The organism is Desulfosporosinus sp. I2 (genome assembly GCF_000960765.1).
Taxonomy (GTDB): Bacteria; Bacillota; Desulfitobacteriia; order Desulfitobacteriales; family Desulfitobacteriaceae; genus Desulfosporosinus.
This window is the reverse complement of sequence record NZ_JYNH01000001.1, coordinates 115,344-165,637: the sequence shown is the minus strand read 5'-3', so window position 1 is coordinate 165,637 and position 50,294 is coordinate 115,344. Positions and strand designations below refer to the sequence as shown.

The 50,294-nt window shown below is 42.9% G+C and carries 47 protein-coding genes, 1 pseudogene and 4 riboswitches (1 of these 52 only partly in view); of the genes and pseudogenes, 35 read left to right on the top strand and 13 right to left on the bottom strand.

All coding sequences use genetic code 11. The annotated features are described in order from the left end of the window. Window positions 1–134 precede the first annotated feature (134 nt). The 23 genes from UF75_RS00720 (at window position 135) to UF75_RS00615 (ending at window position 25,958) form a co-directional block, all read left to right on the top strand. A complete protein-coding gene (locus tag UF75_RS00720; protein WP_045572668.1) occupies window positions 135–305 on the top strand; it encodes an aspartyl-phosphate phosphatase Spo0E family protein in 171 nt (56 codons plus the stop codon). A gap of 196 nt (window positions 306–501) precedes the next feature. Beyond that, on the top strand, window positions 502–1,326 hold the full coding sequence (locus tag UF75_RS00715) for a 3'-5' exonuclease (protein WP_045572667.1): 825 nt from the start codon (window positions 502–504) through the stop codon (window positions 1,324–1,326). A gap of 91 nt (window positions 1,327–1,417) precedes the next feature. Beyond that, window positions 1,418–1,598: riboswitch (cobalamin riboswitch) on the top strand. Between the two features lie 145 nt (window positions 1,599–1,743). Then, the gene (locus tag UF75_RS00710; RefSeq protein ID WP_242860055.1) at window positions 1,744–2,664 is read left to right on the top strand and encodes a phosphomethylpyrimidine synthase ThiC; all 921 of its coding nucleotides are present in this window, start codon (window positions 1,744–1,746) and stop codon (window positions 2,662–2,664) included. Beyond that, window positions 2,570–3,034 (top strand): phosphomethylpyrimidine synthase ThiC, encoded by a 465-nt coding sequence (locus UF75_RS29750; RefSeq protein WP_242860054.1) that lies wholly within the window; start codon window positions 2,570–2,572, stop codon window positions 3,032–3,034. The genes UF75_RS00710 and UF75_RS29750 overlap by 95 nt, the downstream gene beginning before the upstream one ends. A gap of 167 nt (window positions 3,035–3,201) precedes the next feature. Next, window positions 3,202–4,500 (top strand): B12 lower ligand biosynthesis ThiC-like protein BzaB, encoded by a 1,299-nt coding sequence (bzaB, locus tag UF75_RS00705; RefSeq protein WP_045572687.1) that lies wholly within the window; start codon window positions 3,202–3,204, stop codon window positions 4,498–4,500. A gap of 49 nt (window positions 4,501–4,549) precedes the next feature. Next, window positions 4,550–5,914, top strand: a complete 1,365-nt coding sequence (gene purF / locus UF75_RS00700) for an amidophosphoribosyltransferase (RefSeq protein ID WP_045572666.1) — start codon at window positions 4,550–4,552, stop codon at window positions 5,912–5,914. A gap of 47 nt (window positions 5,915–5,961) precedes the next feature. Beyond that, entirely contained in the window at window positions 5,962–7,524 is a 1,563-nt protein-coding gene (locus UF75_RS00695) for a DUF2284 domain-containing protein (protein ID WP_045572665.1), read from the top strand. Between the two features lie 6 nt (window positions 7,525–7,530). After that, complete coding sequence (gene bzaD, locus UF75_RS00690) at window positions 7,531–8,865, top strand: B12 lower ligand biosynthesis radical SAM protein BzaD (protein WP_045572664.1); 1,335 nt, start codon at window positions 7,531–7,533, stop codon at window positions 8,863–8,865. Then, window positions 8,862–10,364 carry a radical SAM protein gene (locus tag UF75_RS00685; RefSeq protein WP_045572663.1) on the top strand — a complete coding sequence of 501 codons (1,503 nt, stop codon included), beginning with the start codon at window positions 8,862–8,864 and terminating at the stop codon, window positions 10,362–10,364. Before bzaD ends, UF75_RS00685 begins: the two co-directional genes overlap by 4 nt. A 240-nt stretch (window positions 10,365–10,604) precedes the next feature. After that, window positions 10,605–12,101 carry a biotin/lipoyl-binding protein gene (locus UF75_RS00680; protein WP_045572662.1) on the top strand — a complete coding sequence of 499 codons (1,497 nt, stop codon included), beginning with the start codon at window positions 10,605–10,607 and terminating at the stop codon, window positions 12,099–12,101. Window positions 12,102–12,221: 120 nt separating this feature from the next. Continuing rightward, window positions 12,222–12,953 (top strand): YkgJ family cysteine cluster protein, encoded by a 732-nt coding sequence (locus UF75_RS00675; protein WP_045572661.1) that lies wholly within the window; start codon window positions 12,222–12,224, stop codon window positions 12,951–12,953. A 181-nt stretch (window positions 12,954–13,134) separates the two neighbouring features. Continuing rightward, window positions 13,135–13,225, top strand: a riboswitch (cyclic di-GMP riboswitch). Between the two features lie 152 nt (window positions 13,226–13,377). Then, on the top strand, window positions 13,378–13,752 hold the full coding sequence (locus UF75_RS00670) for a helix-turn-helix transcriptional regulator (RefSeq protein WP_045572660.1): 375 nt from the start codon (window positions 13,378–13,380) through the stop codon (window positions 13,750–13,752). A gap of 153 nt (window positions 13,753–13,905) precedes the next feature. After that, a riboswitch (purine riboswitch) is annotated at window positions 13,906–14,007 on the top strand. Window positions 14,008–14,263: 256 nt separating this feature from the next. Continuing rightward, window positions 14,264–14,779: a 5-(carboxyamino)imidazole ribonucleotide mutase gene (gene purE / locus UF75_RS00665; RefSeq protein ID WP_045572659.1), complete on the top strand. Its 516-nt coding sequence runs from the start codon at window positions 14,264–14,266 to the stop codon at window positions 14,777–14,779. Next, the gene (gene purB / locus UF75_RS00660) at window positions 14,776–16,071 is read left to right on the top strand and encodes an adenylosuccinate lyase (RefSeq protein WP_045572658.1); all 1,296 of its coding nucleotides are present in this window, start codon (window positions 14,776–14,778) and stop codon (window positions 16,069–16,071) included. Before purE ends, purB begins: the two co-directional genes overlap by 4 nt. A 27-nt stretch (window positions 16,072–16,098) precedes the next feature. Continuing rightward, window positions 16,099–16,812, top strand: a complete 714-nt coding sequence (gene purC / locus UF75_RS00655) for a phosphoribosylaminoimidazolesuccinocarboxamide synthase (RefSeq protein WP_045572657.1) — start codon at window positions 16,099–16,101, stop codon at window positions 16,810–16,812. A 107-nt stretch (window positions 16,813–16,919) separates the two neighbouring features. Next, on the top strand, window positions 16,920–18,338 hold the full coding sequence (gene purF / locus UF75_RS00650) for an amidophosphoribosyltransferase (protein WP_045572656.1): 1,419 nt from the start codon (window positions 16,920–16,922) through the stop codon (window positions 18,336–18,338). A 78-nt stretch (window positions 18,339–18,416) separates the two neighbouring features. Continuing rightward, window positions 18,417–19,430, top strand: coding sequence for a phosphoribosylformylglycinamidine cyclo-ligase (gene purM, locus UF75_RS00645; protein WP_045572655.1), 1,014 nt, complete (start codon window positions 18,417–18,419; stop codon window positions 19,428–19,430). Beyond that, window positions 19,427–20,026, top strand: a complete 600-nt coding sequence (purN, locus tag UF75_RS00640; RefSeq protein ID WP_045572654.1) for a phosphoribosylglycinamide formyltransferase — start codon at window positions 19,427–19,429, stop codon at window positions 20,024–20,026. Before purM ends, purN begins: the two co-directional genes overlap by 4 nt. A gap of 14 nt (window positions 20,027–20,040) precedes the next feature. Then, a complete protein-coding gene (gene purH, locus UF75_RS00635; protein ID WP_045572653.1) occupies window positions 20,041–21,585 on the top strand; it encodes a bifunctional phosphoribosylaminoimidazolecarboxamide formyltransferase/IMP cyclohydrolase in 1,545 nt (514 codons plus the stop codon). A gap of 22 nt (window positions 21,586–21,607) precedes the next feature. Next, the gene (gene purD, locus UF75_RS00630) at window positions 21,608–22,867 is read left to right on the top strand and encodes a phosphoribosylamine--glycine ligase (protein ID WP_045572652.1); all 1,260 of its coding nucleotides are present in this window, start codon (window positions 21,608–21,610) and stop codon (window positions 22,865–22,867) included. A gap of 242 nt (window positions 22,868–23,109) precedes the next feature. Next, complete coding sequence (locus tag UF75_RS00625) at window positions 23,110–23,646, top strand: manganese catalase family protein (RefSeq protein WP_045572651.1); 537 nt, start codon at window positions 23,110–23,112, stop codon at window positions 23,644–23,646. A 163-nt stretch (window positions 23,647–23,809) separates the two neighbouring features. Continuing rightward, entirely contained in the window at window positions 23,810–25,009 is a 1,200-nt protein-coding gene (locus UF75_RS00620; RefSeq protein ID WP_045572650.1) for a WYL domain-containing transcriptional regulator, read from the top strand. Between the two features lie 4 nt (window positions 25,010–25,013). Then, window positions 25,014–25,958 (top strand): WYL domain-containing protein, encoded by a 945-nt coding sequence (locus UF75_RS00615; protein WP_242860053.1) that lies wholly within the window; start codon window positions 25,014–25,016, stop codon window positions 25,956–25,958. 42 nt (window positions 25,959–26,000) lie between these two features. Here UF75_RS00615 and UF75_RS27925 read toward each other — a convergent pair whose 3' ends face one another. Beyond that, window positions 26,001–26,138 (bottom strand): hypothetical protein, encoded by a 138-nt coding sequence (locus UF75_RS27925; RefSeq protein ID WP_156146144.1) that lies wholly within the window; start codon window positions 26,136–26,138, stop codon window positions 26,001–26,003. Window positions 26,139–26,398: 260 nt separating this feature from the next. On the opposite strand from UF75_RS27925, the gene UF75_RS00610 reads away from it, so the two are divergent. After that, window positions 26,399–27,328 carry an HD domain-containing protein gene (locus tag UF75_RS00610; RefSeq protein WP_045572649.1) on the top strand — a complete coding sequence of 310 codons (930 nt, stop codon included), beginning with the start codon at window positions 26,399–26,401 and terminating at the stop codon, window positions 27,326–27,328. 73 nt (window positions 27,329–27,401) lie between these two features. On the opposite strand, the gene UF75_RS27920 is transcribed toward UF75_RS00610, so the two are convergent. Beyond that, window positions 27,402–27,569 (bottom strand): hypothetical protein, encoded by a 168-nt coding sequence (locus tag UF75_RS27920; protein ID WP_156146142.1) that lies wholly within the window; start codon window positions 27,567–27,569, stop codon window positions 27,402–27,404. Window positions 27,570–27,916: 347 nt separating this feature from the next. Between UF75_RS27920 and UF75_RS00605 the strand changes: the two genes are divergently transcribed. After that, the gene (locus UF75_RS00605) at window positions 27,917–28,348 is read left to right on the top strand and encodes an iron dependent repressor, metal binding and dimerization domain protein (protein ID WP_045572648.1); all 432 of its coding nucleotides are present in this window, start codon (window positions 27,917–27,919) and stop codon (window positions 28,346–28,348) included. An 11-nt stretch (window positions 28,349–28,359) separates the two neighbouring features. Here UF75_RS00605 and UF75_RS00600 read toward each other — a convergent pair whose 3' ends face one another. From UF75_RS00600 to UF75_RS00590, 3 genes are read right to left on the bottom strand one after another with little or no spacing between them, the layout of a single operon-like run. Beyond that, window positions 28,360–29,760, bottom strand: a complete 1,401-nt coding sequence (locus UF75_RS00600; protein WP_045572647.1) for a nucleoside recognition domain-containing protein — start codon at window positions 29,758–29,760, stop codon at window positions 28,360–28,362. Further along, entirely contained in the window at window positions 29,748–30,530 is a 783-nt protein-coding gene (locus tag UF75_RS00595; protein WP_045572646.1) for a FeoB small GTPase domain-containing protein, read from the bottom strand. The genes UF75_RS00600 and UF75_RS00595 overlap by 13 nt, the downstream gene beginning before the upstream one ends. Continuing rightward, window positions 30,527–30,793, bottom strand: coding sequence for a FeoA family protein (locus UF75_RS00590; protein ID WP_045572645.1), 267 nt, complete (start codon window positions 30,791–30,793; stop codon window positions 30,527–30,529). The genes UF75_RS00595 and UF75_RS00590 overlap by 4 nt, the downstream gene beginning before the upstream one ends. Window positions 30,794–31,105: 312 nt before the next feature. Here UF75_RS00590 and UF75_RS00585 point away from each other — a divergent pair, with 312 nt between their 5' ends. The 3 genes from UF75_RS00585 to UF75_RS00575 all read left to right on the top strand — a co-directional run bounded on the left by UF75_RS00585 (window position 31,106) and on the right by UF75_RS00575 (window position 35,571). Next, window positions 31,106–32,914, top strand: a complete 1,809-nt coding sequence (locus tag UF75_RS00585) for an ABC transporter ATP-binding protein (protein ID WP_045572644.1) — start codon at window positions 31,106–31,108, stop codon at window positions 32,912–32,914. A 78-nt stretch (window positions 32,915–32,992) separates the two neighbouring features. Continuing rightward, window positions 32,993–33,448, top strand: a complete 456-nt coding sequence (locus UF75_RS00580; protein WP_045572643.1) for a pyridoxamine 5'-phosphate oxidase family protein — start codon at window positions 32,993–32,995, stop codon at window positions 33,446–33,448. Between the two features lie 200 nt (window positions 33,449–33,648). Next, window positions 33,649–35,571, top strand: coding sequence for an ATP-binding protein (locus tag UF75_RS00575; protein ID WP_045572642.1), 1,923 nt, complete (start codon window positions 33,649–33,651; stop codon window positions 35,569–35,571). A 45-nt stretch (window positions 35,572–35,616) separates the two neighbouring features. Here the strand turns inward: UF75_RS00575 and UF75_RS00570 are convergent, their stop codons facing one another. From UF75_RS00570 to UF75_RS00545, 6 genes are all read right to left on the bottom strand, one after another. Then, on the bottom strand, window positions 35,617–36,861 hold the full coding sequence (locus tag UF75_RS00570) for a hypothetical protein (protein WP_045572641.1): 1,245 nt from the start codon (window positions 36,859–36,861) through the stop codon (window positions 35,617–35,619). Window positions 36,862–37,031: 170 nt separating this feature from the next. Further along, on the bottom strand, window positions 37,032–37,262 hold the full coding sequence (locus UF75_RS00565) for a hypothetical protein (protein ID WP_045572640.1): 231 nt from the start codon (window positions 37,260–37,262) through the stop codon (window positions 37,032–37,034). 19 nt (window positions 37,263–37,281) lie between these two features. Further along, window positions 37,282–37,920 carry a DUF1836 domain-containing protein gene (locus UF75_RS00560; protein WP_045572639.1) on the bottom strand — a complete coding sequence of 213 codons (639 nt, stop codon included), beginning with the start codon at window positions 37,918–37,920 and terminating at the stop codon, window positions 37,282–37,284. 240 nt (window positions 37,921–38,160) lie between these two features. Next, entirely contained in the window at window positions 38,161–39,009 is an 849-nt protein-coding gene (locus UF75_RS00555) for a MetQ/NlpA family ABC transporter substrate-binding protein (RefSeq protein WP_197079282.1), read from the bottom strand. 27 nt (window positions 39,010–39,036) lie between these two features. Continuing rightward, window positions 39,037–39,723: a methionine ABC transporter permease gene (locus UF75_RS00550; protein WP_045572638.1), complete on the bottom strand. Its 687-nt coding sequence runs from the start codon at window positions 39,721–39,723 to the stop codon at window positions 39,037–39,039. Then, a complete protein-coding gene (locus UF75_RS00545; protein ID WP_045572637.1) occupies window positions 39,713–40,738 on the bottom strand; it encodes a methionine ABC transporter ATP-binding protein in 1,026 nt (341 codons plus the stop codon). The genes UF75_RS00550 and UF75_RS00545 overlap by 11 nt, the downstream gene beginning before the upstream one ends. Before the next feature lie 87 nt (window positions 40,739–40,825). Further along, window positions 40,826–40,924, bottom strand: a riboswitch (SAM riboswitch). Between the two features lie 166 nt (window positions 40,925–41,090). Between UF75_RS00545 and UF75_RS00540 the strand changes: the two genes are divergently transcribed. The 3 genes from UF75_RS00540 to UF75_RS00530 are packed head-to-tail and all read left to right on the top strand — an operon-like array spanning window position 41,091 to window position 42,776. Continuing rightward, window positions 41,091–41,393 (top strand): YerC/YecD family TrpR-related protein, encoded by a 303-nt coding sequence (locus UF75_RS00540; protein WP_045572636.1) that lies wholly within the window; start codon window positions 41,091–41,093, stop codon window positions 41,391–41,393. Window positions 41,394–41,423: 30 nt separating this feature from the next. After that, window positions 41,424–42,575 carry an ATP phosphoribosyltransferase regulatory subunit gene (hisZ, locus tag UF75_RS00535; RefSeq protein ID WP_045572635.1) on the top strand — a complete coding sequence of 384 codons (1,152 nt, stop codon included), beginning with the start codon at window positions 41,424–41,426 and terminating at the stop codon, window positions 42,573–42,575. A gap of 15 nt (window positions 42,576–42,590) precedes the next feature. Beyond that, entirely contained in the window at window positions 42,591–42,776 is a 186-nt protein-coding gene (locus tag UF75_RS00530; RefSeq protein ID WP_045572634.1) for a hypothetical protein, read from the top strand. Here UF75_RS00530 and UF75_RS00525 read toward each other — a convergent pair. Further along, complete coding sequence (locus UF75_RS00525; RefSeq protein WP_242860059.1) at window positions 42,759–44,621, bottom strand: Dam family site-specific DNA-(adenine-N6)-methyltransferase; 1,863 nt, start codon at window positions 44,619–44,621, stop codon at window positions 42,759–42,761. The two genes, UF75_RS00530 and UF75_RS00525, sit on opposite strands and share 18 nt — an antisense overlap. A 296-nt stretch (window positions 44,622–44,917) precedes the next feature. Here UF75_RS00525 and UF75_RS00520 point away from each other — a divergent pair, with 296 nt between their 5' ends. Beyond that, window positions 44,918–45,997, top strand: coding sequence for a 6-phosphofructokinase (locus UF75_RS00520; protein WP_045572632.1), 1,080 nt, complete (start codon window positions 44,918–44,920; stop codon window positions 45,995–45,997). A 183-nt stretch (window positions 45,998–46,180) separates the two neighbouring features. On the opposite strand, the pseudogene UF75_RS00515 reads toward UF75_RS00520, so the two are convergent. After that, a pseudogene (locus UF75_RS00515) lies at window positions 46,181–46,891 on the bottom strand (MFS transporter); the annotation flags it as partial. A gap of 252 nt (window positions 46,892–47,143) precedes the next feature. On the opposite strand from UF75_RS00515, the gene hisG reads away from it, so the two are divergent. From hisG to hisC, 3 genes are all read left to right on the top strand, one after another. Continuing rightward, the gene (gene hisG / locus UF75_RS00510) at window positions 47,144–47,824 is read left to right on the top strand and encodes an ATP phosphoribosyltransferase (RefSeq protein WP_045572630.1); all 681 of its coding nucleotides are present in this window, start codon (window positions 47,144–47,146) and stop codon (window positions 47,822–47,824) included. A 93-nt stretch (window positions 47,825–47,917) separates the two neighbouring features. After that, window positions 47,918–49,195 (top strand): histidinol dehydrogenase, encoded by a 1,278-nt coding sequence (gene hisD / locus UF75_RS00505; protein WP_045572684.1) that lies wholly within the window; start codon window positions 47,918–47,920, stop codon window positions 49,193–49,195. Window positions 49,196–49,257: 62 nt separating this feature from the next. Beyond that, window positions 49,258–50,294 carry the 5' portion of a histidinol-phosphate transaminase gene (gene hisC, locus UF75_RS00500; RefSeq protein WP_045572629.1) on the top strand. The gene runs 40 nt beyond the window's last position, so 1,037 of the gene's 1,077 nt are visible here — the first part of the coding sequence; its start codon is at window positions 49,258–49,260; its stop codon lies off the right edge, out of view.

Sequence of the window (50,294 nt, the reverse complement as noted above, 5' to 3'; positions counted from 1 at the left end):
CTATAATAAAAAAAATATCGCAATTTTACCTATATCGACAAATAAATGTATATTAATGGATAATTTTTTCTTGCCATTTTATTCAAAAAGCAATAAAATTCTCCTTGGGAAATGATTTTTCAGGAGGAATCCAGGTGGAAAAGAAACTTTTGAAAAGAATTGAGGAACTTCGCAAAAGACTCAATAAATTTGGTCCAAACAAGAGTCTTATTGATAGTGAGGTAGTTGAAGTTAGTCAGCAATTAGATTGCCTACTTAACCAATACCAAAAGATTAGTAGTTATAAACAGTTAAGTTTTTGGTAATCATGAGAATAATAGCTAAAGAGACACCACAAGAAGCTTCTTGCAGGTGTCTTTATTTTTTCTACTTTGCTCCCTTATAGACTTAAGGTATCCTGATTGGCATCCTCGTGAAGGATTATGACCTAATAGGGTCGAAATTATGTGCTTTTATTGTTTGGAAGGATTATAATGAACGAGTGTAATAGAGGAGGTAGCAATGAATTATATAGTCTTCGATTTGGAATTTAATATGTTTTTTAAGTTTAAAGAAGGAGAAAATGCAAATCCCGCTCTAAAAAGCGAAATTATACAAATCGGTGCAGTTAAATTAAATGAGAAACTGGAAACGATCGGTAAATTTGATTCAATTATAAAGCCTTTGATTTATAAGAGAATTAATCCCTATGTTAAGAAGAAAACGATGATTAATACAAGGCAGGCCAGCCAAGGAACACCTTTTGTCCAAGCAATCCAGAACTTTAGTTCATGGATTGGTGAGGACTCGGTATTATGCTCCTGGGGGCATGATGATATTTTAGGATTAAGGGATAACTGTCTGTTTTTTGACTTTAATCAATTATCCTTTGACAAGTTTATAAATATTCAACAAGTTTATATGAAGTATGAGGGCCTAGCAAAACAGCCAAGTCTTGAAAGTGCCGTAGAAGGTCTAGGAATTGAAAAAACGACTCCTTTTCACGATGCATTTAGTGACGCCTTCTATACTTCAGAGATCTTTATAAAGGTCTTTAATTTTTCTAGTGGGGCAATTATTAATTGGCAAAAGGTGCAAATTGATAACGAGATAAAAATTAGAGAGTTAAAGTCTGTCCTTGATCAAGTGACTATTGTATGTCCACAATGTTCCAAATTAATTGATAAAGATAAGGAAGTTTCTAAAACAAAAAAATATTTTGCGTTTGGCTACTGTGCTGTATGTAGGTTACATATTCGACATGTTTCTAGAATCGTGAACAATAGTGGTGAGTATAACATCATCTCAAATAATTCTATATATAATACGGAAGAAGAAACTGAGTAAAGATTACTTGTCAATGGCAATTTTTTAAGAATTATTCAATAGATCAAAAAAAGACCTTGTCAACAAGACATTTATTATTTATACTATGTTTATAAAATTAATAATTACAGGTGCCTCATTAATGAGGAGAATAGGGAAGTCGGTGTAAATCCGGCGCGGTCCCGCCACTGTAAACGGGGAGTAAGAAGTATAACCACGGGGTAGTTCCCGGAAGGTGCTTCAGATGTGTTGATCCGTAAGCCAGGAGACCTGCCTGTAGTTAAGATCAAGCCTACCTTGTCGAAGAACCAAGAGTAGTGTGGATGAGATTATGGAAAAGTCTCTAGTCACTGTGTGATTAGAGACTTTTTTTATTTTTTCTCTTCCCGAAGGTTCTTTTTAAGGTAGTGACTCCAAACAGAGAAAGGAGAGTTTAGGGTGTTGACGTTAATGGAAATGGCCCAAAAAGGTCAGGAAATCCCGTTATTTACCTTGGTAGCTCAAAACGAACAGATGAATGTCCAACTTCTTATGGAACGAGTTGCTACTGGACGGATTGTTATTCCCTATAACAGTCATCACAAGCCTCAAAAACCCCAAGGCTTTGGACTAGGCCTAAGTACCAAGGTTAGTGCCAGTATTGGTCTTGCCGCAGATGAAGATAGTCTAACAGATGAATTATTTAAAGTGGGTGAGGCAATCAGGGCAGGAACCAATGCGATCATGGATTTGAGCACTGCCGGTAATATGGACGAAGCAAGGCGGACTATTATAAAAAGAGTGCCGTTGCCTTTGGGTACATTACCAGTTTATCAGGCCTTTGCTGAAGCTGTACGTACGAAGGGTTCAGCCTTAGCACTTGAACCAGACGATTTTTTCAAGGTTATGGAACGCCAAGCTGCTGATGGAGTGGATTTTATGGCTTTGCATAGTGCCCTTCACTCCGGCTTGTTTAAAACGGCTAAGGAAGACAAGCGGGTCCTAAATCTGGTCAGCCGAGGCGGGTCCTTATTGATGGGATGGATGCTTTATCATAACAAGGAAAACTTTTTGTATACTATGTTCGACCGTATCCTGGAAATTGCCAAAAAGTACGAAGTTACTTTAAGTTTAGCCGATGCTATGCGACCGGGGGCAGGTGCTGATTCATTATGTCGTTCACAGGCTGAAGAACTCGTTATTCTGGGTGAGTTGGTAAAGCGTAGTCGACAAGCAGGGGTTCAAATTATGATTAAGGGACCTGGTCACACTCCACCCAATCAAATTGCGACAACGGTTAAATTGGAAAAAACAAGTATGCCAAGGTGCTCCGTATTTTGTCTTCGGTCCGGTATCGACGGATGTAGCTCCAGGATATGATGAAATTACAGCTGCAATCGGAGGAGCTATGGCTGGTGCCGCTGGAGCAGACATTCTCTGCTATGTCACACCCGCTGAACATATAGGTTATCCCAATGCACAGGATGTCTATCGGGGAGTGGTAGCTTCACGTATTGCTGCTCATGTCGCGGATCTGGCGAAAGGGTACCCAGGCGCAGAAAATTGGGATCTTCAAATGAGTCAAGCACGACGGGAGCAGAATCTAGAGGCCCAGAAAACGTTAGCCTTAGATCAGGAAAGGCTGACGAATTTCCACTCGAGCGAAAAACCCTTCTGCAAAAAATGTGGAAAAGGTTGCGCTATGGCTGTGGCTGGCGAGTTCTTTCAAGAACTGCCGTGGGAGTGCTAAAAGCGAGGTTTGAAATTCGTGGTTCGAGGTTCGATTATCAGTAGGGACACGATGCATCGTGCCCAAAGGTAGGGATAACGAGGCCGATGCCTTGAGATCCCAAAGGTAGTTACTCGTTGTACATCGTGCCTGAATTAGGAAATAAAACAAAGAATGGAGAGATTAAAATGACTCAACTTATCAAAGCGAGACAAGGTATTATTACACCTGAGGTAGAAAGATTAGCAAAAGTTGAAGGGCTTACAGCGGATGAGTTATGTGAGAAGGTAGCGCAAGGTCGGGTTGTGATCTTAAAGAATAATCAACGCAAGAACTCAGTCGCGATCGCAGTAGGGGAAGGACTTCGCACCAAAGTAAATGCTAACATCGGAACGTCGCCGGACTGTGTGGACTTTTCAGATGAGCTTTATAAAATAAAGGTTGCCGTAGCGGCTGGTGCGGATTCCATTATGGAATTAAGTATTGGCGGAGATGTTGATGCTTTTCACCGTCAAGTACTCGATAACTTCACATTACCTGTCGGTTCTGTTCCAAGCTATCAAGGGGGCATGGAAAGTATTGCTAAGCACGGAAGCGTTGTCGGTATGACCGCTGAGGATATGTTCGAAATGATTGAACGTCAGGCAAAGCGTGGCATTGATTTTATGGCCATTCATGCTGCTTTAAACATGTCTATTATTGAACGATTAAAAAATCAAGGACGAGTCACCGATATTGTGAGTCGTGGCGGGGCCTTTTTAACAGGCTGGATGTTCCACCACGAGCAAGAAAATCCGCTCTATGCTCAATTTGATCGTGTTCTTGAAATTTGCAAAAAATACGATGTAACGCTTAGTATTGGGGATGCAATCCGACCTGGTTGTATCGAAGATTCTCTGGACCGCGCCCAAGTCCAAGGAGTGATTGTGGCAGGAGAATTGGTCCAACGAGCCCTGGAAGCGGGGGTTCAAGTCATGGTAGAAGGCCCGGGCCATGTACCAGTGGATCAAATCCCAGCAACGATCTTGCTCCAAAAACAACTTTGTCATCATGTTCCGTACTATATACTTGGCAATTTGGTCACGGATATTGCACCGGGCTACGACCATATCACAGGAGCCATCGGAGCTACAGCTGCCGCTATGGCAGGTGCAAACTTCATTTGCTATGTTACACCTGCCGAACATCTACGTTTACCAACTGCTGAAGATGTCCACGCCGGGGTAATTGCTACGCGCATTGCCACGCATGCTGCGGATATAGTGAATGGCGTTAAGGGTGCACGGGAATGGGACTTAGCCATGGCTCATGCTCGCAAAGCCTTAGATTGGGAAAAACAAATTGAATTGTCCATTGATCCTCCAACAGCTCGCCGGATTCGTGGAGAGCGTAACGAGGAGGGGGCGGAAGCCTGTTCTATGTGTGGTGGTTTCTGTGCTATGAAATTAGTTGGAGAACACTTAGGGAAAACGGGTGGAACTTGCTAAGAGCATTCAAGGAGGGTGAGGGCAATGAACTAAGGGGAGGGGGGCAAACATGTTCGAATTTGGAGAGGACAAACTGAAAGAGGAATGCGGAGTCTTTGGACTCTATGCCCCCACTTTGGATGTTGCCCGTTTAACTTACTACGGGCTCTATGCTCTGCAACACCGAGGGCAGGAGAGTGCCGGAATCGCAGTTTCAGATGGCCGAAGCATTGATGTGCATAAAGGAAAGGGCTTGGTGTCGGAAGTGTTTTCAGACCGTGTTGTGGCCTGTTTGAAGGGGAAAATGGCAATCGGACATGTTCGTTACTCCCCCACAGGTGCAAGCCTGCTTGCGAATGCTCAGCCCTTGGTGGTACACTACCAAAAAGGCATGATGGCCTTGGCTCATAATGGAAGTTTAACCAATGCCGTAACACTACGTGAAGAACTGGGAATAAACGGGGCAGTTTTCCAAACGACGATTGATAGCGAAGTGATTATTAACCTCATTACTCGCAATCGCCAAGAGTCCTTGGAAGATGCGTTGCTGAAGACCATGATGGATCTACGTGGAGCGTATGCCTTGGTTATCTTGGCAGAGGATAAACTGATCGGACTCAGGGATCCTCATGGCGTCCGTCCCTTATGTATTGGGCGGATGGGCGATGGGTATTGTTTGGCCTCAGAAAGCTGTGTTCTCGATACCACGGGTGCAGAGTTTGTGAGGGATGTGGAACCCGGTGAAATTGTGGTGATCGATGAAGAGGGGCTACACTCATACCAGGGATTTTCTAAACTAGAACGGACGTCATGTGCCTTTGAATATATCCATTTTGCCCGGCCGGACAGTACCATTGATCAGCTGAGTGTATCGGAAAGCCGACGTCGGATGGGCATTGAACTGGCTCGAGAATATCCAATTGAGGCGGATCTAGTGATTGCGGTCCCAGACTCTGCGACGACTTCTGCCCTAGGGTATGCCACAGCAATGGGGCTTCCCTTTGGGGAAGGGGTTATTAAAAACCGTTATGTCCATCGAAGCTATATTCAACCGACTCAAGAAATGCGAGAAGTGGACGTTCGTCTAAAGCTCAATGCTAATGCAAGTGTCCTGAAAGATAAGCGCGTCATTATGATCGATGATTCGATTATCCAAGGAACAACCAGTTCAAAACTGGTGGAAATGGTCAGAAAAGCAGGGGCCAAAGAAGTCCATTTTTTAATCAGCTCACCTCCGGTTGCCTATCCGTGCTTCTATGGGATTGACACGGTAAAACGAGAAAAACTCATTGCCAATCAATTAGATATAGAAGGTATTCGTGAGTTTGTTGGAGCAAATTCGCTGCACTATATCTCTGAGGAAGGCTTGCTTCGAGCACTTGGGACGGACGGTGTTTGCCTAGCTTGTTTTAATGGAGTGTATCCTCTTCCGTAACATTTCGTAACTCAATTTGAAGATCCAGTGGGGAGGGTAATAAAAAGATGGGATCAACACCCTTTTTTCGACATAGTCCCCAGGATGTAGGCCCTCAGTATTTGGAAGACTTGGCAACAGGGTACTGGTTTTCCGAGGCTCTGTTTACGGCAGTTGAATTGGAAGTCTTTACTTTGCTAGAGTCTGAAGGCATGACGACTGACGAAATGGCTGGAGCACTATTCATGCCTGTTTCAGGTCTGGAACGTTTTCTTCAGGCTCTTGGCGCAATAGGGCTAGTGGTTTGTAATGGTGAACGTTACTATAATACCAAACTTGCTAGTGACTATCTTGTCCCAAGTAAGAGTCAGTATCAAGGAGATTCGATCCTCTGGCGCAAAGGTCTTAGTCTAGGGTGGCAGGACCTTACCGAGTGTCTTAAGGCCGGCGGCAGAGTGAATTTTCCAGTCGAAGAAGAGGGTCCAGAGCGGTTTGCCCGGCGGATTCGTAAATACATCAATGCCATGGATAATATTGCCAAAACTAAGGTGGCGGAGATTCTGCCCTTCTTTGAGGGGCTTGAACTGAAGGGAGAGATACTTGATATAGGGACAGGCTCTGGGGCGATTGCCGGTGGTTTTCTGGAGAGTTTTCCTTCTTTATCGGCAACTTTAGTGGACATTCAGGAAGTCCTCAACTATACACGGGAGTTGATGGACAAGAAAGGGTTGGGGGAACGGGTTTCCTACCTGCCAAGCAATATTTTGGAACCCTGGTCCGTAACTAAGGAAGGGTTTAACCTTGTCATTCTCTCAAATATTATCCACGCCTATTCAGAAGAGGAGATTCCTCTGATCCTGGACAGAGCTGCAAATTGTCTCAAGTCGGAAGGTCTCCTAGTCATTCATGATTTCTTCCCCGAGCACTTCTCTGCCAAGGCTGCTCTGCTCGATCTGAATATGTTTATCAATACATACAATGGCAGGATCTTTTCTGGAACATGGGTAAAAGAACAATTAGCCATGTCAAAACTGTACACAACCGAGCTCATTCCTTTAGCGACGGACACTGCTCTAATCTTTGCGGCTAAGGATAAAAAGAAACTGGCGAGTCTCCGCCTGGACGAGAGAACTCGTCTGATTGCCAGGATTAAAGCGATGGGATTTGGAGAAGTTCTTCCTATCGATAAAGAAAGCATCCATGTTGCTGACTGGACGGATCTCCGCTGCCAGTATGGCTGTGATCGGTACGGACAAGGCCATTGCCCACCCAATAGTCCCACTCCCCAAAAAACGAGAGACGTGCTGCAAGACTTTTCACACGCTCTGCTTCTGGAGGGGGAACCTCCAGGAAACGTGTTTCAGAGCAGAGTTTTGGACGCCGAAAGAGAAGCCTTTCTTTCAGGATTTCATAAAGCGTTTGCTTATTGGGCCGGTCCATGTGTTCTTTGTGCTACCTGTGCTGTGGGCGCTACCGACGGGACGTGTCGCAATACACGAGATGCCAGGCCTTCTATGGAAGGAGCGGGTATCGATGTCTACGAGACCATCCGACGGGCGGGTCTTAATCTTCGGATTTTACGCGACAAGGGCGACTACGTCAAATATTTTGCCCTGTTGTTATTGGAGTGAATTAACGTGCGTGTTCTGATGATCCAAACCCCTTCAGTAGAAGACCTCTCTCAGGAAAGAGTCTATCCTATCGGGATTGTCCTCCTGGCTGGCTGCCTTCAAGGGTATGGTCATGAGGTGAGTATCTTGGACATGAACCTGGAAAAAGATCCTTACGGAGCGCTGAAGGAGAAACTATTGACGTTTCACCCTGAGGGAATTGGTTTATCCCTGCGTAATATTGATCCGCTGGGCAATAAAACGAGCTCGCTTATTTCTCCTTTTATCGTTACGGTTCGGTTAATCGCCGCCGTTTTGCCCCAAGCTTGGTTGATTGTGGGCGGCACCGGCTTTTCCCTTTTTCCAGAACGGCTGATGCGAGAGGTGCCTGAATTAGATTACGGAATTGTAGGAGAAGCAGAAGTAACCTTTCCTGCTCTTCTCCGCTCAATAGACAATCCACCGCCAATGCCCGGACTCTGCCGACGAGAAGGCCTGAAGGTGCACGTTTCACCACCTGCAACTAATTTTGACATGGCAAATTATGTCCCTGCGAATCGCCTTTTACTGGACCCTGAGCTTTATAAAGGGATTAATAACTACGTTCCCACGATTGGAATAGAGGCCAAACGTGGCTGTGCGTTTAACTGTGCTTATTGTGTCTATCCGCAGCTTCAAGGGACGAGATTGCGGTGCCGCCCGACAACTGCTGTCGTGGATGAAATGGAACTCTTGCACAAAGATTATGGCATTGAGAGTTTTCATTTTACCGATCCTGTACTCAATGCTCCCCGCGGTCACCTTGAGGGAATCTGTGAGGAGATACTCCGTAGAAAGCTCAAGATTCGGTGGGACGGTTTTATGCGGGAAGACCAGCTTACTGAAAAGAATGTCGCTATGTTTGAACGGGCCGGGTGTGAATGTTTTTCCTTCTCCCCTGACGGTCTGTGCCAGGAATCACTAGATGTCTTAGGCAAAAACCTTAGTGAAGCACAGATTTTAAAAGCAGCAAGTTTCGTCGCTCAAACAGATGTGGTCAGTGTCTATCATTTTATGGTTAATGTGCCTGGGGAGACGGAAAAGACCTGCGAAAAAAGTATTCAGTTTGTCGAAAAGCTTTACGAATTACACAGCAAGAAAAAAAATCTTGGAACTATCATACTGAATAATATTCGGATTTTACCAGGCACTGCTATCGAAAGCATGGCCAGGGCACAAGGGGTCATCGACGCAGAAACGGATCTGCTCTATCCGACCTATTACAACCCCAAACCGTTTAATACCTTCAGATACAAGCTGGAAACACTTCAGCAGTGCAGAAACGTATTCATGTGGCAGGAAGTGAGGAGGGAAGTAAAGTGAAGATACTATTATTAGAGCACCCACGAACCGTCTGCTCAGAACGATGTAATGACATCGCCAATACTCCCCTTTCCTCATGTCTTCATTCAGGTTATATTGCCGGTATGCTCAAAAGCGAAGGGCATGAGGTCGAAATCATAGAAGGTTTCCTGGATGGGCTCGACTACCAGGAAATTGAGCGCAGGGTTAAAGCGATGCAACCAGACATGCTGGGGGTTCATATGGTCTACCATTGGCAGACGGACACGGTCTTGTACGATTTTCTCCACAAGGTTAAAGTTAAACAACTATCCTCGTATATCACGGCTTACGGGTATTATCCGACCACTGACTTCGAAGACATTTTAAAGCAGTGCCCAGATATTAATTCAGTGATCTTAGGTGAACCGGAACTGACCTTTGTCAAAGTGGCAAAGGCTTTAACTGTTCAAGATAGTCTAAAAAAACTTCCCGGTCTTGCTCAGAGGGACGACTTTGGTACGATTGTTTCACAGCGGCGCGAACTGGTAGGTGATCTGAACGCTCTCCCTTTTCCCGTACGAACTGAAGCCCTGTTCCGTCTACCTGAAGTAAACCTGCAGGGAAGTAGGGGCTGCTATGGGGGGTGCACTTTTTGCTACATCAACCCTTTTTATGGACAGGGATCTCAGTGGCGTGGACGAACTCCGGAAAATATTATTGCGGAAATCGATGATTTAATTGCTAAACATCAAATCAAGGAATTTTATTTTACCGATCCCAATTTCTTCGGCCCGGGTGATAGAGGCCAACAACGAGCCTCGCGCTTGGCCACCTTCCTGAAATCCAGAAACATTCGCTTTGGCATCGAGGCCCGGGTTAACGATATCCATGAGGAAACTATAAGTGCGCTGGTAGACGCAGGCTTGCACCATCTTCTCATAGGACTGGAGAGCGGTAGTGATAGTTCACTGAAACGGATCAATAAGATGACGACGGTTGCTCAGAACGAGAGGGCTATTAGAATTCTCCGTAAATATGGGATTGAACCTAATATTGGGTTTATCATGTTTGAGCCGGACTCAACCTTAGATGATATCCGGGTCAACTTTGAGTTTCTAAAGCGAAATGATCTCATGAAAAATCTAGCGATTACGGCGAATATGCTTTATCACCACATGATTGTCTTAAAAGGAACGAAGGCTCACCGAGATCTACAGATGGCTGGGCGTCTGGAGGCCCAAGCATCAACTTATGAAAGTGTTGTGTCTCTAGCAGATTCTAAAGTCGCAGTCTTGGCCTTGATCATGAGGAGAATTACTAACTTCCTTTTCGACTGTATGGCTGGAATTTGGGGTGGGAAGGTTCTGGAACCTGAGAATGCCCAGGAACGGTATGCAAAGATAAATGGTTTATTGGTCAACCAATTTGAGAGTACTTTAGAGTCGTTGGAGGCCGGGGGAGAGTTTACAGAGGAACAAATAGAGACACTGATTAGGATGAATGAGAAAGAGATAACAGGTATCTTGACAGGGTATTGATCGTTTTTTATTCTTGCCAATAATAAGTCTAGTAAAGAGCCTTTTGAGGGGCTCTTTTTGTTTTTGGGGTTAAGGTGGGTTCAGCGTGGTTATGTTCAGCTGGCGTTCAGTTTTCATTCAGATGCAATTCAGCTTGATGTTTTATACTTAGTAAATGACGATGACACTATCATTAATGATACATAAGGCTCATCCGCTAAGCGCGAGGTGAAAAGCAAATCGAGGAAAAGGGGAAAGAGTATGAACAAAAAATGGCTTAATAAAAAATGGGTGACCATCGGGGTCATCAGCGTCCTGGTTTTGGGAGGAGGCTATTGGGGCTATAAACGTTTTGCGACTAAAACTGCTGTGTCCACTAATATTACTGCTAAAGCAAAAATAGGAAATGTCAGCAAGGTGATTACAGCTACCGGGACGGTTAATTTTCCCCACTCAATTCCTTTACAATTCTCAAATAATGGACAGGTGGTTGAACTCAATATTAAGGATGGGGATTCTGTAAAGAAAGGGCAAGTTCTTGCTAGGATTGATGACGCTGCTCTTAAGACATCCGTTGTGCAACAGCAAGCTAACTTAATGACGGCTCAAGCGAAACTTCAATCCCTTCAAGATGGATTTAACGCCCAAACGAAAGCAGAGGCTCAGTCGGCACTCGCCAAAGCACAACAGAATTTAACCACAGCTCAGCAGAATGCGGATTCAAGTTATTTAGCAAACCAGGTCTTACTGGCTGATCAGAATGTCAAACAGACTAGTGATGCTTTAGCTAAGGCGCAGCTAAGTGGAAATACATCGACTATACAATCTGCTCAAAGCACGTTGAACCAGGCCTTAACTGCCTTAAGGACTGCTCAAAATTTGCAAAATGGTGGAGCAGTTCAGGCTTTAACGGCTGCACAAGCGGATGTCACGTCAGCTCAATATAAAATTAGTCAGCAAGAGGCTGGTCCGACAGCAGCAGACCTGCAATCGGCTCAAGCCAACATCTCTCAAGCACAGGCTCAACTTGACAGTGCGAACGCGAAATTGGCAGAAGCCACAATATTAGCGCCAACGGATGCAGTGGTTATCGATACTGGGTTGCAATTGTACCAATACACAACCGACAATTCAATGATCACGATTACGCCATCAGAGGGCACAGGGAGTAGTCTTGAAGTAGCAGCGACGATTGATCAGGCAGATATTGCTCAGGTCAAAATAGGTCAAAACGTGGATATTACCCTTGACGCGTACCCAGATGAGCATAGCAGTGGCAGTGTGAGCTTAGTCGCCCTACAAGGAACAACGGCTTCGAATGTTACCACGTTTAAAGTCACGGTGGCGGTAGAACAGGCCAGCGATAAGCTTCGTTCGGGAATGAATGCTAATATTGACATCGTTGTGGCAAAAGCCAATGATGTTCTGACTGTTCCTAGTGAAGCGATCAAAACTGTAGGCGATAAGAAACAAGTTTTAGTGCCAGCAACAACAAGCACTGACAGTCCAACCCAAGCGGATCAAGTCGCACAATCAGGCGCGAAAACAGGCATAACAAGTGGGCAGAACGCGGCTAATTTACAGTATGTGACAGTGAACGTTGGTTTGGATGATGGAACTAATGTGGAAATCAAAAGTGGGTTAATGGAAGGGCAAGAGATCGTTATCGGAACTAGCCCTTCCGCCACTACTACGACTTCGAAATCTAGTTCGGGATTATTGGGTGGCGGTCCTGCTGATGGTCCTCCTCCTAACTAACCAGATATTAGAGAAACAGAAGCTTTGGAGAAATGAGTTGAAGAATTAAAAAATTCGCTAACTATCTTATCCCTGGGAGATGATTTATAATAGTAAGGTATTTTTAAAGGGGGCGAATTTATGGATCACCGAGATTTACTCCTGGATGAAGACAGTGAGTTTAAATTTCATTGCCATGATGGGCTGGATTGCTTTAAAAAATGCTGCCGGGACATCAATATCTGTCTCACTCCTTACGATGTCCTGCGGATGAAAAATTTTCTGGGTCTTTCTTCAGGAGAATTTTTGGAGAAATATACCCTTAAGGTACCTGTGCATCACTCCGGCTTTTCCATTGTACAAATCAAGATGTCCGAGGAGGATAACCTAAAATGTCCTTTCATCACACCAAAGGGATGCCAGGTTTACCGGGAGAGGCCCTGGGCCTGCCGGATTGCGCCGGTGGACATGTTGGGCGGGGGAAAATACTCTTTTGTTTTCGAAAGTTCCCGCTGCCACGGGTTAAATGAGACAAAGGCACAAACCATAAAGGAATGGGTTCTTGACCAGGGTTTAGAGATCTACAAAGAAATGGAACAGGGGTTTAGCGAGATACCTAAACACTTAAAACTCACAGTCAACCGGGAAACTGATGAAGAAATTATTAAACTTTCCTTTATGGCCTGCTATGATCTGGACAAATTCAGAAATTTCTTAATGAATAACCCTTCCCTGTACGAAAAAATGAATTTAAATGAGGATATATCAGACCGAATCAAGCACGATGACGTTCAGTTAATGAAATTCGGGTTTAAGCTGCTATCTTTGGGACCCGACCGGTTAAAAGACCTGTCAACTGGCGGGTTAAATTGATATAATCATTAATTCGCGAGATATTTAAAGGTTTTTAAAAGCAGAATTAAAAAAATATTTAAATTTTTTAATAACTATGCTAAAATAGCACTGAAGGGTTATTAGCAAAATACGACATCATTTAACACAGTTATTTATTTGTACATAAAATATATATATTAGCTATTTTTTCTGGAAATTATTCTGATAAAGGCAAAATGCCTGAAAAGGTGTGACGCAAAGCCATGGGTCTACAGCAGTAAAGATACTGTCATGATTGCCAGGTTGCCGGAGAGGAAATTTGAGCTCCTGCCGGGACTAAGTATCCCTGGTATGGAGTTCTTTTTGTTTTTTTAACAAGGTTTGGATAATGCTGCTCTACTTTAAACCTATACTTCGACAGACTGTTGCTATTAGCTATTAATTCAACTAGGGAGGTTGAAATATGGATAAAGTTGTCCTACAGTTACGTAAGGCCAGAGAAGCTAAAGGAATGGAGTTGAAAGAGGTTGAGGAAATTACTAAAATTCGTAGTAAATATCTAAAAGCATTGGAAGAAAGGGACTACTGTGCCCTTCCCGGTGGAGTTTACACGGTAGGATTTTTGCGTTCTTATGCTCGTTTCCTTGACTTAGATGCAGATAGTATAGTTAATGCATTTCAAATGAAAGTAACTGCGACTCAATTAGAAACCACTTTTGATAAAACTATTCAAGAAACAAATAGGCTGCATCGAGGGCAATCTTTAGTAGTGAAGATTTCACAATTGTATAAAGAGGTAGGTTTACTATTTAAGTTCTTAAAGATAAATAGGATATAGTCAAAAAGATATTAAAAGAAATGTTTCTATTATGGCAGTCCGAAAGGGCTATTTTTTTTACAATTTTCAGCATTAGCCGAACGTTCCCGTTAAAATTTATATTAATGTTCGATTATCTATTGACCTTAATGTAACCTTCTTGTAAAATGAACTTATCTAAATTTCATAGGAGTTCATATAACCGCGGTGATATGGTCCGCAAGTTTCTACCAGGCTGCCGTAAATAGCCTGACTATGAGCGAAAGTGTACCTAGGGCAATTGACTTGTACTAGTAAGACGGTCAACCGTCGCTAGCCAAGTTTTCTTTGTCCGAGTGGTACAGATTTGATTGAGCAATCAAATTACACCGAAGGGATAAAAGCCCAGGCGGGTAGGTTTCACTCTGATTAAAGGGTGTAATCTGCCCAAGCCTGGGTTTTTGCTATGGAAAAGGATTAAGGGCAGGAGTATTTGATGAGGGTAAGAGTAATGATAAGAGAAATAGTATGGGAAAGAGGGGGCGAAAAATAGATGAGTCAAGTCGGGGTCATTATGGGAAGTGATTCAGATTATAAAATCATGGAGGAGTCCGTGAAAATCCTCCGTGAATTTGAGCTTGATTTTGAGGTTAAGATTTCTTCAGCTCATAGAACGTTGGAAAGAACTGTGGAATGGGTGAAAGGTTTTGAAGCCCAAGGCGGAAAACTTATCATCGCGGCGGCAGGTTTAGCGGCTCATTTACCCGGCGTTGTAGCGGGGGCAACAATTTTACCCGTCATTGGTGTTCCTCTGAGAAGTGGTGCCATGGCAGGAATTGACGCTCTTTACTCCATAGTGCAAATGCCGCCAGGAATTCCGGTTGCAACTGTAGGCATTGGTGCGGCACGCAATGCAGCGTTGCTTGCGGTCCAGATCCTTGCCATTCAGGACAAACCTTTAAGTGCTAAGGTTAAAAACTATCGAGCTCAGATGCTGAAGGATATCGAGGCGAAGGATGAAGCGTTGCAAAAAAGGGTAAGTGAAGGGATAAAGGGGACTAACGCATGATTGAGCGGTATACACTGCCCGAGATGGGTAGGATTTGGACTGACGAACATCGTCTAGAATTATGGTTGAAGATCGAGATTGCGGCGTGTGAAGGGTGGGCCAAGCTAGGAAAGATTCCGAATGAGGCGGTTGAAGTCATTCGTGAAAAGGCTTCTTTTTCGTGGGAAAGGGTACAGGCTATTGAAGAAGTAACCCAGCATGATGTGTTAGCATTCTTGACTAATGTTGCCGAAAATGTAGGAGATGAAGCAAAGCACATTCATCTAGGCCTAACTTCTTCAGATGTTCTTGATACAGCGCTGTCCCTGCAATTAGTAGAAGCATCCGATATTTTACTTTCTAAAATGGCAGGATTGGAAACCGTTCTTCGCCGCCGAGCGTTAGAGCATCGGGATACGATTATGATGGGGCGAACACATGGGATTCACGCTGAGCCTATTACCTTAGGGTTGAAGTTCGCGTTGTGGTACGACGAAATTGGACGTCAAAAGAAACGCTTAGCTTTCGCCCGTGAGGAGATACGGGTTGGGAAGATTTCTGGTGCTGTGGGAACGTTCGCCAATGTAGATCCTCAAGTTGAAGCGCATGTTTGCCAAGTACTTCAGTTAGAACCAGCTCTGATATCGACTCAGATATTACAACGTGATCGACATGCCTTTTTTATGACAACCCTGGCAGGAATTGCTAGTTCACTAGATAAAATGGCGACCGAGATTCGCAACTTACAGCGAACCGATGTCCATGAAGTGGAAGAAGCTTTTGGAAAAGGGCAGAAAGGCTCATCTGCAATGCCTCACAAGAAGAATCCGATTACTCCGGAGCGGATTTGCGGCATGGCTCGGGTTATTCGTGCGAATGCCCAAGTTGCTTTGGAAAACGTGGCTTTATGGCATGAACGAGATATCTCCCATTCCTCAGCGGAGCGGATGATTCTACCAGATAGCACTATCGCTCTTGACTATATGCTCCATAAAATGACCCAGCTTATGGATCGGCTGGAAGTATTCCCAGAGCAAATGAAGGTGAACATCGACAAGGGATTTGGTTTGATTTTTTCACAACGCGTCATGCTGGCCTTAGTCGAAAAGGGCGTCAGTCGTGAAACGGCTTATGCTTTGGTGCAACGCAATGCTATGGAAGCCTGGAATACTAAAGAGCAATTTCAAAGCTTGATCAGTAGAGACCCTGGCATACGGGAATATTTAAATGAAGAAGAAATTAGCGACCTGTTTGATTATGCTTACCATACCAAACACGTAGTTGATATATTTGAGCGTTTAGGCCTTGTTTAGGTGAATTATGAAAGGGGAAAAAGGATTATGAAAAAGCTAGCATTAAGGTATGAGGGAAAAGCGAAGAGAGTTTATGATACTGATCAAAGTGACTATTTCTGGGTAGCTTATAAAGATGACGCGACTGCTTTTAATGGCGAGAAAAAAGGACAAATTGTGGATAAGGGAGAAGTCAATAACCAGTTATCAGCACTCTTTTTTGAAGAGATCGAAAAAGCGGGTATCCCAACCCACTTCGTTCGACTGTTAAGCGAGCGGGACATGCTTGTGCGTCGCCTAGACATGATTCCGCTCGAAGTGGTTGTGCGTAATATTGTGGCTGGAAGCTTAGCAAAGCGCCTTGGAGTAGAGGAGGGCTTTATTCTCTCCCGACCGGTTGTAGAATTATATTATAAAGACGATAAATTGGGAGATCCGATGGTTAATGAATCGCATGTGGCAGCGATGGGTTGGGCTAGTGTTGAGCATGCGCGTGAGATCCAAACTTTAGGCTTTAGAATTAACGAGATCCTAAAGAAAATCTTAGGAAAAGCAGGAATCGACCTGATTGACTTTAAACTTGAGTTTGGGGTTGCCGATGGAAAGGTTCTTCTAGGAGATGAGATATCTCCAGATACTTGCCGTTATTGGGATAGTGAAACTCATGAGAAACTAGATAAGGATCGCTTCCGACGGGATCTCGGACGAGTGGAAGAAGCTTATCAGGAAGTCTTTCGCCGAGTTAAAGCTGCTCTCGTTTAAAGAAAAGGTTAAGCTGAATAAATCAATATGTTTAGTTCAGGATGCGCGTAAATCCGGGTATAGGGAGATTAAAACGCAATCTAACTAAGTGGGAGAGGAGGCCGGAAATGTTCAGATTTGGAGAGGATAAACCGAAAGAAGAATGTGGCGTCTTTGGAATTTACGCTCCCGACCAAGAAGTTGCTCGTTTAACCTATTATGGGCTATACGCCTTACAACATAGAGGGCAGGAAAGTGCCGGTATCGCCACTTCGGATGGTCGAGGCATTATGCTGCATAAAGGGATGGGCTTAGTTTCAGAAGTATTTTCTGACAGCATTGTAGAAGGGCTGAAAGGGAAAATGGCGATCGGTCATGTTCGTTATTCGACGACGGGGTCCAGTCTGCTCGCCAATGCCCAACCGTTGGTGGTACATTATCAAAAAGGTATGATGGCTTTGGCCCATAATGGAAATTTGACGAATGCTTTAGAACTAAGGGAAGAGCTGGGTAAGAACGGAGCAGTTTTCCAAACGACGATTGATAGTGAAGTCATCATTAATCTAATTACTCGGTATCGCCGGGATTCATTAGAAGATGCACTAGTCAAGACTATGATGGATCTCCGCGGAGCATATGCCTTGGTTATCCTTGCTGAGGATAAATTGTTTGGGATAAGGGATCCCCATGGTGTTCGTCCGTTATGCATTGGTTTGATGGGCGACCATTATTGCCTCGCTTCAGAAAGTTGTGCATTAGATACTGTAGGTGCAGTCTTTGTGAGGGATGTCGAACCTGGCGAAATTATTGTTATTGATGAAGACGGATTGCACTCACGTCAAGGGCTTACCAAAACTGCGCACACGGCTTGTGCGTTCGAATATATTTACTTTGCCCGACCAGATAGCACGATGGATCAGTTAAACGTTTCAGAGAGCAGACGTCAGATGGGCATTGAATTGGCTCGCGAGTGTCCGATTGAGGCGGATCTTGTGATTGCTGTCCCAGATTCAGGAACTGCCTCCGCCCTTGGATATGCCACAGCACTGGGGATTCCTTTTGGTGAAGGACTGATTAAGAATCGCTATGTCGGCCGCACCTTTATTCAACCGACTCAGGCTATGAGAGAAGTTGGAGTTCGACTGAAACTTAATGCGAATACGAGCGTTCTAAAAGATAAACGTGTGGTCATGATTGATGATTCCATTGTGCGTGGAACTACGAGTTCTAAGCTAGTGGAAATGGTTAAAAATGCAGGGGCCAAAGAAGTCCATTTCTTAATCAGTTCCCCGCCAGTAGCCTATCCATGTTATTATGGGATTGATACAGCCGAACGGGAAAAGCTGATTGCTAATCAATTAGATATTGAAGGAATACGCAAGTTTGTAGGGGCTGATTCATTGCATTATATCTCTGAGGAAGGCTTACTCCGGGCACTTGGCACGTCGGATGTTTGTTTGGCTTGCTTTAATGGCGTTTATCCTATTCCACTTTCGAGTTTAAACCAAAGCAAGAACAATTTTGAACTGAGGAATTCTTGCGGATGAGTTTTTGGATTTGGCATCTTATATAGGTTCATGTGATAAAGATAATGCTGATGTATTGAAACTTAAGGAGGAACAACGTTGGGATACTCATATCGAGACGCGGGCGTCGACATTCAAGCTGGGAATGAAGTAGTGGAGCGCATTAAGCCAGCGGTTGCCAGAACACTTCGTCCAGAGGTTCTCGGCGGACTTGGAGGGTTTGGTGGACTTTTTAAGTTGGATTTGGCTAAGTATCCGGACCCAGTCCTTGTTTCCGGAACGGATGGTGTGGGAACGAAGCTTCGCCTTGCTTTTCAGATGAATCGACATGATAGCATCGGGCAAGATGCGGTCGCTATGTGCGTCAATGATATTTTAGTGCAAGGTGCAGAACCTTTGTTTTTTCTCGACTATCTTGCTGTTGGCAAGGTGGAGCCGAGTCGGGTTGCCGAGGTTGTCGGCGGGGTTGCCAGAGGGTGTGAAATGGCAGGCTGCTCGTTAATTGGGGGAGAAACTGCAGAAATGCCTGGTTTCTATGCCGAAGACGAATATGATATTGCTGGATTCTCGGTGGGGGTTGTCAATCGGAATCAGTTAATAGATGGCTCAAAGATTCAAGAGGGAGATGCTCTTATAGGCATACCTTCAACGGGACTTCATAGTAACGGGTATTCCTTGGCCCGAAAAATAGTGGAGAAAATACCTTTGGATGAAGTAGTCCCTGAGTTGGGGGAAGCGCTGGGAGAGGCTTTACTTCGACCGACGAAGATTTATGTCAAGTCCATTTTACCGCTTCTTGAGGGAGGCAAAATTTTAGGTATGGCACATATTACGGGGGGAGGGTTAACAGAAAATATCCCCCGGATCTTGCCAGTAGGTTTAGGGGTGCGGATTGATTTAAATGCTTGGGAGCGTCCTGCAATTTTTAGGTTGCTCCAACGCCTTGGAGATGTAGTTTGGCCAGAAATGTATCGAACCTTTAATATGGGGATCGGTTTTGTTCTTGTTGTTAGTCAGGAAAATGAAGGTTCGGTGCGTCAAAGGCTCGATGAGTTAGGTGAGAAAGGTTTAGTCATTGGAAGGGTTGTTAAGGGAGAAGGGGTGGAATATTGAGGACGGCGATACTGGCCTCTGGCCGGGGGAGTAATCTTCAAGCCTTGATTGAGGCCTGTCATAGTGGTTATCTTCCTATTGAGATTGTGGCTGTGGGCTCGGATCAACTTGGAACAGGCGCACTCCAACGATCTGAAGAGGTAGGAATCCCTACTCGTGTTTTCCAAATCAATAATTACCCTCATCGTCAAGCCCAAGAAGAGGATATCCTGATTTGGATCCAGGAAAACCGCGTCGAACTATTACTTTTAGCGGGTTATATGCGAGTTTTAGGTCCTCAATTTATCAGTCAGGTTCAGTTTCCTATTATGAATATTCATCCTTCCTTACTCCCAGCTTTCCCGGGACTTCATGCCCAGCGTCAAGCTTTGGAGTACGGGGTCAAGGTAAGTGGGTGTACAGTGCATTTAGTGGATCAAGGCTTGGACAGTGGCCCTATTATTCTACAGGAAGCGGTTCCTGTTTTGCCTCAAGATACTGAAGAGAGTTTAGCCCAAAGAATTTTAGAGGTGGAACATCGTCTTTATCCAGAGGCTGTTCGTTTATTAGCGTTAGGGAAGGTGGAGCGATCCGGACGTCGAGTAAAGATTTTGTAACAGGAGGAATTTTAATGAAGCGAAGAGCTATTATCAGCGTTTCAGACAAGACAGGGATCGTTAATTTAGCGCGTGAGCTAGTAGATTTAGGCTTTGAATTGATTTCGACTGGGGGAACTTACAAAACCTTGGATGAAGCCAATATCTCTGTAAACTATATAAGTGAGGTCACAGGATTTCCTGAAATTTTGGAGGGCCGAGTAAAGACACTCCATCCTTTAATCCACGGCGGAATTTTAGCGCGGGATTGTATCGAACATATCGAACAAATGGAACAAAACGGGATCCGTTTTATTGACTTAGTCGTGGTGAATCTTTATCCGTTCCGAGAAACCATTGCCAAACCGGGTGTTAGTTTTGAAGAAGCAATCGAAAATATTGATGTGGGTGGGCCAACCATGGTTCGCGCAGCGGCCAAAAATCATGGGCGTGTTACGGTCATTGTTAATCCAGAGTCCTATGAGGAGGTTATCAGCGTGCTGCGCGAGACGGGAACAGTTTCGGCAGGCATGCGTAAGCGCTTAGCTGCTGAAGCCTTTGCGCATACCGCAGAATATGACCGTCTAATTGCAGGATACTTAGAGCGACAACTTGAACCCACTGGCAGTTTCCCCGAAACCCTTCGTATAACGGCCCAGAAAGTCCAAGAATTACGTTATGGTGAGAACCCACAGCAAAAGGCTGCCTTCTATATTAATTCTGAAGCTGGGGAAGGATCCCTAGCAAACGGAAAGCAACTCCAGGGAAAAGAACTTTCTTACAATAATTGGGTCGATATGGATGCGGCTTGGAAAATAGTACACGAGTTTGATTCGTGTGCAGCAACGATTATTAAGCACTCTAATCCTTGTGGAGTGGCCTTGGGGAAAACTCCTTTAGAGGCATATGAGATTGCCTACGCTGCCGATCCTGTCTCAGCTTATGGTGGGATCATTGCTTTTAATAGAGTGGTGGAAACGACCTGTGCTGAAGCACTGCGAGATCGTTTCTACGAAGTGATTATTGCGCCTGAATTCAGTCCAGAGGCTCGAGAAATTCTTACTGCAAAGCCAAATCTGCGACTTTTTGTAGTTGGACGAGGAGATTCAGGTAAAACAAAGGCTGGCTGGGCTTTCAAAAGCATTGATGGCGGATATCTTGTGCAAGAGGTTGATCATGGGACAACTTCGGTTACTGAATGGGATGTTGTGACAGACCATAAACCAACTGAAGAGGATCTCCAAGCGCTTAATTTTGCGTGGCGTGTTGTCAAGCATGTCAAGTCAAACGCGATAGTGGTTACAGATTCTAGACGAACACTCGGTGTTGGAGCAGGGCAGATGAATCGTGTGGGGTCGGTCAAAATTGCTCTTGATCAGGCTGGAGAGGACTCTAAAGGGGCCTATTTGGCCTCAGATGCTTTCTTTCCGTTCCCGGATTCTATAGAAGAGGCAGCTAGGGCAGGAATCCGGGCGATTGTACAACCGGGAGGATCCCTTAAAGATGCTGCAGTGATAGAGGCGGCGAATCGTTTAAACATCATAATGGTTTTTACGCATCGTCGGCATTTTCAACATTAACAATGATGGGGAGACGAGGGCTATGGGTTATAGCAAACGGGTGTTAATTGTGGGTAACGGAGGGCGTGAACATGCTCTGGCTTGGAAAGTAGCGCAGAGCCCAGAACTTGAACGACTATTTGTCGCGCCTGGGAATGCAGGAACTATATTATGGAATGTGGCAATTTCAGCTAACGATATTGGAGGGTTAGTGGAATTTGCGCTCAACGAAAGGATCGATTTAACGGTAGTCGGTCCGGAAGACCCTTTAAGTTTAGGAATTGTGGATGCCTTTCAGGAAGCAGGTCTAAGGATCTTTGGACCCACTCAGGCGGCTGCGATGCTGGAAGGGAGTAAATCCTTCGCTAAAACTATCATGGAAGGTGCCAAGATTCCGACCGCGGAGTGGCAAGTATTTGAGGATTCGGACCAAGCTAAAAACTATATCAAATCACTGGGAGCCCCTTGCGTTTTAAAGGCAGATGGTCTCGCTGCAGGTAAAGGGGTCATTGTTGCTCAAGATTTGGAAACTGCTCTTCAGGCAGTCGACGAAATTATGGAGGGCGGCTTTGGCTCTGCAGGTAAAAAACTGGTCATTGAGGAATTTTTGGAAGGGCAAGAAGTCAGCTTATTATGTTTTTGCGACGGAGTTTCTGCTTTGCCTATGGTTCCTGTTCAAGACCACAAGCGGGCCTTAGAGGGTGACCTGGGCCTTAATACGGGTGGAATGGGTACCTATAGCCCTCCTCCAATTTGGTCATCAGAGCTTGAAGCCGATGTCCTGCGCGATCTGGTTGAACCAACTTTACGAGTTATGCAAGAACGGGGGACGCCCTTTAGTGGAGTGCTTTTTTTGGGATTGATGTTAACACAAAAGGGACCCAAACTTCTGGAATACAATGTCCGCTTTGGAGACCCAGAGACGCAAGTCGTGATGAAACGTTTAAAGTCAGATCTTTTGCCGGTTCTTTGGGCGTGTACCGAAGGCCGTCTGGCTGAGGTCGAACTGGATTGGAAAGAAGAGGTCGCTGTCTGTGTTGTGATGGCCGCTCAAGGATACCCATTAACCTACTCTAAGGGGGTTCCAATCAGACTGCCTGAGGTGAGGGATGAGGCGGTGATATTCCATGCTGGGACGCAAATCAGTGGTGGGCAACTTTTGAGTAGCGGCGGAAGGGTATTAGGTATTACAGCTGACGGCAAAACCCTTCAGGAGGCTCGAGAAAAAGCCTATTCCATTGTAGAACAAATTGAGTTTCCAAAGGCTCATTATAGACGGGATATTGGGGTAAAGGGACTTTAACACATAAATTTTAACAATATCTTCACATAAAGTTCACGGAACAGCAACATATACGCGTTATAATAAATTATCCAATGATCCTCCGTGATTGAGCGGTTTAAGATAAATTCTTTTCTTCTTCTTTTCTTTTAACTCCCCTTCTTTTTTGCCCCTCCTATCTGGAGGGGTTTTCTTTTGTGACCATGGCAATCCCGCTCCCATATACTGAAGGGCAGGATTAAAAAATAGGGGGAGGGATGAGAATGTTTTATTATCGAAAGCGTTTAATTTATCCCGTACATGTTGAAGGTCCGGATCCAATCTTGGTTAAAGAATTGCGCGAGGATTACGAGAGGGAATTAATATCATGTATACAGTACTTAAACCATCGAGCCTATATATCGAACCGATTTGTTCGGGAGCTGCTAGGATTAATTGCAGCTGAGGAATTAGGACATATGGAAATAATTTCAGTAGCCATTAATAAGTTAGGTGGTGCGCCACCTATCTTTGAAAATCATCAGCGGGGAATAAACAATATTGACCAAACCCTTGATGCTAGTTCTGTGCTGAAAATCAATATCGAGGCTGAAGACCGTGCGAGTCAACGCTATCTTCAGCATTTGGAACTAACAAGTGACCCCCACATGAAGCGGTTAAATAAGTTTCTTAGCAATAGAGAGGAGGTACATAAACGTTTATTGCAAAAAGCACAGATGTTAATCCGAGAAATCGGTTCACCAGAGGAATTCAATGAGTTGATTTACGATTATAAGATAAGTCTTCAAATCTTGGAATGATGATTGTGAAAGTCGGCCATTTGGCCGACTTTAAAATTTCCTGGTTTACGGAGGCTTACTTAATTATTATAAGTTTATGGTAACGTTCTTTTTTTTGGCCTTTTGGAGGAATCCAGAGCTTTTTGTGTAATTGTTAATACAGGGGATGGGAGGTAAGTAAGTTTTGGATAAGTTAACACGCCAACGCGAAATTGTTAAAGATATTGCCACAGAACCATGGGTACACACCTACGCAAGCTTGGCAAATAAATTTGGCTTAAGCCATGCGACTATTCAAAGGGATTTTGAAGAAATGAAGGATAATGGCTTTCAATTTAAGCTGGATGAAATGGAAACTCTTTATCTCCTTTCAAGTGGTTGGAATGGGGTTGCTCCAGTCAAAGAGTCAACCCTACGGCAAATGGAGATTTTGAGAATGCTTACCTCCATCCCTCAAGGATTGACTATCCTGGAAATTTATAAACGTTTTAATCGACGAGATGAAGAAGAAATCAGTCGCAAAACGGTGGAACGAACTTTAAAAGATTTAGAAAAGAAGAATCTGATTAAACGTCAAGGGGAAGAGTATGTAATTTGCTCAGAGCAAATGCTACCGCCCATTCAGCTTGAGTTGCGGGAAAAGACCCTGCTTTTAGAAGCTTTAAACGTGGCTAGTGCGCTAGCACCCATTTCAGATGAAATTAAATCTCTAGACGCAAAACTTAAACTATGGCTTGGGGAGAACACTCAGTCAAGAGAAACTATGTTTGTGCACGGTAGAACTCCTACGCAAGACGTACATCGCAGCCAATGTTGTTATCAACTCGAAGAAGCAGCACGTAGTAGAAGCCAAGTTGAGATTCTTTATCGTAAAGAAGAAGGACCAGCACGTATACTTAGAGTAAACCCTCTGGGGATTGTTTATTATTGGGTCCTTGATAATTGGTATCTTATTGCTCAAGATGGGCGGTCTCAAACCATAAAAACATATTTAGTGAATCGAATATTAGATGTCACTTGTTTAAAGGAGACGTTGTTTCCCCCAGTCGAAGGGTTTAATCTTAAAGCTTGGTATCAGTTTGCTTGGGGAGTTTATCGGGATCAAAAACCTGAAACGGTTGTTATTCGTTTTCATCCTCATTTTTCCACACTTAACCGTGTGAGAGAGGAACTTGCCAAAAGGGCAACCTGTACTTTAATCGAGGATGGAGACGGTCTTTTAATGAAAGATCGTGTAGAAGGCTTAGATGAACTGGCCGTCTGGTTAAGAGGGTTTGGAGCGGGCGCGGAGGTTCTTGAACCTCCAGCACTTAGGAAAAAAGTCACTGAAGAATTTGAACGACTCCTAAAAATGTATGGAGGTGGATCCTCTGGACTCGATTGAACGTATGGGAAAAATTATGGCCTTGCTTGAAGCTCACCCTGAGGGATTAACTGGACGTACCTTAGCCAATGGATGCGGTGTTCCATGGGGGACGATGAAACAGGATCTTAAAGTGTTAGCTTCTTCTATCGAGAATACGTTTCCTTTATATACGGATCATGATGAAGGAAATGATAACGATGAGGAGGATCTGTTTCAGCCAGAGGTTAAATGGTTTATGGCTGCGGCAGAAAAACGATATACTCCGGTTTATTTAAATGTTCGCGAGGCGGTAGGGGTCTTAGGCATGTTAGATTTTTTGCAGGAAGAAAATGCTTTAAAAGAGCGTTTAAGACAAAAGATTCTATCTGGTTTTGATGTAGAAGAAGAGAATTTTCGCTATATCAAAGGAGGGCTAACTCCCTTAGAACCAATTAATGGTAATACATTTCCATTAATTGAGAGCGCAATCTCCAAAAACAAGCGGGTATCCCTTGAGTTCAATGGTCGAGGGATAACGGTTGATCCCTTGGGTATTGTCTATTATTCGCGTTTAAGGTGCTGGTATTTTGTAGCTCGACAGGGTGAAACAGTTAAGACCTATCATTTAAAGAACATTCGAGAGGTGAACGTAACTAACGAGTCTTTCGTTTACCCGGAAGGATTCTCTCTTAAAAGTTGGCTCGGGCCACGTTGGGGAATGGAATATGGAGATTTGATTCGAGTAAAAGTACGTTTTTCTAATCGTTCTCAAACACTGGCAAAGGTTCGTAAGGATGTGGCCCACCGTACAAGTCAATTAACCACTTTAGAAGACGGATCTATTCTCTTTGAAGATGAGATTATTGGAGTTAATGAATTTTTAACCTGGGTTTTGGGGTTTGGATCCGCGGCGGAAATCTTAGAACCGGAGGAGTTTCGAGAACTTATGCTCAATCGAATTTGTGAAACGATGGGGAATTACTCCTGAAGTAGAGGAAGTTTCTTGGCATCCTACGGCGATAAGAGTTCGTTATGGGTTAGCGCCTCGGCGATACTCTCCACCGGAGACTATCGTGATCGCACAACGTTCCATTGCTATTCGCTTGTCGCTAAGGCTAAAACTCAAAACCTCTGGGCTTACTGCAAGTGAACCGTTGAGTTTCTTCACGCCTTATCGACTGCGCTCATTGACGCAATTCCACTAATCGTGCTCTCTTAGCCAAGAAACTTCCTCTTGGCTAGGGTCGACGGGGGACTGGATGGGCAGTGTCGCTGTTTGCTTCTTTGACGTAAATGAGCTTTAATAACTTTTTCGAGTATAGATTTTAGTGTCAGATATGTATGAATGAAATTGCGATTATAAAGAAATGTCTCCTAACTTTGGTACAATAGTTATGATGAGGGCTGTTAATAGAGAGGATGAATGTAATGCTCAAGGATTGTAAAGCTGGGGAACGGTTTGAAGGGATCTTGCTGGTTAATGAATGGAAAGAGGTTCCCTTTCGGCAAAAGCCGGGTGCCTACCTCTCCATGACATGTCAAGACCGATCGGGGATGATTCAAGGGAAAATGTGGAATTATGATTCACAAATTCTAGTATGGCTTAAAGATCAGGATATTTTTCGAGTCAAAGGGGTTGCTTCTGAGTACCGTGGTGCTCTGGACCTTACGATTGAAGCAATTCGGTTGGTTCCGAAAGAAGAGGTGGATTTATCTGATCTTCTACCAAGTTCTCCGGTGACTGTAGACGAGTTAGAAAGACGCTTAGATGTTTTGATCAAAAAGATAATTCAACCGGAGATTCGGATCCTGCTTGAACAGTTTTTTAGCCATCCGGAATGGGGAATTGCCTTTCGCCAAGCTCCTGCCGCTATGAAAATACATCAGGCCTATCTTCGTGGGCTTTGGGAGCATAGTGTTAGAGTTGCCGAACTTGCCGAAGGGATAGCTGACCATTACCCGGGCATCAATCGTGATTTAATCGTAGCGGGGGCGCTATTACATGATATGGGTAAGATCGGTGAATACTCCTACGACCGGGGGATTAAGTTTACAACGGAAGGACGGTTGCTTGGACACATTATCTTAGGGATCGAACTCCTAACCGAGGAGATTGCTAAAATCCCAAGTTTTTCACGTGATTTGCGTTCTAAATTGTTGCATATTATTACAAGCCATCATGGGAAATATGAGTGGCAATCCCCAAGGCGGCCAAAGTTAATGGAAGCTTTGGTGATTCATTATGCAGATGTACTGGATGCTGAACTTTACCAGTTTGAAAAGGCTAAAGAGAACTACCCAGAGGATGAGTGGTCCCCCTATATCCCGAGTATGGAGCGGTATATTTACTTGAAGTAGGGAGTCAGTTTCTTAGCCCGTTCGCACAACGCTCCATTGCTATTCGCTTGAGGATATGGCTAAAACTCAAAACCTAAGGTAAGAGGCGAACGATATCGTCAGCGATAAGTTGACAGGGCTTACCAAAGAGTTGGTATTCGATAATCATGTTTAGAGCGTCTAGATTGGGGTTGGCAAGTAAGATACGTCGTAGTTCAGGGTGGATTGTTACTGATAACTTTTTTTTATCTGAATGATCCATCGAAGGAGCCTCCTCCGTAGATTGATACAATAAAATTTTCTGTAGTGTAGTTTATGTGAATTGAAGGGTTCTATCCAAAGAATTTAGGTCGTTCGATATAGGAAATTTTCCATCAGATGGAGATTTGACTCCTTCTGAAGTCTATGAACTTCTCATACAGAAATAATAGAAAACGTGGAACTTAGAGTAAACTAAGTATCCACGTTTTTGTTTGTAATTAAAAAGGAATCGGGACTACTATCAATTGGAGAGAAAATCCAATTATTTAAGAATAGTTGGAAAGTCCCGCCAAGAACTTGCATATGTATTAGTGAAATCGTACAAGAAAGTCATGTTAAGGAGTGGCAATGACGAATCTGACACCCAGTTTAGAAGATTATTTAGAAGAACTATATCGTTTTTCCCTTTATACAGATACGGTGAGGGTAACGGATCTCAGTGTAAAACTGAGTGTTTCTATGCCTTCTGTAACAAAAGCCTTGCATAAACTTAAAGATGGTCAATATATTTCTTATGAACGATATGGCGAGATTTCTCTTACCGAAAAAGGGAAAGAATTGGGTGAATTCTTAGTTAAACGTAACCAATTATTAATGGAATTTCTGATCCTTATTAAAACGAATTGTAATATTGAAGCAGAAGCTGAGGCGATGGAACATTATCTGTCTGAGGCTACCATTCGTTCAATTCAAGCTATTGTCACATTCCTGAACAATAATCCTGAATGGTATAGAGTTTTACTTGAATACATAGTATCTTCTAATAAAATCGAGACGTAGTCTCGGAGGAACTAGACTAAGCCAAGAGATCGAACCACTTGGGTGAGGATGAAACAAACAGAAATCCCTATTATTGTTGGAATGATGAAAGAGAGGAACATCCATTTTTTACTGCCTGTTTCTTTATAAGTTGTCAATAATGTGGTTGCACAAGGCCAATGAAACAGGGAAAATAACATAACGTTGATAGCGGTTAACCAAGTCCAGCCGTTATTAACTAAAACGTTTCTAAGTCCGTCCAAACTACCCAAGTCCTGTAGATATCCTGTTGAAAGATAACTCATTAAAAGAATCGGTAAGACGATCTCATTGGCTGGTAGCCCAAGAATAAAAGCCAAAAGGATAAACCCATCTAAGCCAATTAATTGACCTATGGGATTTAGAGCCTGAGCTAGAGATACAATAATACTTTGCTGTCCAAGATAAGTGTTTGCTAAAATCCAAATTACTGCACCGGCTGGGGCTGCAGCTAAAACTGCGCGTCTCAAAACAAAGATGGTGCGATCAATCATAGACCGATAAATAACGGCTCCAATCTGAGGACGTCGATATGAAGGCAATTCAAGGACTAGTGAGGAAGGCTCACCTTTTAAAATGGTTACAGATAAAACTCTAGAAACTAGTAAGGTAACGGCTATTCCTGACAGAATTAACCCTGAAATAACAAACGCGGTCACGAATCCCGAATAAGGGACAAATGTTCCGCCAATAAAGATGGAAGTTACAATGATCAAGGTTGGAAATCGGCCATTGCAGGGTACAAAGCTATTGGTCAAAATTGCGATTAAGCGCTCGCGTGGAGAGTCAATAATTCGGCAGGATGTAACGCCGACAGCGTTGCAACCAAATCCCATACACATTGTCAAACTTTGCTTGCCACATGCTTTGGCCTTTTTGAAAATATGATCCATATTAAAAGCTATTCGAGGTAAATAACCTGAATCTTCTAAGAGGGTAAACATGGGGAAAAAGATTGCCATAGGGGGCAACATCACGGAGACTACCCAGGCCAAGGTGCGATAAACTCCTAAGACGAGGATGCCATGTATCCAAGCCGGGGTACCTGCCCATTGAAACCAAAGAGTGAGTTGATCTTGGAAGGTAAATAGCCCTGAAGCAATGAGACGGGAAGGGAAATTTGCCCCTTCCATGGTTATCCAAAAGACGATGACTAACATGAGTAACATGAGTGGATAGCCAAACCACTTGGAGGTTACGAGATCATCGAGTCGTTGATCAAGGCCTTTCTGATGAGTTTTCTTTTTGGAGAGAACTTGCTTAGTGATCAGTTCAGCATTTCCATAGATATCGGCAACGATTTGATCGCTAAGCGAATTGAGATTTGAGTTACGAACACTTTCTGCCTTACCGCAAACGTCACTTAAGCTTCCGGAAGGAGTCAATGGGCGCATTTTGATTCCTCCCAACCTGGAGATAAATCTCTATCTATGGATAAGTAGTTGCTTAAACTATCTAAGAAGCTTCCGTCTCCGTCCAACAACCGCAAGGCAATCCAACGAGGGGACAAGGGGTTATTGGCGATTGTTTCAACGTGTGGAAGCAGGTCTCTAACGGCTTCTTCCACATCGGAGGAATAGACAATTTGACGGGGACGAGTTTGCAGGGAACCGGTAGCAACTTGATATATCTTTTCGCGTAGCTCTTTGAGCCCCTCTCCTTGGCGTGCGGAGGTAGCAATCACTGGAACTCCTAATTCATGTTCTAAGGAAGGCAAATCAATCACTAGATCCTTCTTTTGAGCTTCATCCATGAGATTCAGACAGACGATAACCTTAGGCGTTATTTCAAAGACTTGGAGAGCCAGATTCAGATTCCTCTCCAAGCAAGTTGCATCAAGGACGACAACGGTTACATCCGGATTTGCAAAACACAGAAAATCGCGGGCTATTTGTTCTTCGACAGTATGAGCTAATAATGAATAAGTACCCGGCAAATCGATGATTATAAAGGATTTTTGACGATATTGAAAGTCTCCTTGGGCATTATCGACAGTCTTACCAGGCCAATTGCCCGTATGTTGATGAAGACCAGTAAGAGCATTAAAGATTGTACTTTTCCCAACATTTGGGTTCCCTGCTAAGGCAATTGAGAACTGATTTTTAGCTTCGGATAAACCAATATGGTCTTTCCGGGATTTTTTTTTCTCTGCAGAAAGAATCATACATTTTCCTCTCCATTCGATAACCTTTTAACTAAAATTTGGGTAGCATCTTCGTTACGCAAGGCAATCAGTGTTTCCCTTACAAGGTAAGCGGTCGGATCGCCGGATGGACCTCGTCTAATACAGCGGATTATGGTCCCGGGAACGATTCCCATGTCGAGAATACGGCGCCGTAAAAGGCCACTTAATTCCAAGGAAACTATTTGACAGACCGAACCTGGAGATAAGTCTGCTAATGGATCGATTTTTCCTGCACCCTTCATAACAGTACCCCCTTTTGTTGCCTTAGCTAACCAGAAATCTGTTCTGTAGGTTAGCCACGGCTAACTTTTAGTTAAAGTATAGTTTGAATAGATTATGTAGTGGAGTCTCTTTTGCTCCCTCCAAAGCTTGAACTATAATAAAAAGTTACCCCTTAGGATATTGTCTAGGGTAAGTTGCCTTTTTGCAATAATATCGTTTCAATAAGAAACAGACCTTAATGAGGGCTCTAAGAAGTCCTTTTAAGGTCTGTGGGGAAGGGTTGGAGATGAGGTGAACAACTATGATATACTTAGGCAATAGGAGTGGATACTATGAAACAAGGGATAGGCAGACTGAGGTTTGCAGATGACACGATAGAAATGCCAAAGGTTACGAGAAAAATGATCACTAGAATTGTCAGCTATTTTATTCCTTACTGGATGAGAATGCTGATGGTTATCGGAACGATCATAGTTGCTTCAATATTGGGCCTTGTGCCTCCGATATTAATCAAAAATATTATCGACAAAGCATTGCCTGAAAAGGATTTAAAGCTTTTAAGTCTATTTATCGTGATTTCGATAGGGGTTACGATACTGCTTGGCTTGTTACAAGTAGCGCAGTCTTACTTGAGTATATGGATCTCTAAACACATCATTTACGATATGAAAAATCAGATGTATTCTCACTTGCAGCACATGTCTCTGAATTTTTACTCGGCGGCCAAACCAGGGGAGATCATCACCCGATTGACAAGTGATATCGATGGAATCCAGGATATCTTCAACATGACTGTCGTCAATGCCTTAAGTAGTGGTGCGGTACTGGTTAGCACTGCTATTGTCTTGATATCCATGAATTGGAAACTGGCAATTGTGGGGATGATCATATTACCAACTTTTATCATCCCAACTCGTAAAGTAGGGAAATTGAAATGGAAGATTGCTTCTCAAAGCCAAGAGAAAATAAGTGAGCTCAATCAGTTAATCCAAGAAACCTTGAGCATTAGTGGAGCGATACTCACTAAACTATTTACCAAAGAAAAGGAAGAATATCAGCGATTTGCGAGGATAAGTAAAGAAGTTATCAATCTCCAGATCCATGAATCTCTAGTGGGGCGATGGTTTCGAATGACCATCACTACCTTTATTGCCATAGGTCCCATGCTCATCTATTTTAGCGGGGGATATTTGTACATTAAAGGTGAAATAACCATTGGAGGAATTATAGCCTTTGTAGCACTTTTAGGGAGGCTATATTTACCTGTTTCACAACTCTCCAATATTCATATTGATGTCACAAGGTCAATGGCCTTATTTCAACGAATTTTTGAATATTTTGATCAAAAACAAGAAATTGAAGACAAACCAAGTGCCCACAAATTAGAGGCCATACAAGGTAGGGTCCAATTCGATAAGGTTTATTTTTCCTATAATCGTGACGTTCCAGTCTTAGAAAATATTAGTTTTTCCGTAAACCCAGCTACTATGGTGGCCTTAGTGGGTTCCAGTGGTGCAGGAAAAACTACCATTACTAATTTAATTCCCAGATTATATGATGTAATTAAGGGGAGTATTAAAATCGATGGTCGGGATATTCGTGAGGTAACACTGGATTCGCTAAGAAGTCAGATTGGGATTGTAATGCAAGAACCCTATCTTTTTAACGATACGATAGAAGCAAATTTAAGATATGGTAAACTTGATGCGACGGAGGAGGAAATCAGGTCAGCCTGTAAAGCAGCCCATATTCATGATTTTATTATGACGTTACCGGATAACTATCACACGATAGTCGGGAATAGAGGAATAAAGCTTTCGGGGGGAGAAAAGCAAAGAGTATCAATCGCCAGGGTAATTTTAAAAAACCCAAGGATTATTATCCTTGATGAAGCGACCTCCTCATTAGATTCTGTATCCGAATTGTATATTCAAAAGGCTATGGTGCCTTTGTTAAAGGACAGAACGAGTTTTGTTATTGCACATAGATTATCTACAGTGCTTGCCTCAGATCAGATTCTTGTCATTGAGAATGGCACGATTGCAGAAAGCGGAAACCATGAAGAATTAATCAAGCAAGACGGCCTTTATCGTCAAATTTATAATACTCAGTTTAGAATACAGACAAATCTCGATAAGTAGAGTAAGATAAATTTGGTTTTATAGCTTTTATTGAAGGATTAATTATGTAGTGATTAAACAATGGAAAGAGGCTAAAACATGAGAAGAAATGATAAGCAGATTAATCAACAGGAAGAAATGGATGGGATCATGGAGAAAGCTCAGGTTTGTCGATTAGCTGTATCCTATCAAGATATGCCTTATATTATCCCCATGAGTTTTGGTTACCAAAATAAAGAATTATATTTTCATTCTGCGGTAGAAGGCTTAAAACTCTCGATTCTTCGCGAAAATCCTCAGGCTAGCTTTGAAGTTGAAGTGGATACTCAAATTGTCCCTAGTAAAAATGCCTGCAATTGGTCCATGCGGTATAAGAGTGTCATAGGGTTTGGCGAAGTCGAATTTATAGAAGGAATTGAGGGCAAGCGTGAGGGAATGAAGATTATCTTAAAGCATTATTCAGAGGACATATTCGTATTTGAAGAATCTGAGTTAGCTAAAGTCACTGTATTTAAGCTCAAGATAAACACAATGACGGGTAAAAAATCAGTTTAATGGTTTATTAATTTATTTTTTTTAAAATTTTACAAAAAAACAGTTTTTTATAGAGGAAATAAGGAAGTATTTGTCGAAGAAGAGCACATATTATAGTGTTTATATTCACAACTCCACATAGATGATTTGCCATTTCCACTATTAGCTAGCTCATTACCATCGCACTGACCGCAATCTTATGAAGAAAAGTGGTATTTAAAATGACGACGGACAAAGTCATTGTCGAATTAGAGCAAAAGATTGCTTTCCTTGAAGCTAATTTAGTGCAGGTTCGAGAGGACAACGAAATTTGGAATCGGATTTTCTTAGAGAAAAGCTGGGGAGTGGTGGTTTGCGACGCTAATAGTGGAGAATTGCTCAAAGTGAACCCTCGATATGCTGAAATGCATGGCTATTGTCCGGCTGAATTAATTGGCAAATCGATATATAATCTTTTATGTGCTCCGGGGCATCACCAAGACTTCCTGCAAATTAGGCCTATACGGAATATAGGCCAATATGGATATAATTCAGTTCATATCAAGAAGGATGGGAGGCTTTTCCCAGTCCACATCGAAAATTATGATGTGACGTTAAATGCTAAGCCCCTTAGAGTTGTCTCGATCTGGGATATTACCGAGAGTGAGCTAAAAGAGAAGGAATTAAGCCAGTATCGGGAAAGCCTAGAGGAATTGGTCAAATTTCGCACGGAGGAACTAGAACAAACAAATCGGCAACTTCGGAGCGAGATAATTCAAAAAGAAGCCGCTCAAAAAGAACTAGCTAAAGTAAATCAAGATATGCTCGATACGCTCGATAGTATTAGTGACTACTTTATCGCTGTGAATCGTGAATGGGTCATAACGTTTGCCAATAAAGCTATGGTTGATGCACGCCAAAAAAATGGTATTTACGACAACATCGTAGGGACTAATTATTGGCAAACTTACAAGCAGGGGAATAAAGTCATTACGGATGCATGTCTGAACGTAATGAGTGGTGGTCAACCAACACGAATAGATGCTTATGCTCCTTTCGTGGGGCATTGGGTTGAAGTCAGTATTTATCCGACCGAGAGTGGAATTTCAATTTTTTTTCGCAACATCAATGAGAGAAGAGAAATTGAAAAGGCTGTAGAGGAAGAGCACCATCGGTTATACTCACTTTTTGACAACTTCCCGGGTTTAGTCTATGTGCAAGAGGAAAATTATAAAATACGGTTTGCCAATGGTAGCTTTCAAACTAAGTTCGGGCCCTGTCTTGATCAACCTTGCTATGATGTCATTGCAGGTTTGGCTCTGCCCTGCCAAGATTGTATGACTCCCATGATTCGGAGAAGCAATAGAACGGTGTGGAAAGAGATGGTTTTCCATGATCGGATTTATGAAGTGTACTCTCAACCGTTTATAGATGCGGATGGATCTAAATTAGTCTTTAAAGTGTTGATTGACGTTACCGATAGAAAGACTGCTGACCGTGAATTGGCGCGCTTAGAAAGACTTAACATGGTGGGCGAAATGGCTGCAGGAATCGCCCATGAGGTAAGAAATCCTCTTACAACGGTGCGTGGTTTTCTACAGCTTCTCACCTCAAAGGATGAAAATCAGAAAAATCGAGAATTCTATGACTTGATGATAGGAGAACTGGATCGGGCTAATTTAATTATTACGGATTTTCTAAGTCTGGCCAAGGACAGATCTTCTGATTTTAGCTCAATCAATATTACGGGGATTGTTAAGACACTTGCGCCGCTTTTATCGGCTGATGCGTTTAATCAAGACAAACAGATCATTCTAGACCTTGAGGAAGTATCAAACATTCAGGGAAACGAAAATGAGCTTAGACAGTTGATCCTTAACTTAGCCAGAAATGGCCTTGAAGCGATGCAAAGTGGCAAGACTTTAACCATTCAAACGTATCAATTAGGTTTACATATTATTTTTAGGGTTTGTGACCAAGGTGAGGGATTTGACCCAGATATTCTTGAAAAATTGGGTACTCCCTTCTTGACAACCAAAGAAGGGGGAACGGGACTCGGACTTGCAATTTGTCAGAGCATAGCGGGACGTCATCGGGCATCCATGAGCTTTGAATCCGATTTAACTGGTACTAGTGTCACAGTGAAGTTTGTTGCAAATTCATAATGATATTGTCCTGAATTCAAGAACAATATAGAGTATAGAGCCGCCTTAAGGCCTTGCAAAGTGTTCCATGATTTTTGACCAAATGAGTTGCGTTTCAAGAAATTCAAGATAATGCTTTTTGACATTTTTATGGTATTTCTCCAATTCAGTTAAGACTTTCATAAAGTCCGGCTTTCCGAAATAAGCGCAGATTTTAGGCAATGTCTCGTTAAGCTGTTCCCGCATCGTTTCAATCGTTTCTTCATAACGATCTGGTTGAGTAATATAAAGCAGTAATGGTTTATAACGAATCCAGCCGATACAGGCATTGTAAAAGCGAGTGGTTATCTGCTCGGTATCAGCTTTGATGAACTTCAATCGGATTGGAAGAACCCCTTCTAAAAGGTCATTATAGGTAGAGAACCCATCATGGAATGTATAGCATGGAACGCGTAAAACTTTTCGGTCTCTTAGGCAGGTACTTAAAAAAGTATCTTCTCCTCTAGCTCCCGGTGGATTGTAAAAGGGAAAGATACGGCGAGAATCGGTGAGGTTAATACCCAGGTTAGCGCCTGAGATGAATTTGGAGTGGTTTAGTTCCTTAACCTCTATAGCATCATCGCTCGTCAATATCTTTGTATCAGCATAGGTTACTCCGCCGTTCTCCATAACGGTTTTCAAGGTATCCCAGTTGATGATATCATTGCTGATAGCCTCAATAAAAGAACGGAAATCTGCTTCGGTCATAGTGTCATTAAACTCGATATAGGGAATAGGCGATACATAGCCACAGTGATTTCCGTGGGTGATGTCCGCTTGACTGAGATAGTTAAGATGGTTTGTTAGAACTTCCTGACCTCCCCAAATTGCAGTATTGCGCGTATTGGTCACTGCCATGGGGTACTCGTCGTCGTCCAGAAAAAGCAGATAATCCATTTTATGCTTTATAGCGTTATATAACACAGCATTGCGCTTGGCTGCATACCCCTTGCCAAAAATCATGCGAACTTCATTAATAGTTATGACGTTTTCTCGAATTAAATAGTCGATTTCTTCTTTTATGGCGATGTTTCCAATAAAATTTTGACTCTCAATTTGCTCGACAAGTTCTGGGTGGATATTGGTGTAATCCGTTATTTCGGTCTTATTATAAATAAGATCATAGGCTACAAAGAGATTTAAACTGATCCTTGTGTTTTCTACCAAACCGCTTTCCTTCCAGTTGTGTATATAGGTTCTCAACACCTTTTGAAAACTCTTTCTCCCAGTCGCAAAACCGATTCCAACGTTAATCCTTTTTTCCGTTTGCATTAAATGACTCCTTTCAATACAAAATCAATATAAATAAAGCAAAATAGTCCTCAGCCTTTTTAAAGGTGGGGCCTATTTTAGGTACCTATTATTTGGATTTAATTTTTAATCGATACCGGAGCTAAAATAGGCGCTACTATTGCTACAGGTGCTACTGGGGTTGAATAGTTTTACTTTCTAGTATAGGTGCTTTCTTGCTCTCGAGCTCGTGTTTCCAAGTGAGCCACCATTATGGCTTTTAAATCATCATCAGTCTTTGTGCACATTCTCTTTACCCGGTACTGGTGCCTCATGAACACAACATTAGTATCAGCACTAGTTTGTAAAGTTTCATCTCTGTTTATGTTTAAATTGTTTTTTGGGTAGGTTTCGATGAGAGATTGCTTAATAGTTTTCGCCATTGAAAGATCCTCCTATCCGTTAAGGGGTTTCAACCCACTTTAAAATAAGTGCCCTTGTAAAACTTGCCCACTTAGATATCGTTAAAAATGTCATAAAGGTTGATGCTCTAATATCATCTTTCGAAGGATTCCTTTTTTCTCTTATTATTTCTAATGCTCTACTGTTAAGAACATTTAGACTTGGGGTTAGTTTTTCAATTTCACTAAATAGAGATAAATGGTATTCATATAATTCAACTAATGTGAAATCCGATATAGACTCCCCTAAATCAATAATTTCTTTAGCCTCTTTTAATTCAAATAAAACCTTAAGGTCGTGAGTCATTAGTATTCTAGCCACTTGTTTTGGTGGATACTTCTTACCGTCTGGACTTTCAATAATGCCACGTTTTACCCAGTTTTGAATGGTTGCAACCTCGAAGGCTTGATCGTTCACGCCAATAATCGGCCCAGTGGAGTTACTTGTGCCTAATTTGACAATTTGTGATGCCATTAACTCTATATCAGGTATGCCTTTATTATCACTGAACTTAGAAAACAAAGGACCTCTAGTACCCCCAATAATCATTTCAACAGGTCCTAAAAAGCCTTCACCTGAAGCCTCTGAAGAATTTGCTTCAGTTTGACTAAGTTTCTTAACTATTTTATCATCCGACATCCAAACACAACCTTTAAACAATATAGTATAAATTAGTGGATTCTTGATATATATATTAGATTATGAAATGCAGTCAATAGAACCCTTTTTATTAATCATAGCACTTATATTTTGGAAGTCAATTAAATTCTTATTTGATTGGATACGCAGAAAGCCGGATTTACTAACTATGTGGTAAATCCGGCTTCCTTTTAATTTCTCATAAAGCATTTTAGAACAAAGGCAGCACTCAACGCCATTTTAGAATGCGGGAACAATTGAACCTTTATAGTTGTCTTCAATAAACTTTTTAACACCAGGAGATGTTAGGGCTTTCGCGAGCTTCTGCAAAGCAGGATCGTTTTTCCGACTGTCTTTAACGACTAAAATATTGGCATATGGAGAGTTTTTATCTTCTGTAAAAAGGGAGTCCTTAGTTGGATTAAGTCCACCTTCTAGAGCATAGTTTGTGTTGATCACTGCACCCGCAACTTTGGGGTCTTGGAGTACTCGGGGAAGTTGGGGGGCATCGATGGTGATGATTTTAAGTGATTTTGAGTTACTCACGATGTCTTGAACCGTTCCTTTGATCCCTACTCCGTCTTTCAACCCGATGAGACCGGCTTTGGCTAATAAGGCTAAGGCACGACCGCTGTTCGATGGATCGTTGGGAATGGCTAAGGTATCTCCATTTTTCAAGTCGTCGAGTTTTGTAATCTTCTTAGAGTAGATTCCCATCGGCTCGATGTGAACGTTGGTGAGCGAGACAAGACTTAAGTTGTGATCTTTGTTAAAGGAATCTAGGTAAGGGGTGTGCTGGAAGAAATTAGCATCAATATCTCCGGTGTCCAAGTCTAAGTTGGGACGGACGTAATCGGTATAGCTAACGATTTTTAGGTCAATCCCTTCTTTAGCCAATTCAGGTTTGATGAATTCTAGGATTTCACTATGGGGAATTGGGGTGGCTCCAACTTTTAGCACGGTGTTAGAAGGGGTGTTGGATCCAGTTTTAGGAGCATCGGCTGTAGTGCCACAACCGGAGAGTACTAGGGAAAGAGAAGTTAAGATTACAAGCAATAGAGCAGAGTAACGATGCCTAATTTTTAACATGATTTTTTCCTCCAATTTGTTGTTTTGTTAATGAGATAGCTTACGAGCAAGTGTGGTTCCTAGGGATTGTAGTCCTTGTACAATTACGATCAGAACGATGACAGTTAAGATCATGATGTCGGTCCGGAAACGGTTGTAACCGTATTGAATGGCGAGGTCCCCTAACCCACCCCCGCCTACGGCACCAGCCATGGCAGTGTAGCCAATAATGCTAATCGTCGTGATGGTGACGCCTAAGATAAGAGAAGCTTTGGCTTCGGGGAGAAGAACCTTTTGTATGATTTGGAGAGGGGAGGCTCCCATAGATAAAGCCGCTTCGATCACACCATAAGGAACTTCTTTAAGGGAACTTTCCACTACTCTCGCCACAAAAGGAGCAGCGGAGATGACAAGAGGGACAATAGCCGCGGTTGTGCCAATGGACGTGCCGACAAGTGATCGAGTGAACGGTATGAAGGCTACTAACAGGATGATAAACGGGGCGGAACGCAAGATATTGATCAGGGTTCCTAAAATTCGTTCTACCCAAGGGTTAGGGGAAATATGTCCCGGCGAAGTTACAACCAAAATGATGCCCAAGGGAAGTCCTAAGAGGTAGGCGAGGATTGTGGAAACAACCACCATGTAGAGGGTCTCACCGACGGCGGGAGTGATAAGTTGGGCTATATCACTCCAAAAGGAGGCTTGGAAAAGTAGGGATGGCTCAAAGGGCACGTTGAATCACCTCCACATTTAATTCGCGGGACGCCAAATAGTCATGAGCCTGTCGCAACTGTTCAGAATTTCCTTGAAGTTCTAAAGTAAGGGTGCCAAACAGGGTTGATCTTATGTGATCAATATTTCCATAGAGGATATTTGCACGAACGTTGCAGGTTCGCAGTAAATCAGTAATGATAGGATCGGATGCTCGTGAACCTAAGAATTGAATGCGTACAACTTCAGAATTTTGATGAGTCGCAATTTCTTTCAGAAGGTCTGTCGGGAGTTCATGCGAGAAAACAGACGAGATAAATTGTCGAGCGATCTCTGACTGGGGGTGAATGAACACGGATTCGACAGGGCCGTTTTCGACAATCTGAGCTTCGTGCAGAACGGCTACATCCGTGCAAATTTCTTTGACGACCTTCATCTCATGCGTGATGATGATAATCGTCAGGCCAAGTTTTTGGTTAATATCACGCAAGAGGTTTAGAATAGAAAGGGTGGTTTGAGGATCAAGCGCAGAGGTGGCCTCATCACATAAGAGGACTTGCGGCTTGGTGGCAAGCGCGCGCGCAATGCCAACTCGTTGTTTCTGACCACCACTTAATTGAGAGGGATAGGCATGGGCTTTGTCCTCAAGGCCGACAAGATGGAGCAACTCATCAACCCGCATTGAGATTTCCTGCTTAGAAAGCCCCGCAATTTCTAAGGGGAAAGCAATGTTCTCTGTCACGGTTCGAGATTGAAGAAGATAAAAATGTTGAAAAATCATTCCGATTTTCTGGCGAGCCTGACGAAGTGCCTTGCCAGAAAGTTTGGTAAGATCTTGCCCCGCAATGATGATTTGACCGCTTGTCGGTTTTTCAAGAAGGTTCAAACATCGTACCAAGGTGCTTTTTCCGGCACCACTTAAGCCAATAATGCCGTAGATGGCATCTTTTGGTATACACAGAGAAACATCATCGATAGCGATAACGTTCCCTTGACGGGAGGAGTATGTTTTTACTAGGTTTTGGATCTGAATCAAGGGCGTACCTCCTTCAATAAGAGATTACAACATTAAACACAACAAAAAACTCCGCGAAGAAAACCCGCGGAGTACGATTCGGTTTTCCTCTTATCTCCCAGATTTCTCTGCAGGAGTTAGCACCGTGCATTAATGCCGGTTGCCGGGTTTCATCGGGCCAGTCCCTCCACCTACTCTGAATAAGAGTTGTATGAAATTTTAGTGTGTTTATGTCTTGCTGCTAATGTATCGTATTGTAGCACAGAGTGAAGAGGTAGGCAAGCGGAAAAATTAAACATAAAAAGCTTGACAATAGAGCAGTGCTTTAATAGATTAAAGGGAGACAGCATAATTATTCAAGGAGGGTAAACCTATGTCGAGCGATGAACGTTTGCAAAACCCGTTAACGGATGCTTTGTTCGAAGCGGTTCTCTTGTTAAAAAGCAAAGAAGAATGTTATCGGTTTTTTGAAGACATAGCGACGATTGCAGAAATTAAGGCTTTAGCACAGCGTTTAGAAGTTGCTAAAATGTTGCAGAAAAATGAGACCTATACTGCGATAGGGGAAGCGACTGGGGTTAGTACAGCGACAATCAGTCGGGTAAAGCGTTGTTTGAATTTCGGAGCGGATGGTTACCAAATGATATTGCGGCGTTTACTAGAGCAAAATGATTAAGAAAATTGACATAAGTGAAGGAGAAACATCATGTTAAGGACAAATTTAGGCCTACGTATCCCAATGGGCATGCGCGATTTACTACCTGAGGAAGTAGCGGTTCAGGAGCGATTAGAAACACAGATTCTAACGCTTTTTCGGCAGTGGTCATATCAAAAGGTGTTGACTCCAACGCTAGAGTTTTCCGCTTGCGTCCAACCGGACGTTGAGCAAGACGATTCTTTATACAAATTCTTTGATCGCAATGGACATATTCTGGCTATGCGTCCTGAACTGACCATACCCATTGCCCGTCTCGTTAGTACACGCATGCGAGGTGCGGAATTCCCTCTGCGTTTGTGTTATGGTGCTGATGTGTATCGTAACACCACTGTTAGACATAGAGAGTTCCGTCAAGTAGGAGTAGAACTCGTGGGTTCAGACCAGGAATTGGCGGATGCGGAAGTGATTGCTCTCGCAGTCGAAGCGATTGCGGGTTTGGGCTTAAAAAACTATCAGTTTAACCTGGGACATATGGGAATTTTCTCCGGGTTGATGTTGGAGGCAGGGGTCGATGAGGGGATTCAAGCTAACTTGGAAGAAGCGTTAGCACGTAAAGACATGGTGGGCGTAGAAAGTTTAGTCAGGCAAAGTGGGTTACCCGGGCGGGTTCAGGAGCTTTTACTTCATTTACCCCATTTACATGGGGGAGAAGAAATTCTCGATGAAGTTCTTGGCTGGAGTGAGAGACCAGCGATTCGCGAGGCAGTTGAAAGCTTGAGACGAATTTATCGGTATTTAAACGACTTTGGAATCCAAGCAAATGTTTCGTTAGATTTAGGAATACTCCGCGGCTTTTCATATTATACTGGGGCTGTTTTTGAAGGGTATGTTCCAGGAATGGGCTTTCCGGTAGTTGAGGGTGGACGTTATGATGCATTATATGCTGATTTTGGGGTTCCACAACCAGCGACTGGTTTCGCTATCCACCTGGGGAATTTGTTAGAACAATTCCCGCTTCCAACTGTGGAGGGAGCGGATATCTTGGTCTATGGATCCGATGCAGGGCAGATTATTCGACAGTGCCAAGTCCTAAGGGCTAAGGGGAAACGGGTTGAAATGGCACTCGAAACTATGGAGAATGAAGCGGCCCAGTTGGTGGCACGGCAGAAGAATATTAAAGAGATTTTGTGCGTTGAGTAGAGGAAGGAGTGGCATATGATTCAGGTTGAAAAAATGCCACAGGCTAACAGGCAAGAACATCAGCAACTGATAAAACGGATGACAAAAATCATCCGTTTAAAAGGTATTGCTCCTCTATACAATCAATATATAGACCTTTTCGCAAGTGTTTTAGGGGTTTCCTATGTCTTTGAGATGAAGAGTTTAGTAGCCAATAAATAGATATTCTTGAACACTGTTTTTGTTATCATCAACCTTATGGCCTTGATTACCGAAACTATAGCGATAATCTACTTCGATTACTTTAACATTTTGTTTATATTTGGAAAGCAAAGCTGATAAATCGTTTTTAGTAGGTAGAGAATTTGAAGAATAAGAGACAATAATGATGCTTGCTTGGTGACGCCTTAATAGTGTTTCAAAGGCCTTATAGGCTCCTATCTCTTTACTAAATGGAGTGGGAAAACTTTTGAATTTTTTTGTTTTAGTATGTGCCTGTAGATCAACATTTTTCCAGTTACGAGCAAGTCCTTCGACAAAATGATATCTTCGAGTATAATCGTTGTCAGAAAGTGGGCTAAAGTAAGGGGGATCAATATATACTAGATCTGCAGTTGTGTTAATTTCCATTGAATCGACGTTTTGAGAGATATTTGCCCGCCTGTTATTGAATACTGCCTTGTTCACTTTGTCTACTGCCTCACAAAACTGGTCCTTCAGCGACAATCTCAAATCGCGTCGACCGTCATCTGAGTTATTTCCGGTGTAGGTGAAAATACCCCTGGCTCGTTTTTTCAGGCATGATCTGACGAGTGAAGCCATAGTAATGGCCTTTTTATAGTCATCTTCCAAATAATTGATGTTCGCTCTAATTTTATCAATAAATAAATTATCGTCATCACTGAAATACAATCCTCTAAAAGTATCTGAGACAAAACGATCTGGGTTAGGAGTCTCATGATTACATAAAAAGTTTAAATCTTGCTCTGACAAGGTAACACAGTTATTCTCAACCATTGACTTTGTGAATAAGGAACAAAAGGCCAGATAATCGTTACTGATGACTTGCTTCCCTTGTGCTTTAAACATATAACTTACAACACCACTACCGCTAAATAAATCTAAGACAGTATTAACGTTAAATTGGGAAGATGCTTCCCAAATAGGCTTTAGTAGAGCTTGCTTACTACCCATATACCTTGTAGAGGGGAAATGCTCGACCTGGGAGGATAAAGTAATAGGACTTTGATTAATAAAAAGTTTACGCCTCGGTCGAGGCTTAATATTAATTAATATGTCCTCACCCATTCTTTTAGAGGCGTCGCTACTGATGTTTCGCTTGGTTTGTAGGATGATGATGCTATCACGATAGTTACTGTATAGTTCATGAACAAGAGGGTGATTGGAGTTTGAAAGCAGGACGTGGCAGCCAAGCTCGTGTAAGTTGTGAACCCTTTCGGCAAGATCAATGTGATCTTTTTCGTAGAACTGTACTTTTGTATAACGTTTAAAATCCGAAGTGCTTGATATGGGCATATAAGGCGGATCTAAGTAAATAAAATCGCCAGGCTGAGCATAGTTTTCAAGTATAGCTTTATAATCACTTAAGATTATTTGAGAGGTTTGGAGTAAACGACTAGCAGCCATCAAATTATTTTCGTCGCATATCTTAGGATTGTGATAATTACCAAAAGGAGTGTTGAATTGACCACTTTTATTCACGCGATATAGTCCATTAAAACAAGTTCGATTTAGGTATATGGTTCGTGCGGCCTGTTCTACAGAGGAGAGTGTCGCTGGATCCTTTGCGCGAAGATTAAGGAATAGTTCTTTGTCATTCGGTAAATTCTTAAGAGCGGCAATCAATTCCTGAACATTCTGTGCTACAACTCGGTATAGATTTATCAGCTCAGGGTTAAAATCCGATATGATTGAATTTTGAGGGCGTAACCCAAAGAATAGAGCTCCACCTCCAAAGAATGGTTCAATATAGCGATTATAGGTTGCAGGTATGTTTGATAATAATATTTCTAAGAGTTGTTGTTTTCCACCCGCCCATTTTAGGATTGGGCGAGGTTGGCCGAATTTTTTTCGTTGATAAAGAATAACTCATTTTAATAACCCCTTCCAATCAAACTAATATAATTTTAGGATCATATCCCAAAATCCTTTTAGATTCGGCAGAATAATTGTGGAAAACTATGACATATCGAGGGGTAATCTGGATATCGCAGGTTTTTAAAGGGTAATGTCTCTTCTGAAAGTAGGGGGCGATTAGGAAACGATTTTAGAAAAATTTTCTTTGACCGCCTTTAAATATATAATAACGTTACGAAAGTACCTATAGATTAAGGGGTGTAAAGATGCGTAAGATTGCTGTGCTCACAGGTGGAGGGGACTGTCCGGGGCTTAATGCTGTAATTCGGGCAATTGTTAAAAGTGCGACTGGATATGGTCTTGAAGTACTTGGAATCCTTGATGGCTTTCGTGGAGCGGTTGAGGGAGATTTCATGCCCCTTACCTTGAAGGATGTCTCGGGTATTTTACCGCGCGGAGGAACAATACTGGGGACGACAAACCGAGATAATCCGTTTGCGTATGAGACGAAAGTTAATGGGTTAACTCAAATGGTTGATCGATCTGATGATGTAATTCGAAATTTAAAAGAGCGTGGAGTCGATGCCTTACTAGCCATTGGTGGAGATGGAAGTTTAAATATTGCACTTAAGTTAGCGAATAAAGGGCTCTCTGTAATCGGAATCCCGAAGACGATTGATAATGATCTCATGGCCACTGATCAAACCTTTGGTTTTCAAACAGCGGTCGATACAGCCCAGGAAGCTTTAGATCGATTACATACTACTGCGGAATCTCATCATCGAGTCATGGTCCTTGAAGTAATGGGGCGTTACGCTGGATGGATTGCCCTTTATGCTGGTGTTGCGGGGGGGGCAGATGTCATCCTTATACCAGAAATACCTTATAATATTAATCGTGTGGCCCTATGCATTCAAAAAAGGGCGAAACTTGGCAAGAAATTTAGCATTATTGTCGTTGCTGAAGGAGCTAAGCCTCTTGGCGGGGAAATGGTGGTTGAACGTATGGTTTCGGGGCGATTCGACCCCATCAAATTGGGCGGGATCGGTGCCAAACTCGGCAATGATCTCGAAGAACACTATGGCTTAGAAACTCGTGTCACTGTACTGGGTCATCTCCAACGAGGAGGTTCTCCAAATGCGTATGATCGAGTGCTCTCTACTCGCTATGGTGTAGCTGCGGTTGATGCGGCTCTCGAAGAGGAATTTGGCATTATGGTCGCCCTACGAGGCAGGGATATTGTACGAGTCCCACTCCAGGAAGCGGTTGATCAGATAAAATATGTTCCGTTAAACGATCCCTTGCTGTTAGCCGCACGTACTTTTGGGATGGAGATGGGAGACTGATCATCTTATCTTAAGGATTTTGACGATCTACAGTTGATGGATGATCACTTAGCTTTTGCATGGGTTGACTATTACCTTACGTTTAAGAGACAAGCCTAGTTTGATGAATGGCTTGCCTCTTATTTTGCTTAGATATAATTATTGGGAGCTCTTAGTTGGTGAAAAATGGTCTCTGTAACTACCTCATGTTAACCTTACCTTCCTGTATAAGAATATCATTATAATGGCTTCTAGCGCCAGAACCAGAGAGTACATAAAGAAACCGATGTAATGCCCAGATAGTTCTCCAAGTTTACTTATTAACAGCGGACCAAAGAAGAATCCAATCCCCCAAAATAAATAATAGGCTCCAGAGACGGTTCCTTTAAGTGAATTTGGTACAATTTCATTTAAAAAGGCCATGGATGACAAATAAAATACTCCCAACCCGAGACTTGCGAGTGTTAATGCGATGAGGATCCACTGCTGACTTAAACCGGGAAATATAAACATTCCTGAAGCAGCTATTATTAAACCGGATATTATAAATTTTTCTCGCCCCATCCTGTCTGAAAGACCACCAGTAATTATTTGAGAAAGACTAATAGCCACATAAAACAAAGAGAAAAACACTCCAACAAATGTTTGGCTCACTCCGTGAATTGTTGCATTGTATACACCCATGATTTTTCCCTTAGAGTTGGGAAACTTGATGGACAATAGCGCCGGAGCTAATGCCCAAATCGGTGCTTCCCCAACTCCTTGTAATGCCCGACCAAGGAAAAAAAGAATTGAACTGTTGGCGAAGTAGTATAAAATTCCGGTCGAGAAACATAATAGATATCCAATTAACAAGAAAGTTTTAAAACCGATCTTGTCCGACCAATTTCCTATAGGAACTTGTAAAATTATATATGAGAAATAATATTACATATTTCCTTCAATGGAATAGTTAGATACATTTCTCTAATAATGAATAAATTACCTTTATTTTGGAGGAATATGTTACACCTCAACTTTTATTTACATTAAGGGGTTGCTAGAGTAAGAGGACATTGTTATAATACTAATATATTAGAGCTTTAATTAGCTAAAGCGTTAAATTGTAAAAATTTATAAACCGAATTAAGCTTTAGTTTTAGCGGGGATATTGGAAGGGGATGCCGAGTGGAACGAGATTTTTTGACGATTGCGTTGCCTAAAGGGAAGTTGCTCATCGATTCTATCCAACTATTAAGTCGAGTGGGGATCGAGTGTAGCCATGTTAATGAAGATTCTCGGAAGCTCTTTTATGATCTTCCTGATAGTAAGGCGAAGATTATTATTTGCCGGCCAACTGATATTCCAACCTATGTTGAGTATGGAGCTGCAGACCTAGGACTGGTTGGAAAGGATACCTTGCTGGAAGAAAATAAGGATGTGGCCGAATTACTGGACCTAAAATTTGGTTATTGTCGCTTTGTAGTTGCAATGCCTGAGGAAAGCGTCCCACCAAAACTCCCAAATGGAGACTATGATTTAAGTGGTCTGAATCATCAACGGGTAGCCACGAAGTTTCCGCGTGTGACAGAGACTTTTTTTAGTGGGTTGGGCATGCAGGTAACGCCTATAAAACTTCATGGCAATATGGAACTTGCCCCCTGTGTCGATCTTGCAGAAATGATTGTCGATATTGTCTCCACGGGAAAAACACTCAAGGAAAATCACTTACTTGAGGTTGCTCCAATCCTTGAAGCAACGACTCGTTTAATCGCTAACCGAGTTGCTTATCGCATGAAATATGGGCGAATTCGAGATTTGATCGAGCGTATGCGTGGAGAACTAGTTGGAGATGTCTCGGCAAAGTAGTCATCGAGAAGATGAGTAGAGTTTTGAACCAGGAACTGGTTTGCTGATGCCGTTTAGAGATTTATTTTGACAGATAAAGCGAGGGATCTTGTTGTGAAAGTTGAGGATTTAAAGGATATTGATTTGAATCGTCTCACGCGGAAATCCTATGGGGACGATGAAACCTTAGATAAGCGTGTTGCAGAGATTCTCAAGCGGGTTCGGGAGGATGGCGAAGAGGGAATCTTTCAAATGACGGAGGAATTCGATCAAGTCAATCTGCGTCAATGTGGGCTGAGGGCAAGCAAAGAGGAAATTCAAGGAGCGTATCAAGTGGTCGAAGAGGACTTTTTAGAAGCCTTACGTACGGCTAAACGAAATATCTTAAACTATCATGAACGACAGAAACGAACGTCATGGATGGAGCCAGACTCGGATGGAAGTATTCTTGGGCAACTTCTTCTCCCACTCAAGCGTGTGGGTATTTATGTACCCGGAGGAACGGCTTCTTATCCCTCGTCAGTCTTGATGAACGCCTTACCAGCTGTTGTTGCCGGGGTAAAAGAGATCGTCATGGTCACTCCACCTAGAGCGGATGGCACTCTGCTTCCAGAGGTCTTAGTAGCGGCAGCCGAAGCGGGTGTAACCGAAATTTACAGGGTTGGAGGGGCTCAGGGGATAGCGGCGTTAGCGTACGGGACTGAGTCCATTTCTCCGGTGGACAAAATAACCGGACCGGGGAACATCTACGTAACCTTAGCCAAGAAGCAAGTCTACGGAACGGTAGACATTGATATGTTGGCCGGGCCGAGTGAAATCTTAATCTTGGCAGATGAGAGTGGGAGCCCCAATGAATTAGCCGCAGATTTATTGTCCCAGGCCGAACATGATCGATTGGCTTCAGCAATTTTGGTATCTCCTTCTCGTCAACTTCTTGAACAGACGATCGTCGAAGTGGAGCGGCAATTGGAGGGCTTACCTCGTGCCGAGATTGCTCGTGCCTCCTGGCAAACATATGGGGCCGCAATTTTGGTGTCGAATCTCGACGAAGGAATGGATTTGGCCAATCAAATTGCCCCGGAGCATTTTGAGTTAGTCGTTAAGGAGCCCTATTCTTGGTTAGGAAAAGTCCGAAATGTCGGAGCTGTTTTTCTAGGACGTTATTCTCCGGAACCCGTGGGGGATTACTTTGCGGGACCCAATCACGTTTTGCCCACCGGAGGGACGGCACGGTTTTATTCTCCCCTCAATGTTGATATGTTTATGAAAAAGGTTAGTGTGATCGGGTATTCAGAAGCAGCTCTTAAACGAGATGCCAAGCAAATCGCCTTACTCGCGCGTAGCGAAGGATTGGAAGCGCATGCTCGAGCTGTAGAAGTACGATTTAAGTAGTTTTTAGATGTGCAAGACTAAGGTTGTTGCGTATTAAAAATAAGATTTTATAAGAAGGGGGTATGATAGACATGGTATTAAGCAATCTCGAAAAATTTGTTCGTCCTGGAGTACGCCAGCTTACTCCTTATCAAGCAAAACATATGCCGCAGTGTATTAAACTGGACGCCAATGAAAACCCCTTTCTCTGGCCGAAAGGAATGCGCGAGGGGCTGTTCAACGAGGAACTTGCGTTTAACCGTTATCCCGATGGAATGGGCATAGAGCTTAAACAGGCTATTTCGACGTATTCAAAGATATCTCCGGAAGGGATTCTGATTGGGAATGGATCGGATGAACTTATTCAGCTTATCTTGCTCACGTTTGGCGGTGCCGGGAAATCTCTTATTATTCATCCCCCAACGTTCAGTATGTATCAGATTGGGGCTCGTTTGACTGATACCTCAGTTGTGGAAGTTCCCTTGTTAAACGGTCTTGATCTAGATACTGAGCAGATGTTGAAGGCTGCGCGATCGCAAGACGCACATGTCATGATCATTTGTAATCCCAATAATCCTACCGGTTCGCTATTCCCTAGAGAAGATATTCTCCAACTTGTGCGGGAAAGTGGTAAGATCGTGGTTGTTGACGAGGCGTATGCGGAGTTTTCCGACGAGACTCTCATTCCTGAAATTGTAAATTATCCAAACTTGGTAATTCTCCGTACGTTTTCTAAGGCCTTTGGAATGGCCGGTCTCCGCTTGGGGTATTTGCTTGGACAACCGGAGACGATTGCCTTGATCAATCGGGTTCGACAGCCATTTAATGTTAATTTGTTTAGCCAAAGGGCAGGAATCCTTGCTCTCGGTTACTTAAATGAGTATCAACAACAAATTCAAAGCATCAAGGCAGAAACCCAAACGTTGTATGAGGAATTAAGACGGATTCAAGGCTTCGTGGTTTATCCGACACGGGCAAATTTTATTTTGTTTAAACCGCAAGACCCTGATCGATTGACGAGTGAGTTATTAAAGAGAGGGTTCCTCGTTCGTAACATGGGTGATCTCCCGGTTCTCGGCAAATGTTTGCGCATGAGTGCAGGACTTCCTGAAGAAAATAG

Coding starts and splice junctions, on each gene's coding strand:
- hisZ (WP_045572635.1), top strand. CDS start 41,424: ATGTTAAGGACAAATTTAGGCCTACGTATCCCAATGGGCATGCGCGAT.
- UF75_RS00580 (WP_045572643.1), top strand. CDS start 32,993: ATGAGAAGAAATGATAAGCAGATTAATCAACAGGAAGAAATGGATGGG.
- UF75_RS00530 (WP_045572634.1), top strand. CDS start 42,591: ATGATTCAGGTTGAAAAAATGCCACAGGCTAACAGGCAAGAACATCAG.
- UF75_RS00560 (WP_045572639.1), bottom strand. CDS start 37,920: ATGTCGGATGATAAAATAGTTAAGAAACTTAGTCAAACTGAAGCAAAT.
- UF75_RS00565 (WP_045572640.1), bottom strand. CDS start 37,262: ATGGCGAAAACTATTAAGCAATCTCTCATCGAAACCTACCCAAAAAAC.
- UF75_RS00680 (WP_045572662.1), top strand. CDS start 10,605: ATGAACAAAAAATGGCTTAATAAAAAATGGGTGACCATCGGGGTCATC.
- purE (WP_045572659.1), top strand. CDS start 14,264: ATGAGTCAAGTCGGGGTCATTATGGGAAGTGATTCAGATTATAAAATC.
- UF75_RS00715 (WP_045572667.1), top strand. CDS start 502: ATGAATTATATAGTCTTCGATTTGGAATTTAATATGTTTTTTAAGTTT.
- UF75_RS00695 (WP_045572665.1), top strand. CDS start 5,962: ATGGGATCAACACCCTTTTTTCGACATAGTCCCCAGGATGTAGGCCCT.
- UF75_RS00520 (WP_045572632.1), top strand. CDS start 44,918: ATGCGTAAGATTGCTGTGCTCACAGGTGGAGGGGACTGTCCGGGGCTT.
- purC (WP_045572657.1), top strand. CDS start 16,099: ATGAAAAAGCTAGCATTAAGGTATGAGGGAAAAGCGAAGAGAGTTTAT.
- purF (WP_045572666.1), top strand. CDS start 4,550: ATGTTCGAATTTGGAGAGGACAAACTGAAAGAGGAATGCGGAGTCTTT.
- UF75_RS27920 (WP_156146142.1), bottom strand. CDS start 27,569: ATGGATCATTCAGATAAAAAAAAGTTATCAGTAACAATCCACCCTGAA.
- UF75_RS00670 (WP_045572660.1), top strand. CDS start 13,378: ATGGATAAAGTTGTCCTACAGTTACGTAAGGCCAGAGAAGCTAAAGGA.
- bzaB (WP_045572687.1), top strand. CDS start 3,202: ATGACTCAACTTATCAAAGCGAGACAAGGTATTATTACACCTGAGGTA.
- purF (WP_045572656.1), top strand. CDS start 16,920: ATGTTCAGATTTGGAGAGGATAAACCGAAAGAAGAATGTGGCGTCTTT.
- UF75_RS00585 (WP_045572644.1), top strand. CDS start 31,106: ATGAAACAAGGGATAGGCAGACTGAGGTTTGCAGATGACACGATAGAA.
- UF75_RS00615 (WP_242860053.1), top strand. CDS start 25,014: ATGGGAAAAATTATGGCCTTGCTTGAAGCTCACCCTGAGGGATTAACT.
- UF75_RS00605 (WP_045572648.1), top strand. CDS start 27,917: ATGACGAATCTGACACCCAGTTTAGAAGATTATTTAGAAGAACTATAT.
- UF75_RS00625 (WP_045572651.1), top strand. CDS start 23,110: ATGTTTTATTATCGAAAGCGTTTAATTTATCCCGTACATGTTGAAGGT.
- UF75_RS00600 (WP_045572647.1), bottom strand. CDS start 29,760: ATGCGCCCATTGACTCCTTCCGGAAGCTTAAGTGACGTTTGCGGTAAG.
- purD (WP_045572652.1), top strand. CDS start 21,608: ATGGGTTATAGCAAACGGGTGTTAATTGTGGGTAACGGAGGGCGTGAA.
- UF75_RS00610 (WP_045572649.1), top strand. CDS start 26,399: ATGCTCAAGGATTGTAAAGCTGGGGAACGGTTTGAAGGGATCTTGCTG.
- UF75_RS00540 (WP_045572636.1), top strand. CDS start 41,091: ATGTCGAGCGATGAACGTTTGCAAAACCCGTTAACGGATGCTTTGTTC.
- UF75_RS00595 (WP_045572646.1), bottom strand. CDS start 30,530: ATGATTCTTTCTGCAGAGAAAAAAAAATCCCGGAAAGACCATATTGGT.
- purH (WP_045572653.1), top strand. CDS start 20,041: ATGAAGCGAAGAGCTATTATCAGCGTTTCAGACAAGACAGGGATCGTT.
- UF75_RS00590 (WP_045572645.1), bottom strand. CDS start 30,793: ATGAAGGGTGCAGGAAAAATCGATCCATTAGCAGACTTATCTCCAGGT.
- UF75_RS00675 (WP_045572661.1), top strand. CDS start 12,222: ATGGATCACCGAGATTTACTCCTGGATGAAGACAGTGAGTTTAAATTT.
- UF75_RS00555 (WP_197079282.1), bottom strand. CDS start 39,009: ATGTTAAAAATTAGGCATCGTTACTCTGCTCTATTGCTTGTAATCTTA.
- UF75_RS00575 (WP_045572642.1), top strand. CDS start 33,649: ATGACGACGGACAAAGTCATTGTCGAATTAGAGCAAAAGATTGCTTTC.
- UF75_RS00570 (WP_045572641.1), bottom strand. CDS start 36,861: ATGCAAACGGAAAAAAGGATTAACGTTGGAATCGGTTTTGCGACTGGG.
- purB (WP_045572658.1), top strand. CDS start 14,776: ATGATTGAGCGGTATACACTGCCCGAGATGGGTAGGATTTGGACTGAC.